The following is a 54,592-nucleotide window of genomic DNA, read 5'->3' as shown; positions in this document are numbered from 1 at the left end:
GTCGGTGTCTATGGCGATCACGCAGGCGGCTGGGTCGATGAGGCGACACCGCTGACCCCCTCGACCAAGCGCGGACAGGCGCGGGTGGAGGCCGAGGCGGCTTGGGGCGCGCTGGCCGCAGCCCATGACCTGCCGCTGCATATCTTCCGGCTCGCAGGGATCTACGGCCCCGGGCGCGGACCCTTCGAGAAGGTGCGGCAGGGCACAGCCCGGCGGATCGTCAAGGAGGGGCAGGTCTTCTCGCGCATCCATGTCGAGGATATCGCGCAGGTGCTTCTGGCCTCGATCGAGCACCCCGATCCCGGCGCGGTCTATAATGTCTGCGACGACGATCCCGCACCGCCGCAGGATGTGATCGCCTATGCCGCGGAGCTGCTCGGTCTGCCGCTACCGCCCGAGGTTCCGTTCGAGGAGGCCGATCTGAGCCCGATGGCGCGCAGCTTCTATGCCGAGAGCAAGCGGGTGCGCAACGACAAGATCAAACGCGACCTTGGCGTCACGCTCCGCTATCCGGATTACCGCGCAGGGCTGCGCGCGCTGCTCGATCAGGCGGGCTGAAGCTCGACCCGCTTCTCGCGCACCGGCAGATGCACGATGGCCGAGAAGGCGCCCACGCCCACGCCGACCCACCAGACGAGCGTGTAATCGCCGTAGATGTCGTAGAGCTTGCCCCCCAGCCAGACACCGAGGAAGGCGCCCACCTGGTGCGAGAAGAAGACGATCCCGTAGAGCGTGCCCATGTAGCGCAGCCCGTAGATATGCGCGACCAGCCCCGAGGTCAGCGGCACCGTCGCCAGCCACAACGCCCCCATCGCGAGCGAGAAGATCAGTACCGTCGCGGGCGTCATCGGCGTCAGGATGAAGGCCCCGGCCACGAAGGTCCGCAGCAGGTACACGCCCGCCAGAAGGTATTTCTTCGAATAGCGCTTGCCCGCCCAACCCGCGAAGATCGTACCCGCGATATTCGCGAGGCCGATCACGGAAATCGCGGCAGCGCCGAGCGCCGAGGTCGTCTCGATCCCGATTCCGGCAAGCAGCGAGCCGGGCGGCACCGCGCCGCACATCTCGGTCACCATCGCGGGGAAATGCGCGGTGATGAAGCCCAGCTGATAGCCGCAGGAGAAGAAGCCGAGAAAGATCAGCGTGTAGGACGGATCGCGGAAGGCGCGCATCAGGACGCTGCCCATGCTTTCGGCCATTTCCTCACGGCTGGCGCGCTCGGGCGCGCGGATCAGCGGCAGGAAGGTCAGCGAGGCGAGGATCACGGCGGCGAAGATCACGAAGACCGTCTGCCACGGGAAATGGCCCAGCAGCAGCTCCGCCATCGGGGCGCCGAAGACCTGACCGGCCGAGCCCGCCGCCGTCGCGATGCCAAGCGCGAGCGAGCGGTTCTCGTCCGAGGTCGCGCGGCCCACCACGGCGAGGATCACGCCGAAGCCCGTGCCCGCGATGCCGAAGCCCACGAGGATTTCCAGAAGCTGATGCTGCCCCGGCTCCACCGCGAAGGCCGAAAGCACGAGACCGAGCGCATAGACCAGCGCACCCAGGACGATCGCCAACCGGTCGCCCCAGCGCTCGGCGATCGCGCCGAAGATCGGCTGCCCGATCCCCCAGGCTAGGTTCTGCACCGCGATGGCGAGCGAGAATTCGGCGCGTGGCCAGTTGAACTCGCTGGCGATCGGAATCTGGAAAACGCCGAAGCTCGCCCGGATGGCGAAGCTCAGCATCAGGATCACGGCACCGCCGATCAGAACCGGCGTGAACAGTTTGGCTTGTGTCATTTTACATCTCCCGGCGGATCTCCCTTCCGCGCGGGCCGCATATCGACATGTATGCTGCAGCGCGTCAATCGCGGGCTTGTCCGGGTCACAATCGCGCGGAGATGATGGGGCGCTGCCCTTGAACCTCCCCGGCAGCCGTGGCCCAATGTCGCGACTTTCGACGGGAGGCAGGATGTATACGGTTATCGGAACGGTCGGCTCGCGGACGCTGCGCGTGCTGTGGATGCTGGAAGAACTGGGCGCGGAGTATCAGCATGTGCGGGCCGCGCCGCGCTCGGACGATGTCGTCGCTTTCAACCCGGCGGGCAAGGTGCCGGTGCTGGTCATCGATGGCACGCCGATCACCGATTCCACGGCGATTCTCACCTATCTCGCGGATGCACATGGGAAATTCACCCATGAGGCGGGCACGCTGGAACGCGCGCGGCAGGACAGTCTGACGCAATTCCTGCTCGATGAATTCGACGCGAATCTTTGGACTGCCGCACGCCACAGCTTCATCCTGCCGGAGGAGTTGCGGCTGTCGGGGATAAAGAATTCCCTGCGCTGGGAGTTCGAGCGGTCGCAGCGCACGCTGATCCATCGGATGGGCGAGGGCGAGTACGTGATGGGCGATGAAATGACCGTGCCCGACATCATCCTTGCGCATTGCCTCGACTGGGCGCTGATGGCGAAATTCCCGATCGTCGAGCATCGGCTGAGCGAATATCACGACCGGATGCGGGCGCGGCCTGCTTACAAACGCGCGGTGGCGATGCGCGACGGGTGAGGGGGCTCTGCCCCCCGTCGCCGGAGGGCGACAAGCAATACGGAAAGAGGGGGCTCTGCCCCCCGTCGCCGAAGGGCGACAAGCAATGCGGAAAGAGGGGGCTCCGCCCCCGGTCCTACGGACCTCCCCCGGGATATTTCTATCAAGAAGAAGAGAGCTGTCGCGCGGCGGCGCGTCCGGCATGGCGGCCGGAGGCGAGGCAGGCGGTCAGCAGATAGCCGCCCGTCGGTGCTTCCCAGTCGAGCATCTCGCCCGCGGCGAAGACGCCGGGCAGGGCGGTCAGTTCCAGATCGTCGGTGAGGCCGTCCCACGCGATGCCGCCCGCGCTGGAGATCGCCTCGGCGATCGGGCGCGGCGGGCCGAGCGGAACGGGCAGGGATTTGAGTGTGGCAGCGAGTTGCGCCGGGTCTTTGGGCAGCGGACGGCCCCATTCCAGCGCGAGCGCGAGTTTCACCGGGTCCAGCTTCGCGCCTTTGCGCAGCCGGTTCGTCAGGCTCTGTTTCGGCGGGATTTTCGCAAGCCGCGCGGCGAGGTCTTCGGCGCTCTGGTCTGGGACAAGATCGAGGCTCAGCGGCGCGCCCTCGCGCAACTCGGCGGAGAGTTCATAGATGCCGCCGCCTTCGAGCCCGCGCTCCGAGATCACGAATTCCCCGCGCGTGCGCCGCGTCGGCGTGATCAGCGCCGCACCTTTCACGGGCTGGCCAAGCTGGCTTGCCATATGCGCCGACCAGTCGATCTCGAAGCCCATGTTGGCGGGGGTGAAGGGGGCAATCTCCACGCCTTTCGCGCTCAGCCACGGCACCCATGCCGCATCCGAGCCGAGCCGCGGCCAGCTCGCGCCGCCAAGCGCGAGGATCGTGGCGTCGGGCCTCAGGCTCTGACGTCCCTCGGGCGTGTCGAAACCCAGCGCGTCGCCGTCGAAGCCCTGCCAGCGCCAGCGGGTGCGGATCGTGACGCCGAGAGATTCGAGCCGCGCGATCCAGGCGCGCAGCATCGGTGAGGCTTTCATCACTGTCGGGAAGACCCGGCCGGTGGAGCCGGAGAACAGCTCGACCCCAAGATCGCGGGCGAAACTCTGCGCCGCCTCGGGGCCGAATTCGCGGGTGATCGCGGCGATCTGCGGGTGGGAATAGTGGGACAGGAAGGCGTCGAGCGGCTCGTCTCTGGTCAGGTTCAGCCCGGATTTTCCCGCCATCAGGAATTTGCGCGCGAGCGTCGGTTTGGCCTCTGCCAAGGTCACGGAGACGCCGGCCCGCGCCAGTTCCTCGGCTGCCATCAGGCCCGCCGGGCCGCCACCGATGACGAGCGCGGATTTCGCCGCCGCGCTCACCGCCGGGCCAGCATCGCGAGCCGCATCAGCGCGCGCTCCATCACCGCCATTTGCGGCGCGCGGCTGGCGGAGCGCAACGTCAGATCGGTCTCGACCAGTTCCTTCAGCGCGGTCTCCAGCTTGTACATGCCCCAGCTTTGGGCCTGCCGCTGCATCCGGTCGCGGCGCGGGCCGAAGATCGGCGGGCGCATCCGGGCGATGCCTGCACCGGGGCCTTGCGGGTCGGAGGCCGCGGCATGCAGCGCGCGGAAATGGCGCATCGCGGCGATGGCGAGTTGTACGGGCTGCACCCCTTGGCTTTCCAACCGCCGCATCACCGGGCCAAGCTCGGGCGCGCGGCCCTCGGCCACGATCGAGAGCACATCATCGACGCCCGCCTCGACCGAAGATGGCGCGCAGGCGGCCACATCGGCGGGGGCAAGCGGCGTGGTGTCGCCGAATTTGTAGAGCGCGATCTTCTCCACCGTTTGGCGGAAGTCGCCCGGATCGAGCGCGCGCGACAGCGCCACGAGATCGGTCATCGCGTCGTTCGAGATGTCGCGCAGACCGGCGCGACGCAGGATGTCCTCGATCTCCTCGCGGCTCGGCGGGTCGTCGTAAATCCCGACGGAATAGGCGTTGTTGTGGCCCTCGAAGGCTTTGCGCAGCTTCGATTTCGCGGCGAGCGAGCCTGCGGTGATCACGATCTGCGCATCGCCTTCGTGCCATTCGTCGAGCGCGGTCTTCACCGCGTCCGAGACCGCATCGGTCGCGTCCTCGACGAAGGCCACGCGCGGGCCGGGGAAGAAGCCGACCTCCTTGATCGCATCGAGCAGCAGCGAGGGTTGCTTGCGCAGATCGCCGCCCGCGATCCGGCTCAGGCGCATCTCTTCTTCGCCCTTAGGGCCGATCAACGCGGCGATGACTTCCTGACGGCGCAGGGCGACGCGCATCGCATCGCCCCCGAAGATCAGCAGGCCGGTGCGCTCGGGCTCGGGTTTGGCGAAATAGCGGGTCGCTGCTACGCCGGTCAGCTTCATTCCGGCAGACCCGGCGCTTGTGACAGAAGTCGCGTCACGATCTGATCGGCGAGGATCACCATCAACCGGCGATGCGCGTCTTCCTGCGCGGCCTGCGAGGCGACAACGGTGCCGGTCGCGGACCACGAGGTGAAGGAGGTGACGCGCCCGGTCAGCAGTACGGCATTATCCGCCGCATCGCGCAGCGTGTAATCCACCGTGCCGTTGAGCTGGTAGCGCGTCGTCGCGTTGTCGGGCGAGATGCCCTGACCGAGCGACTCGGTGTCGATCTTGTAGTCGAGCCGGTAGCGGGTGACCTGCGACGGCCCCAGCCGGGCGTTCAGCTGCTGGACGAGGGCGAAGGCGTCACGCGTCGTGGGCGCAGCCGGTTCGACCCCTTCGAGCAGTTTCGCCGCCCCACCCTGAGGCCCGTAGGCCGGGGTGAAACCGCAGCCCGCGAGAAGGCCAGCGGCTCCCGCGAGCCCCAGAAATCCGCGTCTGTCAGATGACCACATTGACGATCCGCCCCGGCACAACGATCAGCTTCTTGGGCTGGCCACCGGCCAGCGCCTTCACGACAGCTTCGTCGGCCAGAACCAGCTTTTCAACCTCTTCCTTCGGCATGTCCTTGGGCACCGAGATCTCGGCGCGGCGCTTGCCGTTGATCTGGATCGGCAGCGTCACCGAATCCTCGACCAGCAGCGCCGGGTCCGCCTCGGGCCAGCGGGCTGCGATCACGAAGCCCTCGCCGCCCAGCATCGACCAGACCTCTTCGGAGAGGTGCGGCACCATCGGCGCCAGCAACTGCGCCATCAGCTTCATCGCCTCGCGCTTGGTCTCGGTCCCGGCCTTCGATTTCGACATCGTGTTGGTCAGGCCGTAAAGCGTGGCGACCGCCTTGTTGAAGGTGAAGCCCTCGATCGACTTTGTGACCTCGTCGATAGCCTTGTGGGTGGCCTTCAGGAGCGCCGTATCCTCGGCCTCGTTCGCGGGCGCATCCGAATTGGCGATGTCGTCGGCGATGCGGTGCACGCGGGCGAGGAATTTCGACGTGGCTTCGGCACCGGCGGCGGTCCATTCGACGTCGCGCTCGGGCGGGCTGTCGGACATCACGAAGAACCGCGCGGTATCGGCCCCGAACTCGGCGATGATATTCATCGGATCGACGACGTTCTTCTTCGATTTCGACATCTTGGCCGAGGGGATGGTCTCGACCGCTTCGCCGGTGGCCTTCAGCTTGCCGTCCTCGACCTCTTCGGGGAGGTGGTAGACGGGGCGATTCTTGGCATCGCGCGTGAGGTAGATCTCGTGCGTCACCATGCCTTGCGTGAACAGCGCATCGAACGGCTCGATCGCTTTCGCGGGCAGGTGGCCGGTCTTGTGCATCGCTCGGGCATAGAAGCGCGAATAGAGCAGGTGCAGAATCGCGTGCTCGATGCCGCCGATATATTGATCGACGTTCATCCAGTATTCGGCCTCGGCCGGATCGGTCGGCGTGGCGGCACCGGGCGAGGTGAAGCGCGCGTAATACCAGCTCGAATCGACGAAGGTGTCCATCGTGTCGGTCTCGCGCTGACCCGGCCCGCCGCAATTCGGGCAGGTGCAGTCGCGCCAGCTGGGATGACGATCGAGCGGGTTGCCGGGAATCGAGAAGTCGATCTTCTGGCCGTCCTCGTCGTAAGGCAGTTCGACGGGCAGGTTTTCCTTCTTCTCCGGCACCACACCGCAGGTCTCGCAATGCACGACCGGGATCGGGCAGCCCCAGTAGCGCTGGCGGCTCAGGCCCCAGTCGCGCAGGCGGAACTTGGTCACGCCCTGACCGATGCCGTTTTCCTCGCAGAAGGCAATGGCGGTCGCGACGCCCTCTTCGCCGGTCTGCACTTCGTCACCCGCGAAGCCACGGATATAGCGGACTTTTTCGGATTTCAGCGGAACGTATTCGGCCTCGGGGTAGTCGCCCTCGACGGGCTCGAAGACGGGCGTGATCGGCAGCTCGTATTTCGTCGCGAATTCGAAATCGCGCGCGTCATGCGCCGGGCAGCCGAAGATCGCGCCGGTGCCGTAATCCATAAGGATGAAGTTCGCGATATAGACCGGAAGCTCCCAGCTCGTGTCGAGCGGGTGGCGGACCTTGATGCCGGTATCCAGACCCAGCTTCTCGGCGGTCTCGATGGCCTCTTCCGTCGTGCCGCCTGCGCGGCATTTCGCGACGAATTCCGCGACCTTGGGATCGTGCCGCTCCAGATGCTTGGCCAGCGGATGATCGGGCGAGATCGCGGCGAAGCTCGCGCCGCGCAGCGTGTCGGGGCGGGTCGTGTAGACTTCCAGCCGGTCGAAGCCTTCCGGCGCATCGACGGTCGAGAAGGCGAATTGCAGACCGCGCGACTTGCCGATCCAGTTGGCCTGCATCAGGCGCACCTTCTCGGGCCAGTCTTTCAGGTTGTCGAGCGCGTCGAGCAATTCCTCGGCATAGTCGGAGATCTTGAAGAACCACTGCGTCAGCTCGCGGCGTTCGACTTCCGCGCCCGAGCGCCAGCCCTTGCCGTCGATCACCTGCTCATTGGCGAGCACGGTCATGTCGACCGGGTCCCAGTTCACCACCGCGTTCTTGCGATAGACTAGACCGGCCTCGAGCATGTCGATGAACATCGCCTGCTGCTGACCGTAATAGTCCGGGTCGCAGGTCGCGAATTCGCGCGACCAGTCAATCGAGAGGCCGAGAGGCTTCATCTGGTCCTTCATCACGGCGATATTGCCGTAGGTCCAGTCCTTCGGATGGCCGTTATTGTCCATCGCGGCGTTCTCGGCGGGCATCCCGAAGGCGTCCCAGCCCATCGGATGCAGCACGGAAAAGCCTTTCGCCATCTTATAGCGCGCGACGACGTCGCCCATCGTGTAGTTGCGCACATGGCCCATATGGATGCGGCCCGACGGGTAGGGGAACATCTCGAGGACGTAATATTTCGGCTTGGCCGGATCACGGCGCGCGGCGAAGAGATCCGCCTTGTTCCAAGCCTCTTGCCATTTCGTCTCGCTCTGGCTCGGTTCGTAGCGTGCCATGTCGGGCCCCTCATCACGTCGAATTCTGCGCGAGCTTGCTACACTGGCCTTGGGGGCGAGGTCCAGCCGCCGCGCTCATTTGGACAGAAATATCCCCGCCGGAGGCTGGCTCGGGCGGGGATCTGAATGCGTCCTGCGATCGCCTTGCGGGAATCAGAGTTGCGAGTCGCGGACCCGCAGCTGACGTGCACGGGTGAGAATCGCGTTCTCCACGGCGCGCTGCGTATCGGCGGAAACCGCCCCGCCCCGGGTGCGGATCGACACTTTGAGCGAGCGCGCATCAAGCGCCGGGTCGGTGACGTAGACCGTGGCCTTATAGGCGCGACCGCCACCCGGCGGGGTGCCGTAGCCGGTCACGATGACGCCAGAGAAGGGGTCAACCTCTTGAATCGGCAGGAAATCGAGCACTTCGAGCGAAGCCTGCCAGAGATACTTGTTCACCTCGACGGTGATGTTCGGATCGCCATTGCCGCCGAACAGGTCCCAAACGGTCGATTTCTTCTGAACGCGGCGCGTCGGGCCGTCGATCACGGCCTCGTTCGAACCGGGCGTGTGGTCGAGCTGATTGGCTTCGCGCTGAGAAGCGGTGGCCGCGCCGCCACCCGAGAAGATGTTGCCGCTCGAGATACCCTTGCCGCAGCCAGCGAGCACGAGGCACAGGCCCAGAATAACCGTGCGTTTCAAAAGGGTTCTGGAAGTCATGCGAAGCTGTCCCCGTCGGCCTGCGTCATTGATTGCCTTTTCTCTAGCTCATGGCCCCCAGCCCGACAAGGTTTTTCCCCTTTGCCCCCGGATTTCGACCGACCGGCGCTTCGGGGAAATGCAACCCGATGCCGCTATACGTGCGTGTAAGGGGCGTTGTCGGGCGGTGTCAGAGGCCAACCGCAATGGCAGGCTGACGTTACTGTGACATGTCTGCACCATCAAACACCCTATTCGAGCGGGGCGGGCGCTTTGAGTTGCAATGAAAGGGGTGGGGAGAGAAAACACCGTCATACCCAACTTCGGATTCCCCAGGTTGGGGGTTACCTGTAAGACAATGAGGGAAAACGATGAAAAAGGTTCTCTTCGCGACGACCGCTCTGGTGTTCTCGGCTGGCATCGCCGCCGCCGAAGTCACCGTTGGCGGCGACGGCCGCATGGGTGTCGTCTACAATGGTCAAGACGGTGCAACCGGCATCGCTGACAACGAGTGGAATTTCTCGAGCCGCATCCGCGTCTCGTTCACCATGTCGGGCACCACCGACGGTGGCGTCGAGTTCGGCGGCTCCATGCGCGCTGACCAAGCGACCAATGCCACCGCTGGCACCGCTGCTTCGGTCTACATCTCCGGCGCATTCGGCAAGATCTCGATGGGCGACGTTGTCGGCGCTTCGGAAGCTCTGTTCGGCGACTTCTACGAAGTTGGCTACACCGACCTGTCGTCGAGCGACACTACGGCGACCGGCACTGGCCTCGCTCTGTCGAACGATATCGAATACCTGACCTTCGATAACGGTGGCGCCCAGGCAAATGGTGGCAACACCGGCCCGAACCTGCTGTATACCGGCACCTTCGGTGCGTTCTCGGTTGCTGCGTCGGTTTCCGATGGTCGCGTTGACGCCACGAATGCTAGCGGCGACCAGCAGTATGCAGTTGCTGGTGCATATACCTTCGGCAACTACACCGTTGGTCTCGGCTACGAAGCGGTCGACAGCTCGGTTGCGAACAGCGACATGGACATGGTCACCCTCGCTGGTGTGGCTCAGTTCGGCAACACCTCGGTCAAAGCCGGTATCGCTCACCGCGGTCAAGACGTTGACGCGAACTGGTACGGCCTCGGCTTCTCGTCGGTCTTCGGCGCGACCACCGTTGGCGGCTACGTTCAGAAGGTCGACGACAAGTCGGCTACCAACAATGACGTGACCTGGTACGGTCTCGGCGCTGAGTACGACCTCGGCGGCGGCGCGACCATCAAGGGCGGCGTTGCTGACAACGACCTCTCGGGTTCGGACATGGTTGCCGACCTCGGCATCAAGTTCTCGTTCTAATCCTTCGGGACAGAACGATGGGAAGAGCGGGCCTTGCGCCCGCTCTTTTCTTTTTTGGCCCGGCGGTGTTTCTTGGGCGCGCTGACGAGGGAGGGCCAGATGGGACTGAGCGAGATTCAGGCGCGGATCGCGAAAGCGGAATCAGAGGCAGGGCGCGAGCCGGGATCGGTGAAACTGATCGCCGTGTCGAAGGTTCAGCCCGCCGAGCGGGTCGAGGCGGTTCTGCGCGAAGGCCATCGGCTGTTCGGCGAAAATTACGTGCAGGAAGCGCAGGGCAAATGGCCCGCCTGGCGCGAGGAATTTCCCGGCTGTGAGGTCCATATGATCGGACCGCTGCAATCCAACAAGGCGAAGCTTGCCGTGGAGCTGTTCGAAGCGATTCACACGCTTGACCGGCCCTCGCTGGGCAAGAAGCTGGCCAACCTGGCACAGGCGCGCGGGGCTTCGCCCGATCTTTTCATTCAGGTCAATACCGGGTGCGAGCCGCAAAAGGCGGGCGTGCTGCCCGACGATCTAGACGCGTTCGTCGCGGATATGCGCGGCAAGGACCTGCCGGTCGTCGGTCTGATGTGCATCCCGCCCGAATTCGAGGACCCCGCGCCGCATTTCGCGATGCTGGGCGAGATGGCCGGGCGCAACGGGCTCGACGGCCTGTCGATGGGGATGAGTTCGGATTTCGAGAAGGCCATTGCCGCCGGCGCGACCCATGTGCGTGTGGGCTCGGCGATCTTCGGCGCGCGCGACTATTCCTAAGCTTTGTCGCGGGCGTTGAGCGCCGGGGGCTTTCCGCCCCCGGACCCCCGGAGGATATTTCCGCCAAGCCGAAGGGGAATCTCCAGCGGCTCACCCGGTGCGATGCGCTGCGCGATCCAGATCAGGTGATCGCGGCGGAAGGCGAGGCAGCCCGCGGTCGGGTAGCCCGCCCGACGACGCTGATGCAGGAAGATGGCCGAGCCTTTGCCTGCCTTTGCAGTCGGGTAGTTCCAGTCGGTCACCAGCACGATGTCATAGAGGGGATCGGCGCGCCGCATCGCCTCGTGCGAGGCGGGGTAGGGGGCGCGGACCAAGTGGTTATAGGCCGAATCTCCGGACGCGTCGCACCACAGATCGCGTGGGCCGATCGGTTCGGCCCAGTCCTGAGGCGCGACGATCCGATCCGCGCGGTAGAACATGCGCAGGATATGCAGCCGCCCCGAGGGGGTCGCGCCATCTCCCTCCTGCTTGCGGCCGCTGATGCCGCCGCGGCCGATCTCGACCGGGAAGCGGCGGCCGCGGAACACCAGCCCGGAGGGCGTGAGGCGCATCACAGGATATGCCCCGATTTCGCGGCCTTGGTGGCGAGATAGTTCTCGTTATGGCGGCTCATGCCGACCTTCAGCGGCACGCGCTCGGTCACGTCGATGCCGTTGGCTTCCAGCATCGCAACCTTGGCGGGGTTGTTGGTCAGCAGCCGCACCTGCGAAAACCCGAGCTTGCGCAGCAGCGCCGCGCCGATGCGGAAATCGCGCTCGTCATCCTCGAAGCCGAGCCGGTGGTTCGCCTCCACCGTGTCGAATCCCTGATCCTGCAGCGAATAGGCGCGCATCTTGTTGGCGAGCCCGATCCCGCGCCCTTCCTGATTGAGATAGAGCAGGATGCCCGCGCCCTCATGTCCCATCAGCGTCAGCGCCGCGTCCAACTGCGGGCCGCAATCGCATTTCAGCGAGCCCAGAACGTCGCCGGTGAAGCAGGCCGAATGCAGTCGCGCGAGTACGGGTTTGGAGCGATCCGGGCGACCGATCTCGATCGCGTAATGCTCCTCTGCGCCATTGTCGGGGCGGAAGATATGCAGCCGACCGGCTTCGGCGGCGCGCATCGGCACACGCGCGGCGGAGACCGGGGCGAAAGCCTGCGGAATGTCGGCGGCGGCAAGCGCCTCTTCGGCGGTGATGCAGGTCAGCCCCGTCGGCGCAGGGTCGGGCGCTGCGACCATCAGCGCTGCGGGCAGAAGCTGCGCGGATTTCGCCAGCCGGATCGCGGTGCGGGCGAGGTCCGCATCGCCGCCGCGAAGCGCCTTGAGCGGGCCTTTCATCGGCACGCGCAGATCGTCGGCCGGATCGGCGAGCGCACGCAGCCAGAGCAGATCGGCGTCAGCGGGCACCTCGATCCGGGCGATATCGGCGTCATAGACGCGCGCTTTCAGCGTCTCGGCCCGGCGTGCGGTCAGGACCAGCGTCAGCGGCCCCAGCGCGCGCAACGCCGCCAGCCGCTCGGGCGAGAGCGTCTCGACCGCCACCGTGAGGTGATCGGACAGCAAAACGGGCAGCCCCATGCGCAGATCGGCGCGGGCGCGATTCAGTCGTTCAGCCGGGCTCGGCCCGAGGGAATAATTGCCGGTCATGCCCTCTGAGATAGCCTCGACTGTAACAAATTGAAATATCTCCCGGTGATTCGACACGTCAGCGTGAGATAGGTTTCACCACCCTTGCCATCGCTGTGAAAGGGCAACAGCTATTCGTCGAACACATATGGAGGCTCAGGACATGGCATCATTGAAGAAGGTCCTTTTGGTTGACGATGACAACGATCTGCGCGAGGCGCTCGCCGAGCAGCTCGTCGCGACCGATGATTTCGAGGTCTTCGAGGCCAGCAATGGTCACGAAGCGGTAGATAAGGCGAAATCGACGCTTTACGACCTCGTCGTGCTGGATGTGGGCCTTCCCGATACCGATGGCCGCGAGCTGTGCAAGAAGCTGCGCAAGAGCGGCGTGAAATGCCCGGTCGTGATGCTGACCGGCCATGACACCGATGCCGACACGATCCTCGGCCTCGACTCCGGCGCCAACGACTACGTTACCAAGCCCTTCAAATTTCCGGTGCTTCTGGCCCGTCTGCGCGCCCAGCTGCGCACGCATGAACAGTCCGAAGACGCCGTCTTCCAGCTCGGCCCGTATACGTTCAAACCCGCGATGAAGATGCTGGTGGACGACAAGGACCGCAAAGTGCGCCTCACCGAGAAGGAAACCAACATCCTCAAGTTCCTCTACCGTGCGACCGACGGCGTGGTGCCGCGCGATGTGCTGCTGCACGAGGTCTGGGGCTACAATGCGGGCGTCACCACCCACACGCTCGAGACGCATATCTATCGCCTGCGTCAGAAGATCGAGCCCGATCCCTCGAATGCGCGCCTGCTGGTGACGGAATCGGGCGGCTATCGTCTGGTGGCCTGATCCGAAGCGTTTCGCGCGGCATGGTCTGCGTGACGCGCGTCAAGGTTGGAAATGAGGAAGGCGGCTCCTGTGCGGGGGCCGCCTTTGTCGTTTCGGTGTGCGCGGCGCGGCTCAGACCGTGGGGTAGATGTCTTCCTCGGCCTCTTCGAGCGAGATACCAAGTGCATTCAGACCGTCTTCGAGGTGATCGGCCAGCATCGGATTTCCCAGCAGGTAATCCTCGGTCGGCGCGGTCGCCTCGGCTTTGGCGGTGGCGATCGCCTCGTCGAGTTCCGACGCGTCATAGGTGTCGCGCCCGATCCACATCACCGCGGTCAGCGATGCCTTTTCATCCTCGTTCAGCGCAGCGATGAAGGCGCGCAGCTCGCGGGCCTGACCCGAGCCGGGCACGTCCGCGTCGAATTTGCGGGCGCGGATGATGACATGGGCGATTTTCGCCGGGCTGATGGTGAGCATGGCTGCCTCCGTTCTTGGGTTCATCATCTCGCCATTGCACGGCCTGCGCAAGCGTTTGCGTGTCGCATCATAGCTGCGCGGGGATCAGGCCGCGCAGGGAGTTGCCCATGAAGACCTCGCCTTGCGCCAGATCTTCGGGCCGCAGGACGGCTTCGCGGGCGGCCCCTGTCTCCAGCATCTCCTCGCGCAGGATGCCGGGCAGCAAGCCGCAGGCGCGTGGCGGGGTCAGGTAGATGCCGTCGCGTTTCAGGAAGAGATTGGTGATCGTGCCTTCGCAGATCTCGCCGCGCTCGTTGAGCAGGATCGCCTCGTCCACGCCCGCGGGCAGGGCGGTGCGGGCGGCATCGTAGGGCGCGCGCGCCGTGGTCTTGAGGCGCAGCATCGGGTCCTGGCTGTCGAGGGTGACGCACGAGATATGGAGGCGCCACGCGGTTGTCGGCGTCAGCGGCGCAGAGGTGATCTCGAGCGCGCCCTTCGCGTCGAGGGTCAGGCGCACCCGCAGCGGGCTCTCGCCGGAGATCGCGTCGAGCGCTGCCGTCAGTTCCTCTCGGTCGAGCGGATAGCCAAGCTGCTCGGCGCCGCGGGTCAGCCGGGCGATATGGCGGGCGCGGCGGCGGATACCTTCGCCGGGATGCCAGCCGAAGGTCTCGATCAGCTTCAGATCTGCAGGAACCGGGTTTTCCAAAGCGCTTCCTCATATTCGCCGTGGGCGGTGGAATCATAGACCAGCCCGCCGCCGACATTCACCCGCCATTGGCCGGGGCCGGTCTGCATCAGCGTGCGGATCGCGACGTTGAACTCCATTCGGCCATCGGGCGCGGCCCAGCCGATCGCGCCGCAATAGATGCCGCGCGGGTCGGGTTCCAGCTCGTGGATGATCTCCATCGCGCGGATCTTCGGCGCGCCGGTGACCGAGCCGCAGGGGAACATCGCGCGCAGAATCTCGGGCAGGCCGGTGCCGGGGACCAGTTCGCCTTCGATCTCCGAGATCATCTGGTGAACCGAGCGATAGGTCTCGACCTCGAAAAGGCGCGGCACCCTGACCGAGCCCGGCGTGCAGATGCGCGATATGTCGTTGCGCAGCAGATCGACGATCATCAGGTTCTCGGCGCGGTCTTTCTCGGCCCCCATCAGATCGGCTTTCAGCGCGGCGTCCTCATCGGGCGTCGACCCGCGCGGGCGGGTGCCTTTCATCGGCCGCGTGACGATCTTGCCACCCTCGACGCGGAAGAACAGCTCGGGCGAGCGTGACAGCAGGCGCACCCCGGCCAGCGCGACATCGGCCCCATGCGGGACTTGGCCCGCGCTGGACAGGGCCGCATATAGCGCCTCGGGCGTGGCGTCGCTCGTCACGGGGATCGGGAAAGTCAGGTTCACCTGATAGCAATCACCCGCGCCGATATACTCGTGGACCGTCCGGAAGGCCTCGGCATAGCGCGCCTGAGACCAGAGCGGCTCGCCCAGCTCGATCTGCGGCGCGTTCTCCGAGATCGGCGGCGGGGCATCCTCGGGCGCGTCGAAAACCCCGAAGGCCAGCAGCGGCAGATCGCGGTTCTCGGGCAGGAGCGGTGCGAGGCGTTCGCTCAGACAATAGCCCAGCTCGTAGGAGGCGAACCCGGCCAGCCATCGCCCCTCATCCTGCGCGCGCGTGATCGCCGCGAAAGCTGCGGGCAGATCCTCCGGCGCGTCGGCGCGGATGACCTCGTGGGGGTCGCGGAAGCGGCAGGGCCGATCGTCCGGCCCCCTGTCGAAACGGACCTCGTCACTCATGGGCGCACTCTATGCCAATCTCCGAAGGGGCGCGCAGCCGAAAAGCGACGCTTGGCGCCGCTTAGGCCTTCTTTTCGGCGGCCGAGACAAGCAGCGGCTGTGCGGCCGTATCGGGGGCCAGCTCCTCGAAATCGAAATTGTCGAGGCGACGCGCGCGTTTCCCGGCCTTCTCGGCAGAGATCTTGATCTCGGAGATGTCTTTCGCAGCCTGCCCGAAATGCCGGTCGAGGTTTTCGACACGGGTGCCGAGCCGGTCGACATCGGAATAAAGCGCGGCCAGTTCTTTCCGGATCGCGCCCGCCTGTTCGCGCATCCGCGCATCCTTCAGCACGGCGCGCATCGTGTTCAGCGTCGCCATGCAGGTCGTGGGCGAGACGATCCAGACCTTCGCGGCAAAGCCTTCGCGCACGAGTTCGGGGAAATTCGCGTGCAACTCTGCATAGACCGCCTCGGAGGGCAGGAACATCAGCGCGCCGTCCGCCGTCTCGCCTTCGAGGATGTATTTCTCCGAGATCGCCTTGATATGGGCGCGCACCGCCGTTTTCATCGCGCGGCTGGCCTCTTGGCGCTCCCATTGCGTGTCGGCGCGGCGCAGCGCCTCATAGGCTTCCAGCGGGAATTTGCTATCGATCACGATGGGGCCGGGCGGGTTCGGCAGGTGGATCAGGCAATCTGCGCGCTTCCCGTTCGAAAGCGTCGCCTGCATCGTGAAACTGTCCGAGGGCAGCGCCTTGCCGACGATATCGTGCAGCTGAATCTCCCCGAAAGCGCCGCGGGTCTGCTTGTTCGACAGGATGTCCTGCAGGCCCAGCACATTGCCGGAAAGCTTCTCGATATTGGCCTGCGCCTTGTCGATCGCCTCCAGTCGCTGATGCAGATCTCCCAGCGAGCGCGCCGTGCGGGTCGCAGTGCCATGCAGGCTTTCCGACATGCCGCGCGAAACCTCGGCCAGGCGCTGCTCCATCAGAGCGAGCACCTTGGTCTGGCTCGCGGCCTGCGCCTCGGAGACGTGATGCAGCCCGCCGGACAGCTGTTGCTGACCGTCCGAGAGGCTTTGCACCCGCTGAGCGAGAAGGTTCATCTGGCCGACCATCGGGTCCATCGCACGGGTCTGACGGCCCGCAGCACGCAGCATGGCGACCATCAGGATCAGCAGGATAACAAGCGCCGCGCTGCCGAGCAGAAGGCCGAGCGTCAGCGGGTCGTTCAGGGTCAGGGTCATATCGCCAAGCTGGATCATGTGCGGCCAAACAGTCTTTCAATATCGCTGAGCTTCAATTCGACATAAGTCGGACGCCCATGGTTGCACTGGCCGGAATGGGGGGTGGCCTCCATCTGGCGCAGCAGCGCGTTCATCTCGTCGGCGCGCATCTGTCGGCCCGAGCGGATCGAGCCGTGGCAGGCCATGCGGCTCAGCACCGCTTCGATCTTGGCCTGCACCAACTGGCTGTCGCCCAGATCGGACAGCTCGTCGAGCACGTCGCGCAGCAGTCCTTCGGCATTGATCTCGCCCAGAACGGCGGGGGTCTCGCGCACCGCGATCGCGCTGCCGCCGAAGGGTTCGATGGTCAGGCCAAGGCGCGACAAAGCGTCGGCATGTTCCAAAAGCAGCGACGCGTCGCCCTGAGAAAGTTCCACGATCTCGGGGATCAGCAGCGCCTGTGCGGGCACCCCATTCTCGGCCATCTGGCCTTTCAGCTTCTCATAGACGAGCCGCTCATGCGCGGCGTGCTGATCGACGATGACGATGCCGCGCTCGGTCTGGGCGATGATGTAATTCTCATGCACCTGTGCGCGGGCGGCGCCCAGGGGCTTCTCGGTCAGCGCGGGCTCGGCGGGCGCCGGGGCCTCGGCGCGGGCCGAGGGCGCATAGTCGAAGCTGGGCGCAGGGGCCTCCTGGAAGGACGGCTGCTGGTAGGAGGGGGGCTGATAGCCCGGATCGGGCAGCGGCGCCTGCGCGGAGTAGGACGAGCGCATCGCGCCAAGGCTCGGGCGATCCATCTGATAGATGCGCGGCGGCTGATCGGCGGCCGGCTCGGGGCGCATCGCGCCGAGAGTCGCATCCGAGACGGTCGAGGACGCCCGGTGTCCCGCCTGCGCCAGCGCATGGCGCAGCCCCGTCACGATCAGCCCGCGCACGGTCGCCGCCTCGCGAAAGCGGACCTCGGCCTTGGCGGGGTGGACGTTGACGTCGACGCGCTCGGGCTCGCAGGTCAGGAACAGGCAGGCGGCGGGGTGACGCTCGCGGCTGAGGAAATCCATGTAGGCCGCGCGCAGCGCGCCGGTCAGCTGCTTGTCGCGCACGGGGCGGCCATTGACGAAGAGGAACTGCTCCACCGCCGCGCCGCGCGAATAGGTGGGCAGCGCTGCGTAGCCGGTCAGGCGGATATCTTCGCGCTCGGCGTCGATCTTCACCGCGTTATCCGAGAAGGCGCGCCCGATCACCCGGGCCAGTCGTTCCGAGAGCGCATCGAACAGCTCGCCCTGCTCGCCATCGGCGCGGAAGATCTCGCGCGATTTGCCGTTCGAGACATCGGTGAGGGTGAAGCTGACATAGGGCTCCGCCATCGCCAGCCGCTTCATCACATCGGCGATCGCCTGCGCCTCGGCCCGGTCGGTGCGCATGAATTTCAGCCGCGCGGGCGTGGCGAAGAACAGGTCGCGCAGCTCGACCACGGTGCCCCGGTTCAGCGCCGCCGGTTTCACCGGCCCGATCTGGCCGCCCGCCACGCTGATCTGGAAGGCGTCGAGACCATCCACACGCGAGGTGATCGTCAGCCGTCCGACCGCGCCGAGCGAAGGCAGAGCCTCGCCGCGAAAGCCGAAAGTGTGGATGTTGAGAAGGTCCGAGCCGTCGATCTTCGAGGTGGCATGGCGCGAGAGCGCCAGCGGCAGATCCTCGGCGGTCATCCCGCAGCCGTCATCGGTCACGCGGATCAGCGTCTTGCCGCCATCGCAATATTCCACCGCGACCCGCGACGCGCCCGCGTCCAGCGCGTTCTCCACCAGCTCTTTCACCGCCGAGGCCGGACGTTCGACCACCTCGCCTGCCGCGATGCGGTTTGCCGCAGCGTCATCGAGCTGCCGGATCACAGGACGCTCAGTCGCGCCGATATTGCGGTTGTGCTGGTTCATTCCACTAGGGATAGCATGGCGCGGCGCTCATCTAAAGAGATTCGCGCCAGCTATCCCCAGCGAAATCAGTTCAGGCCCTGCGGGCGTCCGACCACGACGAAGGTCAGGTTGTCGGGGTTCAGGATGCGCTTGGCCACACGCTGAACATCGGCCTTCGTGACCGCGTTCACCTTGTCGTTGCGGGTGTCGATATAGCTCGGCGCCATGTCGTTGAGCTGCATCCCCGTCAGGATGCCCGCGATCGTGCCATTGCCGTCGAAACGCAGCGGATAGGCGCCGGTGAGGTAGGTCTTGGCGTCTTCCAGCTCCTTGTCGGTGACCTTGCCGGTCGCCGCTTTCTGCCACTGCTCTTTGACGACCGAGATCGCCTCGGCGACCTTCTCATTGGCGGAGGCGAAGCTGCCCTGCCACGTCTTCGCCAGATCCTTGTCGACGATATAGGAGGCGATGCCATAGGTCAGGCCGCGCTTCTCGCGCACCTCGTCCATCAGCCGCGACGAGAAACCGCCCGCGCCGACGATCTGGTTGAGCACATAGGCTGCGAAGAAATCGGGGTCTTTCAGCCCGATCCCCTTCTGGCCGAACATCACCACCGATTGCGGGCTGTCGAAATCGACCGTGGTCACGCCGCCCTTGAAGCTGGGGTCGGCGGGGGGCGGCATGTCGGCGCCCTTGGCGGGCAGATCGCCCAGCAGCTTGTCGAGCATCGGCCCGAGTTCTTCCGGGGTGATGTCGCCCACGGCGGAAACCACCATGTGATCGCGGCTCATCACGCGGTCCTTGGCCTCGAACAGATCCTCGCGCGTGAGACCCTTCACGCTCTCGACCGTGCCGTTGAGCGAGCTGCCATAGGGATGATCGCCATAGGTGATCTCGCGGAATTTCTCGGCCGCGATGTCGTTGGGGTTTTGCTTGTCAGATGCGATCACGGCCAGCACCTGCTGGCGGACGCGTTCGATCGCGCTTTGATCGAAGCGCGGATTGACCAGCGCCTCGCGCAGAAGGTCGACGGATTTGTCGCGGTTCTCGGTCAGCATCCGGGCCGAGATGTCGAGCGAGTCGTCGCCCACGTCGAAGCCGAATTGCGCGGCGAGCGCTTCCTCGGCCTCGGCGAATTGCTGCGAGTTCTTCTCGCCCGCGCCCTCTTCGAGCGTGGCGGTCATCAGGTTGATCGCGCCGCGCTTGCCCTTCGCGTCGAGGCTCGCACCGCCCCGGAAGGCGATGTCGAGCGCGGTGAAGGGGATGTCGTGATTCTCCACCAGCCATGCCTTGATGCCGCCGGGCGAGGTGACCTGCTGAATGTCGATCGCTCGGGCGGGCAGCGCCAGCACGAAGGCGAAGAGCGACGCCATCACGAGGCGCGCTGTGATCGGGAAACGGGTGTGGATCATTGGGTGATCTCCTGCGCAGGCGCGGGCGGTGCGGCGGGGGCGGCGGCTTCGGTGGGGGCGTCATCGGGGCGCTTCGCGTAGCCCGTCACCGAGTCCTTGTTCTGGAACAGGTCGCGGGCGGCGGCCATCACGTCCTCTTCCGTCACTGAGGTCAGAACATCCGGCCAATCCTCGACATCTTTCACCGAGAAGCCCGAGGCCAGCGCCTCGCCATAGCGCCGCGCGAGCCCTTGCGTGTTGTCGCGCGAATAGATTTCGGCGGCCTTCACCTGCGTCTTGATGCGGGCGAATTGCTCGGGGTCGATGCCTTCCTTCAGGAATTGCTTCAGCGCCGTGTCGAGCGCCTTTTCGGCCTCGGGGAGGCTCACATCCTTGGCGGGCATCACCGAGAGGTTGAAGGTCGTCGCATCGATCGACATGCCGTCATAATAGCTCGACGCATAGATCGCGGTGCCGTCGCCATAGATCAGCTTGCGGCCCAGCACGGAGGTCGCCTGATTGCCGCCGAGAATCTCGGACAGCACGGTCAGGGCGGCGGCGCGCTTCTGGTCGCCCGGGTTGCGTTCGGGGGCGAGGTAGCTGCGCACCAGATAGGGCTGGGCGATCTGCGGGTCCTCGAAGGTCAGGTGCCGGGAGGCGCGTTGCGGCGGCTCCTGCGGACGGGCGCGGGGGCTGAGGTCCTCGGTCGGTTTCAGCTTGCCGTAATACTTCTCGGCCAGCGCCTTCACCTCGTCGGGCTTCACATCGCCCGCGACCACGAGGATCGCGTTATTGGGTGCGTAATATTCGTGATACCAGTTGAGCGCGTCCTGCCGGGTCAGCCCTTCCATCTCCTTGCGCCAGCCGATGACCGGCGTGCCGTAGGGCGAGTTGAGGAACTGGGCGGCGCGCTCCTGCTCGTTGAACAGCGCCCGCGGGTTGGAATCGGTGCGTTGCGCGCGTTCTTCGAGGATCACCTGCAACTCAGTCTTCGCGTCATCGGGCGAGATCCGCAGATTGCGCATCCGATCCGCTTCCATCTTCATCACCAGCGGCAGCCGGTCGGCCGCGATGCGCTGGAAATAGGCGGTGTAGTCGTAGCTGGTGAAGGCGTTGTCCGAGCCGCCATTGGCCGCGACCGTCTTCGACAGCTCACCCGGCGCCATCGTGTCGGTGCCCTTGAACATCAGGTGTTCGAGGTAATGGGCGATGCCGGATTTACCGCGCTTCTCGTCGGCCGATCCGGCTTTGTACCAGACCATATGGACCACGACCGGAGCGCGGTGATCCTCGATCACGACGCCTTTCAGGCCGTTTTCCAACTCGAAAGTAGAGACGTCACCGGCCACCGCCGGGCTCAGACCTGCCAATGTCAGCAGGGCGAACAGGAATGCACGCAATGCCCAACTCCTCACAAGACACAGTTTGGGCGAAGATAAGCACTCTCGCCCCACGTGCAAACGCCGGTGACGTTCTCGTGATGATTTTTCGGGTTACTTGACCGCCTGTTGCGCTGCACCCGAGGGCGGTGCGCCGGGGGTGACGACGCCGAGGCGACGCCAACGCTCAAGCTCTGCCGACTGGTCGAGCTCCATCGGCTTATAGGCTTTGTAATAGACCGAGACCTGGAACAGACGCTCCAGCAGGCGACCGTCGTGATCCTTGCGCCACTGGTAATCCTCGGCGGCGAGGGTCTGGCGGATGCCCGCTTGGCTGCCGTAACGCGATGCGGCGGAGACCAGCGCACGATCCGAGGTCGGGACCTGACCGGTCTCGTCGAGGCGGCGCGGATTGCCGCCAAGTGCGGCGACGGCATCGGCCTCGGGCGTGGGATCGGTGATGTTCTTGCCACCCGGCGTGGGCGGCGGCAGCGCAGCGAGATTCTCCGGCATCTCCAACGGCTTCGTCGGGATCACGCCGAATTCATCGGGGCCTTGATGCGACGACCGCAGATTCATCAGGCTGGGGTCGCGGGAATTGCCGCAGGCAGCCAGCGTCAGTACCGCTGTAAACGCGAGTCCGAGCGTGCCGATCCGAGCCTGCATGAACCACTCCCTTGCCAGTTCCGCCCCCGTCTTAACGCAACATTGGAGCGTCGTCACCTGCGAAAAACAGGCTAGCCGTCGTTGGCGCGATGGTCCTTGCCGGTGAACAGCACCAGACCGACCGCGCCGAGGAAAATCGCCACATCGGCGACGTTGAAAGAATAGGGGTTCTGCCAGCCCGGCAGCGACATGTTCAGAAAGTCCGCCACCGCGCCATAGACGAGCCTGTCGACCACGTTCCCAAGCGCACCGCCGACCAGCAGCCCGGCCGAGATATTCACCCGCGCCGAATGCGGCTCACGCGCGATCCAGACCCAGACCCAGAGCGAAATCACCAGCGCGACGATGATCAGCAGCCAGCGCATCCAGTCGGTTTCGCCGGAGAATAGGCCGAAATTGACGCCGCGATTCCATGCCATGCGAAAGTTGAGATAGGGGGGCGCCACGTCGATCGCGCCGCGCTGATCGAGATGCATCCCCTGCACGACGATATATTTCGACACCTGGTCGAGGAGCAGGACGCCCGCTGTCACTTTCGCTGCTAGCCGCATCGGGCCCCCGTTTGTTTCTCGTCACGTCTTCATGCCAGAAGGCGCAGCCCGGCATCTACCGGGCTACGCGAAGATACCGGCGGATCAGTGGCGGAAATGGCGCATTCCGGTGAAGACCATCGCGAGGCCGCCCTCGTTCGCCGCGTCGATCACTTCCTGATCGCGCATCGAGCCGCCGGGCTGGATGATCGCGGTGGCGCCGGCCTCGGCTGCGGTGATCAGGCCGTCGGCGAAGGGGAAGAACGCGTCGGAGGCCACGACCGAGCCCTTGGTGGGCGTCTCGGCCATGTCGCAGGCCTCCATCATGTCTTCGGCCTTGCGCGCCGCGATCCGGGTCGAGTCGACACGGCTCATCTGGCCCGCGCCCACGCCGACGGTCGCGCCGTCCTTGACGTAGATGATCGCGTTCGACTTGACGTGTTTCGCGACTTTCCAAGCGAACAGCAGGTCTTTGAGCTCCTGCTCGGAGGGCTGGCGCTCGGTCACGACTTTCAGATCGTCCAGCGTGATCACGCCGTTGTCCTTGTCCTGCACGAGGAAGCCGCCCGCGACCTGACGATAGGTCGTGATCGGTGCGGTGATGTCGGGCAGGCCGCCGGTTTCCAGCAGGCGCACGTTCTTCTTCTTCGCGATGACTTCCTTGGCGGCTTCGTCCACCGAAGGGGCAATGATGACTTCCGAGAAGATCTTGGTGATCTCTTCGGCGGTTGCCGCATCCAGCGTCTGGTTCAGCGCGATGATGCCGCCGAAAGCCGAGGTGCGATCGCAGTCGAAGGCGCGCTTATAGGCCTCGATCACGGTCTCGCCGGTCGCCACGCCGCAGGGGTTGGCGTGCTTGATGATCGCGACGGCGGGCTTCTCGGTGCCGAATTCCGAGACCAACTCATAGGCGGCATCGGTGTCGTTGATGTTGTTGTAGCTCAGTTCCTTGCCCTGAAGCTGCTTGGCGGTCGCGACGCCGGGGCGGTTCGTGCCGTCGAGGTAGAAGGCCGCCTGCTGATGCGGGTTCTCGCCGTAACGCAGGGTCTGCGCGATCGTGCCGGCGAAGGCGCGGCGGCGCGGGGTCTCTTCGCCGATGGCGCTTGCCATCCAGGTCGAGACGGCAGCGTCATAGGCCGCGGTGCGGGCATAGGCGATCTGGGCGAGGCGCTGGCGGAACGGGTAGGAGGTCGCGCCGTCATTCGCGTCGAGCTCTTCCAGAACGGCGGCGTAGTCCTCGACATCCACGACGGTCGAGACGAAGGCGTGGTTCTTCGCCGCAGCCCGGATCATCGCCGGGCCACCGATATCGATATTCTCGATGCAGGTGTCGTAATCGGCGCCCTTCGCGACCGTTTCCTCGAACGGGTAGAGGTTCACCACCAGCAGGTCGATTGCCTCGATCTGATGCGCTTCCATCGCGGCGAGATGCTCTTCGTTGTCGCGCAGCGCCAGCAGGCCGCCATGCACTTTCGGATGGAGCGTCTTCACGCGCCCGTCCATCATCTCCGGGAAGCCCGTCAGTTCGGCGACGTCGCGCACGCTGAGGCCGGCTTCGCGCAGGGTCTTGGCGGTGCCGCCGGTCGAGAGAAGTTCGACGCCGCGCGCGGCGAGCGCTTGGGCGAATTCGACCAGTCCGGTCTTGTCGGAAACGGAAATCAGCGCACGGGTCAGGGGGATCGGGCGGGTCACGGGCAGCTCCTCGCAAGGCTCAGGTCAGGGGCGCCCAGGGCCATCCTCGGGATCTGCCCCAAGGTCAGGGCGCGTCGATGGCCGTGGAGTTATCGCGTGCTTGCGAAAAGGTCCAGCCAATCTGGCAAGCCCGGTCCAGAACCTTGCTGGAAAGCACGATCTGTTGCGCAGGACGCGGGCGAATGCGCCCTTTTTCGAGGTAAACCGAGGGGTCCAGCGCCAGATCGGCGACCCCGTCATGGCGGAAAATCCAGATTTCTCCGGTGCGCAGCGCGACTGAGACGGCGGTGCCGCCCAGATCGAGCGCCGCGTCGCAATCGGGATGCAGGTGGAAGCGGATGTCGAAGGGAATACCGCGCAGGCCTTCACGCTCGAAGATCTGGTCGAAGCGCTCGATATCCTGAGGCGTCATCGCGCCCAGCGTGTCGCGCCCGCGCAATTCGCGCCCGTCGACGGACAGGTCCAGCTCGCGGATATGCGACATGCCATGGGTCTCGGCATAGCCGTCATGGCCGAAGATCATCCCGGTCTCAGACAGGTCGTCGGGCTTGAACCAGACGTTCTTCGGCGTCTTGTCGAGATAGGCGCGCGGGGCCCGCCCGAACAGACGCTCGGGGCCGAGGCGGGAGGACGAATAGCCGTAGATCGAGAGGGTTGAATGGCTGGCGGTGGCGCGGCCCGCGCGATGCCAGTCAGAGCCGAACTGCGCGCCCGAACCGCAATTGACGATCAGCGGGCGACGGCCCGAGGTCAGCTCGAAGGCCAGCGTCGAGGCATGAGCATTGGCCGAGGCCTCGCCCTGCGGCGGTCGCGCCGCGTCGATGATCAGCGAGCCGCGCCCGCCCTGCATCCGCACGAAGCCCATCGCGATCGGCTCGCGCCGGACGCTGCGGATGCCGGTCGCCGAGAGCGCCGCGTCGAGCCGCCCTTCGGGGCCGCGCCCGCCACCGTGAAACCGCGCCAGCGCCCCATCCGCATGGCGCAGCGCGCGCAGGGTCGGCGCGATCCGCGCGATGGCATCGAGGATCGGACCGGGCGGCGTGCGCCCTGCCGTCTGCAACGCCTCCGCTGCCCAGTTCAGCAGCGTCAGAATTTCCAAAAGTTCCTCGGGGTTTCGGGTCGCGATCCCGCCCTCGGCGTCGATCTCCTGCGCACAATCGCGCGACAGCGCCTCCAGCGCGGGGTCGGCATGGCGCTCCATTCCGGTCAGCGCAAGGCCCGCATAGACAAGCCCGGTCAGCGCTTCGAAGCGGGGCAATCCGCAGGCCGCGCCCGCCCAGCGTTTCGACAGGAAGATCGTCTGTTGGCCGAGCGCACGGAAGAAGCGGTCGGCATCGTCACGCTCGCGCGCGTTCAGCAGTAGGATTGCGTGGTTGATCCAGCGGATCAGGCGGCGGCCCGTCAGGTCGGGCGTCCAGCCCGGCCCGCTGCCGTCGCCGAAGCGCTCGATCCAGCCGAAGACCCATTCCTGCCCGCGGATGCGGGCCTCACGGGTGCCCAGCGCCGCGAGATCGTCGAGCCAGCCGCAGCCCTGCAGCGCATCCTCGAAAGCCGGGCCGGGTATCGGCAGGTCCCAGATATTGACCCCCGGACCTTCGATCAGAGAACCCGCAAACAGGAAATTGCCCTGAACGAGTTGTCGGCCCTTCGCGTAAGAGCCGATCGTGCGCGGCTCGGGCTGGCTGACGAAGCCGGTCGCGGTTTGCGCACGGCCTGCGCGCGCAGCGGCAAGGCGGTTCAGCGCCGTGCCCAGTTTTGCCGATGATCGGGTTCTGTCCTTGCCCATTCCGTAGCCGCTTGCATGCCCTTCTGTCGGGGAATGCGGTCACGTTACTGGGAGGCGGGCGCGCTGTCACCGCCTCGGCGGTCGGTTCACGCAGAGCGTTGCAGTCGCGCCATGTAAAACCCGTCCATCCCCCCGAGATCAGGCCAGAAATCGGGCCGCAGCCGCAGCCCGCCCTCTTCGGTGATCCAGTCCGGCGCGATGCCGGGCAGGTCGGGACGGATCACGGTGAGGTCCGGATGCCGCGCAAGCGCGGCCTTGATCTGCGCCTCGCCCTCTTCGGGCAGAAGCGAGCAGGTCGCATAGACCAGCGTGCCGCCGGGTTTGAGCCATTGCAGCGCACGGTCCAGAAGCTGTTCCTGCAGCGCGAAGAGCGGCTTGATCGAGGCGCCGTCCTTGATGAAGGGCAGGTCGGGATGGCGGCGGATCGTGCCGGTGGCCGAGCAGGGCGCATCAAGCAGGATCGCGTCGAAGGGGGCGTCAGGCTCCCATTCGAGCGCGTCGGCCGCGATGATCTCGGCCTCCATCTGCGTCCGGTCGAGGTTTTCCGCCAGCCGTTCCAGCCGCGCCTCGGAGATATCGAGGGCGGTGACGTCGGCCCCCATCGCGGCGAGTTGCAGCGTCTTGCCGCCCGGGGCTGCGCAAAGGTCGAGCACCCGTGCGCCCGCCTCAGGGGCCAGCAGCTTCGCAGGCAGCGCGGCGGCGGCATCCTGCACCCACCACGCGCCGTCTTCGAAACCGGCCAGCTCGGACACTTTGCCCGGATCGGTCAGCCGCAGCGAGCCCGTCGGCAGAATCGTCGCGCCCAGCGTCTCGGCCCAGCCGGCGGCATCGTCTCTCACGCTCAGATCGAGCGGCGCGCCTGCCAGATGCGCGACCTCCATCGCCTGCGCGGCCTTCTTGCCGAAGGACGACATGACGCGCCCGCGCAGCCAGCCCGGCATTTCCGGCGCAGGCGTCGTGGCCCATTTCTCGCCCTCCTCGGCGACCTTGCGCAGCACGGCATTCACCAGCCCCGAGAAGCTTTGCAGCTTCGGCCCGGCCGATTTCACCAGCGTCACGGCAACATCGACCACGCCATGTGGGGCTTGTTTTTCCTCCAGCAGCTCGACCGTGGCCAGCCGCAGGATCGCCATCACATCCGTTGGCGTGCGGCGGCGCAGATGCGGTTTGATGATCCGGTCGGCGCGGCCGAGATGGCGCAGCGTCGTCGTGGCGAGGCGCTGGGCGCGGGCGCGCTGTGCAGGCTCCAGCCCGTCGAGCGCCTCCGCGCCGATCTGTTCGGCGAGGCTCTCGCGATCCTCGAGAACGCCCACGATCAGGCCAAGGGCTGCGCGGCGCGCGGGGTCGGGTCTGGACATGGGCTGCGGCTTCCTGGCTTGTTGCGGCTTAAGCACGGGCCTATATCATGCCCCGATCCACAGACAAGAAAGGACGCGCCATGTCCGATCAGCCCGAAGAGACCCGCGACCTGCCGCCCGCCGCGATCCGTGCGCTCGCCGAAGCCGAAGAGCGCCGCAAGAACGCGCAGGCGGCCGAACTGCCGACCGAGCTTGGCGGTCGCGACGGACCCGAGCCCGTGCGCTACGGCGATTGGGAGAAGAAGGGCCTCGCGATCGACTTCTGATCGCGGCGCCGCATGATGGCGGGGAGGGGGCGCTGCCCCCTCGGCGCGTTGCGCCTCACCCCCAGGATATTTTAGCCAATCCGAAAGTGCTGTGCGTCAGAGCCCCAGCACGTCGAGCATGTCGTATTCGCCGGGGCGCTTGTCCTGACCCCAGAGCGCGGCCTTGAGCGCGCCGCGCGCGAAGATGGCCCGGTCGGTGGCGACATGGCGCAGGATGATCCGCTCGCCCATACCGGCGAACAGCACGTCATGCTCGCCCACGATGTCGCCGCCACGAATGGCCGAGAAGCCGATCGCGCCGTGCTTGCGCGCGCCGGTGATCCCGTCGCGGCCCGACTCGCGATTGTCTTCGAGCGAGATGCCACGGCCTTCCGCGGCCGCCTCGCCCAGCATCAACGCGGTGCCAGAGGGCGCGTCGACCTTCTTGTTGTGATGCGCTTCGATGATCTCGATATCCCAATCGGCATCGAGCGCGGCTGCGACTTTCTTCGTCAGCTGCGTGAGAAGGTTCACCCCGAGGCTCATGTTCCCCGCCCGCACGATCACGGCGTGCCGCGCGCAAGGCGCGAGCGCCGCGATGTCGTCCTCGTCCATGCCGGTCGTGCCGATCACATGGGTCAGGCGTGCCTGCGCCGCGATCTTGGCGAATTCGCGGGTGGCGGCGGGCGCGGTGAAGTCGATCACGGCCTGCGCGCCGGAAAACGCCTCGAGCGGATCGTCGGTCACGATCACGCCGTTCGGCGCGCCGCCCATCGCCTCGCCAAGATCTTTGCCGACCCAGTCATGGCCCGTGCGTTCGACGGCGCCCACAAGGCGCGCCTTGTCGCTCTCGCTCACGGTGCGGATCAGCATCTGGCCCATCCGGCCCGACGCTCCGGTGATCACGATGCCCGGCAGGTCGCTCATGTCTTTCTCCTTCACGGTTTCGCGCTATCTAGCTTGAGCAGGCGGGCTTGGCAAAGCCCCCGTTGCGCAAAAGGCGCAGACGCCCTATGTGAGCGCCATGGCAAAGAACCGTTTCTCCTCGGGCGATGGCCCTTCGCAACGCCAGCTTCGCATGGGCGAGTTGATCCGGCGCACGCTGTCGGACCTCCTGATGCGCGGCGATGTGCATGATCCCGACCTCAACCGCGTCTCGGTGACGGTGGGCGAGGTGCGCTGCTCTCCCGACCTGAAGGTCGCGACCGCCTATGTGACGCCCTTGGGCGGCGAAGGCGGCAAGGAGCTGATCGCGGCGCTTGCGCGCAACAAGGGCGAGCTGCGCCGCTTGCTCGGCAAGGAAATGACCGCGAAATACAGCCCCGATCTGCGCTTCCGGCTGGACGAGACCTATGACCGTCTCGATGAGACGCGTCGGATCTTCTCGGACGAGACGGTGCAGCGCGATATCGCTGCGCGCGACGATGACGAAGACGATGAAGACGATCGCGACTAATGCCGCGGCGCTGATGCTGCTGGCCGCGCCTGCGCTGGCCGATGCACCTTGCGCAGATCGCAGCTTCGACGGCACGACCTACACGGTCTGCGAAGCCAGGCTCGGGCAGGACCTGAAGCTGTTCCTCGACGATCCCGATGGCAATCTGATCGGCACGCCCGAGCGGCTTTCCGAGGTCGTGCCCAAGGGCGACCGCGTCGTCTTCGCGATGAATGCGGGGATGTATCATCCCGACCGCAAGCCGGTGGGCCTGTTCATCGAGAACGGCAAAGAGCTGCATTCGATCGTCACCTCGGAAGGGCCGGGCAATTTCGGTCTGCTGCCCAACGGGGTCTTCTGCATCGGAGACAGGTTCTCGGTGACGGAATCGCGCGCCTTCGCCGCCGATCCGAAGGACTGCTCCTATGCGACCCAATCGGGGCCGATGCTGGTGATCGACGGCGCGCTGCATCCCAAGTTCCTCGCCGATGGCACGTCGAAGAATATCCGCAACGGGGTTGGGGTCTCGGCCGATGGCAAGACCGCCTATTTCGCGATCTCCGATGCGCCGGTGAGCTTTCACGAATTCGGCCGTTTCTTCCGCGACGAGATGCAGGTGCCCAACGCGCTTTATCTCGACGGCAAGATCTCGCGGCTGACCGTGCCCGGTCAGGGGCGCGAGGATATGGGCCTGCCGATGGGGCCGATCGTGGCGCTGATCGCGCCTGCCGCCCCCACTGCTGGAGATTGACGGCTCGCGCCGCTTGGGCTAGCAGGCGCACCCTGTCGAATATGGAGGCCTCATGGCACGCAAGAAGGGTCGCGACATTTCCGGCTGGCTGATCGTGGACAAGCCCGCGGACATCACCTCCACCTCGGTGGTGAACAAGGTGCGCTGGGCGCTGGGCGCCAAGAAGGCGGGCCATGCGGGCACGCTCGACCCGGCGGCGACCGGGGTTCTGGCGGTCGCGCTGGGCGAGGCTACGAAGACCGTGCCGTTCATCACCGATGCGCTGAAATGCTACCGGTTTCAGGTGCGGCTGGGCGCTGCGACCAAGACCGACGATGCCGAGGGCGAGGTGACCCGGACCTCCGATCTGCGCCCCACGGATGAAGAAATCGCCGCCGCGCTGCCCGCCTTCGAGGGCGATATCGAACAGGTGCCGCCGCAGTTTTCCGCCGTGAAGGTCGATGGCGAGCGCGCCTATGCGCTGGCGCGCGCGGGCGAGGAAATGGATCTCGCCGCGCGGCCTCTTTACGTCGAAAGCCTCGTGATGCTGGGCCGTCCCGATGCCGACACGGTCGAGCTGGAACTGGTCTGCGGCAAGGGCGGCTATGTCCGCTCCATCGCGCGCGATCTGGGACAAAAGCTCGGCTGTCTCGGCCATGTACTCTGGCTGCGCCGGGAATGGTCGGGGCCTTTCGAGGCGAGCGACGGGATCACGCTGGCCGAGATCGAGGAACTGGCGAAGACGCCGGAGCTCGATGAGAAACTGCTGCCCGTGGAACTGGGGCTCGATGATTTGCCGCAGCTGAAAGCCACGCCCGAGGGCGCGGTGCGGCTGAAGAACGGCAATCCGGGCATGGTGCTGCCGGGCGAGGCCGAATGGGGCGAGGAAGTCTGGGTCAGCCATGAGGGCAAGCCGCTTGCCGTCGGCATCTACAAATCCGGCGAGGTCCATCCGAGCCGCGTGTTCAACCTTTGACGCGCCCCTTCGCCTTGGTCCAAATATCCCCGCCGGAGGCATCCGCCCTCTGTCACGCACATAACGGTCAGGACGAGAGATGATCACCCGCGAGCATATCAAAGGCGACGCCCCCTCCATCGCGGTCTATTCGGATTGCGAGAGTTACCGCTATCTGCTTACGCGGGTCTGGGATGACAGCAAGCCGCGGGCTTTGTTCATCATGCTCAACCCCTCGACCGCGACCGAGGTACAGAACGACCCGACCGTGGAGCGCTGCGAGCGCCGCGCGCGGGCGCTGGGTTTCGGGGCGTTCCGGGTGACCAATATCTTCGCCTATCGTGCGACCGATCCGAAGGTGATGCGGGCGCAGCCGGACCCGGTCGGGCCGGAAAACGATGCGGCGATCCGCGAGAGCCTCGACTGGGCGGGCGGTCCCGAGGACCGGATTATCTGCGCCTGGGGCGCGCATGGGGCGCATCTCGCGCGGGGCGCTGCAGTGGAAGACCTGCTGCGCGAAAGCGGGCGGGCGCTGCATCACCTCGGGCTGACCAAGGCGGGCGCGCCGAAACATCCGCTCTATATCGCCTACGAGCATCAACCCGAGCTGTGGTTCACCCCCGAAGGCTAAGTGCGCCGTTAAGCATTTAACGCTTGTTTTCTAGGGTATCCGCACCGGCAGCGGTAGATTTCTCGCGTCTTCACGGGGGTGAGAGAGATGTTGTTTCTGTCGGGTGTTCTGGGCCTGCTGATGGCGGGCGCCACGGCGGGCCTCATGGTGGTTTCCTCGGAGCCCGAGGAGGACACGCCGCCGGACGATCTCGAGGCCGCTGATGCCGAGGTTGGGGAGGTCTCTCTGCTGGCCGAGGTCAGCGCCGGAGAAATCGCACCCGCGCCGGTCGCACCGTCCGAGCCGGGACCGGGGGATGACATCACTTGGGGCGATGCCTCCGACGATGCGATCGCCGGTGAGGCGGGTGACGATCAGATCAACGGCTATGATGGCGATGACAGCCTGTGGGGCGGGCTCGGCGCGGATCGACTTTTCGGCGCGGGGGGGGACGACGTGCTGCAGGGCGATGCCGGGGACGACAGTTTGAGCGGTGGCGATGGCGCGGATGACCTTCGCGGCGGCGCGGGGGCGGACCATCTCTCGGGCGGGTTCGGCGCGGACCGGCTTTATGGCGAGGCCGGGCAGGATACGCTGATCGGCGGTGCGGAGAATGATACGCTCTCGGGTGGCGCCGACGACGACACATTGATCGGCGCGGACGGGGCAGATGTGCTGACCGGGGATGCTGGGCGCGACGAGCTGAACGGCGATGCCGGGGACGATCTGCTGATCGGTGTCACGCCGGAGACGCGCGATGCGGGGGCGGCCGATGCCGATACGCTCAATGGCGGGGCAGGGGAGGACGTGCTGCTCGGCGGCTCGGGCGATTGGTTGCATGGCGGCGAGGAGGGCGACAGCTTCGCGCTGGGCGATTGGATCGACCCGGACGCGCCTGCGACGATCGCCGATTACATGGCGGGCCAAGACCGGCTGGCGGTCATCTACGATCCGCAGGGCACGACCGCGCCTCAGATCAGTATCGAGCCCTCGGAGGCGCATCCCGATGCGGCGTGGATCCTGCTCAACGGCGTCCGGCTGGCCGAGGTGCTGGACGCGGCGGAGCTGAGCGCGCAGGACGTGGCGCTGCTCACGCCTGCGCAATTCGCGGCGCAGCAGGCCATGGCGCTTTGAAATAAGGCTTTTCAACACGACGATTCGCGTCTATACGCGCGCATCTGTTCCGATTGGGGCAGGTATATGGACCCTGCTGGACGACATCCCGGCTTGTGCCCGAACCCTCAACGTAAGGAGATCCCGATGTCGATCACCGTCGAAGACAAGAACGCGATCATCAAGGAATACGGCACCAAAGAAGGCGACACCGGTTCGCCCGAAGTTCAGGTCGCCATCCTGACGAAGCGTATCGCGAACCTGACCGAGCACTTCAAAGAGCACAAGAAAGACAACCACTCGCGTCGTGGTCTTCTGATGCTCGTCGCGCAGCGCCGTAAGCTGCTCGACTACCTGAAGGCGAAAGAAGTCGCACGCTACCAGTCGCTGATCCAGCGCCTCGGCCTGCGCCGCTAATCCGCCTCGGATTGGAATTCGAAACGCCCGTGCCTTTGGCGCGGGCGTTTTCATTTGCGCTATTCCGACTGAATTGCGCAAATCGGCAATAACAGCCCTTCTGGCTGCCAATTTCAAAACTTTTGGGTGAATGGCCTTCCTACCAAAAAACTTTGGTCGGTTCGACTTCTTGTCCTCCTGTATCGTCCGCTCCAAACGGGACAACGCAAGCACCTGCCCTACCTTGCAGGTGCGTTAACAGGGAGGTTTTAGATATGCAGATCGGAGTCTGGATCAGCTTGGCACTGTATTTCGTGCTGATGCTGGCCATCGGGGTCTATGCGTGGCGCAAGTCCACGTCGAGCTCCGAAGAATATATGCTGGGTGGGCGTAACCTGCCGCCCGCGGTTGCCGCCCTGTCGGCAGGCGCATCGGACATGTCGGGCTGGCTGCTTCTGGGCCTGCCGGGGGCGCTCTTCGTGTCGGGCCTGACGCAAAGCTGGATCGGCATCGGCCTTTTCGTCGGCGCTTTCGTGAACTGGGTCATCGTGGCGCCGCGCCTGCGCGAGCAGACCGAGCGCTATGACAACGCGCTGACCATCCCCGGCTTCCTCGCCAATCGCTTCCCGAGCCACGCGACATTGCTGCGGATGGTTTCGGCGGTGATCATCGTGGTGTTCTTCGCGGTCTACACCGCGTCGGGCCTCGTCGGTGGCGGCAAGCTTTTCGCCAGCGCCTTCGGTGGCAGTTACATGACCGGCGTGATCCTGACGCTTGGCGTCGTGCTGGTCTACACCGTGATCGGCGGCTTCCTCGCCGTGTCGCTCACCGATTTCGTGCAGGGCTGCATCATGATGCTCGCGCTCGTCATCATGCCGATCGTGATCCTCACGACCGGTCAGGGCGACGGCGTGGACGCGGCTGCGAGCCGGCTTAGCAATATCGACCCGAATTTCCTGTCGATGACGAACGGGCTGACCTTCGCGGGCTGGCTCTCGGCAGTCGCCTGGGGTCTGGGCTATTTCGGCCAGCCGCATATCATCGTGCGCTTCATGGCCGTGCGTTCGGTCGCCGATGTGCCGAAAGCGCGGAATATCGGCATGGGCTGGATGGCGATTTCGCTGATCGGCGCGATCTCGGTCGGTATTTTCGGCCGCGCCTATGCGCAGCGCAACGGGCTCGACGTGCAGGATCCGGAGACGATCTTCATCATCCTGTCGAACCTGCTGTTCCATCCGCTGGTGACCGGCTTCCTCTATGCCGCGCTTCTGGCGGCGATCATGTCGACCGTGTCGAGCCAGCTTCTGGTGTCGTCCTCGTCGCTGACCGAAGACTTCTACAAGATCGTCTTCAACAAGGACGCCTCGGACCGCACGCTGGTGAATGTCGGCCGCCTCGCGGTGCTGGCAGTGGGCATTGCTGCGATCATCATCGCGTCGAACCCCGACAGCAAAGTGCTTGGCCTCGTGTCGAACGCATGGGCCGGGTTCGGTGCCGCCTTCGGTCCGCTGATCATCCTGTCGCTGACCTGGAAGCGAATGACGGGTCTGGGCGGCGTGGCTGGCCTCGTCGTCGGCGCGCTTACCGTGATCGTCTGGATTTCGCTGGGCTGGGGCTCGTTCCTCTACGAGATCATCCCGGGCTTCATCGCAGCCTTCATCGCGATCGTCGTGGTGAGCCTCGCGTCCGAAGACAGAGGCGAGTTCCGCCCGATCGAATGATCGAAGCGCTTACGCGCATCATTGCGCCCGTCCCGAAAGGGGCGGGCGTTTTGCATTCTGGCTATTTCGCTGCGGCGGAAAGACGAGAAAATCCATTAGGACGGCATCGCACGCGTGCCTTGGGCCCCTTTGGTTCAAGCGCGAAGAGGTTCGGACGGTTCGAAAAATAGGGACGCCACTTTTTATCCGGCAAGTTCCCGATCAAGACCCCGTGGTCATTCTTCATGATCGTGGCCAGTTCCGTGAGAGGCACTCCAGCGCCGTCCTTGCTGTGTGCCTCGATCACTGCAAAAATTTTTTCATCGAGACTGGCAGATTTCTTGACTGCTGGCGGTCGTGCCGGAGCTGCGGTCGTTTTCGATTTCAGCAGATGAAACACTGAACAGCTTTCACGAAATGCCTTCGGCGCTTTCTGCTGTCCGACGCCGTGCACTTCCATCCCTTTTTCGCGGAGTCTGGTCGCGAGGTGGGTGAAGTCACCATCGGAGCTTGCGATGACGAACCGTTCGGCGCGTCGTTCCAAAGCGAGCTCGAGTGCGTCGAGGGCGAGCAACACGTCCCCTGCGTTCTTGCCGCTTCCGGAATGCACCAGCCGGATCGAAGGGCTGTCACCCCAAGATCTGATTTGCGCGACATCACCGTAGGCGCGCCGGATGAAAGCGTCTGGCGCGAACTTGAGGATCTGGGAAGCAAAAGTCGCGGAGATATTCTCGCCGTCGATGAAAAGGGCGGTGGGTTTGCTCATGGGGTCACAATGTTCAATGTTAATAACTACGGGCCGAGGATGGCGCGCCAATCTGACCAGAATTGGGCGTTGGCCATTTCTTTCCCTAAGGACTCTTCGCTTCCCAAACCCCTTCATTTCCTGTATTGGCAGGCCCATCTGAGACGTGACGCCTCGAGCCCCCGGGCGCGTGCAACAGGATAAGGGGGCGGCGGCAATGGGGCCGCCATGCAAATCGGGAGACACGGGATACGCCTGTGAGAGCTCCCAGAAGGATACGCTGAATGTTCAACACCGTTAAAAAATCGATCCAGTGGGGCGAAGAAGAGCTCACGCTGGAGACCGGCAAGGTCGCACGTCAGGCTGACGGTTCGGTTATCGCCACGCTGGGCGAAACCTCCGTCATGGCCAACGTGACCTTCGCCAAGGAACCGAAGCCGGGTCAGGATTTCTTCCCGCTCACGGTTCATTACCAAGAGAAATACTATGCCGCCGGTAAAGTGCCGGGCGGCTTCTTCAAGCGCGAGGCTCGTCCGTCCGAGAAAGAGACGCTCACCGCGCGCCTGATCGACCGCCCGTGCCGTCCGCTCTTCGTGGAAGGCTTCAAGCACGAAGTGCTCGTGATGTGCACCGTGCTGAGCCACGACCTCGTCAACGAGCCCGACATCGTCGCGATGATCGCCGCTTCGGCCGCGCTGACGATCTCGGGCGTGCCGTTCATGGGCCCGATCGCCGCCGCGCGCGTCGGTTTCGCCGATGGCGAATACATCCTGAACCCCGAAGTCGACGACATGCAGAAGCTGCGGGAGAACCCCGAGCAGCGTCTGGACCTCGTCGTCGCGGGCACCAAGGACGCCGTGATGATGGTGGAATCGGAGGCTTACGAGCTGTCCGAAGCCGAGATGCTGGGTGCGGTTAAGTTCGGCCATGACGCGATGCAGCCGGTGATCGACATGATCATCGACCTCGCCGAAGCCGCCGCAAAAGAACCCTTCGACTTCAAGGCGCCCGACTACTCGGCGATGCTCGAGACCGTCAAAGGTCTGGGCGAAGAGAAGATGCGTGCCGCTTACGCGATCTCGGACAAGCAAGAGCGCGTGGCCGCGGTCAACGCCGCCAAGGAAGAGATCAAGTCGCAGCTCACCGAAGAGCAGCTCGAAGATCCGACCCTCGGCACCGCGATGAAGAAGCTGGAATCGGCTGTTCTGCGTGGTGATGTCGTGAAGAACGGTCGCCGCATCGACGGTCGTGCGCTGGACGAGGTTCGCCCGATCGTGGCGGAAACCGGTCTGCTGCCGCGCACCCACGGTTCGTCGCTGTTCACCCGCGGCGAGACGCAGGCGCTGGTCGTGACCACGCTGGGCACCGGCGACGATGAGCAGATCATCGACGCGCTGCACGGCAACTCGCGCTCGAACTTCCTGCTGCACTACAACTTCCCGCCCTACTCGGTCGGCGAAGTGGGCCGCGTCGGTTCGCCCGGTCGTCGTGAGATCGGCCACGGCAAGCTCGCATGGCGCGCGCTGCAGGCGGTTCTCCCGGCTGCGACCGACTTCCCCTACACGATCCGCCTCGTCTCCGAGATCACCGAGTCCAACGGCTCGTCCTCGATGGCGTCGGTCTGCGGTGGCTCGCTGGCAATGATGGATGCGGGCGTTCCGCTGAAGTCGGCCGTGGCGGGTGTCGCGATGGGTCTGGTGCTCGAAGAGGATGGCTCCTGGGCCGTTCTGACCGACATCCTTGGCGACGAGGATCACCTCGGCGACATGGACTTCAAGGTCGCTGGCACCGAAGAGGGCATCACCTCGCTGCAGATGGACATCAAGGTCGCCGGCATCACCGCCGAGATCATGGAGAAAGCTCTGGAGCAGGCACGCGCTGGCCGCATGCACATCCTCGGCGAGATGAACAAGGCGCTCTCCGCGGGCCGCACGGAATTCTCCGCCCATGCTCCGCGCATCGAGACGATGACCGTTCCCACCGACAAGATCCGTGAAGTGATCGGTTCGGGCGGCAAGGTCATCCGCGAGATCGTGGAAGTCTCGGGTGCCAAGGTCGACATCAACGACGACGGCGTGATCAAGATCGCTTCGGCCAATGCCGAGGCCATCAAGAAAGCGCATGACATGATCCACGCCATCGTGGCTGAGCCCGAAGAAGGCCAGATCTACACCGGCAAGGTCGTGAAGCTCGTCGATTTCGGCGCCTTCGTGAACTTCTTCGGCAAGCGTGACGGTCTCGTCCACGTCTCCCAGATCGCCAACAAGCGCCTGAACCATCCGAGCGATCTGCTCAAGGAAGGTCAGGAAGTGAAGGTGAAACTTCTGGGCTTCGACGATCGCGGCAAGGTGCGCCTTGGCATGAAGATGGTCGATCAGGAAACCGGCGAAGAAATCGCGCCGGAAAAGCGTGAAGAGAAAGCCGACTGATCGGTTTGATCGAAAATCGCTGACAGACTAAGACTGAAGTGCCCGCATGTTGCGGGCACTTTTTCTTTTTAGAGGCGCCAAGATGTCCGCCCCCCGTCAGGATCGCAGGCTCAAGATAACCATCGCGACGCTGACGCGGCGCAGGCCCGAGATGTTGCGGAGGCTGATCGGGTCGCTGGGCGACATGCATTTGCCGACCGATGCAGATGTGCGCTGCTTGGTCGTCGAGAATGACAAAGAACCGCTTTCGCGCGCGCGTGTCACCGAGATAAGCCCGCTTTCGAACGGGCTGACGGTTCACTACGTGCAGGAGGACAATCTGGGCATTGCCTTCGCGCGCAATCGAGCCGCGCGAGACGCGATCGCGGCGGCTTCGGATATTTTGGTTTTTGTCGATGACGACGAGGTTGTCACGCAGGAGTGGTTGGTCAAACTCGTCGCGGGCTATCGTTCCGGCGGTGCGCGGCTGCTTGGTGGCCCAGTGCTGGTCGCGCCCCCGCGCGAGCAACTGAGCGGCCTTCAAAGGGTGATCCATCAAGGCTTGGCGGAGCATTTCCGAAAAAGGCGGCGTTCCGATGCCGAGATCAGAACTCTCGATGATAGTGCAGGAAAACTGATCGCTACCGGAAACTGGTGCGCCGAAATCAGTATATTTGCGCAGGACAATATCTGGTTCGACGAGTCTCTCGGAAGCGCCGGTGGCGAGGACATGAAATTCTATCGAGAGGTGATCGCCGCCGGATTTCCGACAGGCTGGGTGGCTGACGCTCTCGTATATGAGGAACAACCGCCGGCGCGGCTGACGCTCGGATACCAATTCAGAAATGCGCGCGACAAGACCGTTACGAATTTGTGGGACAAGGTCGAGCGCGGCAGGAAATCGAGATGGCGTCTGCTTCCGAAGATCGTGCTGCGCAGTCTCAAAGTCGTTCTTCTCGCCATCGCGATCCCTTTCACGAAGGGAAAGACGTTGCTGCCGATGGTCATGCTGGCCGGGTCGGTCGCTGGTCAGGCCGGGCTGTTTTTCGGCTACCGGTCCCGGCAATACACCAATGTGACGGGGCGATAATATCAAGACGCCCGAAAGCATCTGAAATGCTTCCGGGCGCCTGATGCGATCAGGAAGGCTGAACGCGTTCGACCTTCCTGACGATGCGGGTAAGCTGGGCTCAGCCCTGCGACTTGACGGTGCGCAGGTAGGGCAGCTTGACGTCGACTTCGCCGAACTTCTCTTTCGCCTCGTCGGTCGAGACCGACAGCGCGACGATCACGTCCTGGCCCGGCACCCAGTTCGCGGGGGTCGCGAAGGGCTTGCCGTCGGTCGCCTGAACGGCGTCGAGCGCGCGGATGATCTCGGCGAAGTTGCGGCCGACCGACATCGGGTAGGACATGGTCAGGCGGACTTTCTTGTCCGGGCCGATGATGAAGACGGTGCGCACGGAGGCCGAATCCGCGGCGGTGCGGCCGTCGGGCATGTAGGCATCGGCGGGCAGCATGTCGTAGAGCTTCGAGACGTTCAGCGAGGTGTCGTCGATGATCGGGAAGTTCGCGGGCGCGCCGGCGACCTGCTCGATGTCCGACTTCCACTTCACGTGCTCTTCGACGCTGTCGACCGAGACGCCCATGACCTTGGTGTTGCGCTTCTCGAACTCGGGGGCGAGTTGCGCCACGGCGCCGAATTCGGTGGTGCAAACCGGGGTGAAGTCTTTCGGGTGCGAGAACAGGATGGCGTAGCTGTCGCCGATCCAGTCGTGGAACTTGATCTCGCCAGCGGTCGAGTCAGCGGTGAAATCGGGAGCGGTGTCATTGATACGCAGGCCCATGAAAAACCTCCTGTGTTTGCGTAAAATCACGTCTTTCCGGGATATAAGCCCTCGCCGGGATCCATTCCAGCCAGTTTAGAACCTTTTTAAACTCGGAGGCTGCGACCTTTCGTCAGGCCTTGCGCAGGACGGGGAGTGGTGAAACGCTCGCGCGCAACATCTGTGTGCCGGAGGCTGATATGATCGAGAAGCGGAATTTCTACATCGACGGGGCGTGGGTCGCTCCCAAGGCGGCGCGCGAGTACGAGGTGATCGACCCGTCCACTGAGGATCCCTGCGCGGTGATCTCGCTGGGTGACCAAGCCGATACGGATGCGGCAGTCGCTGCGGCGAAGGCCGCGCTGCCCGGCTGGAAGGCCACGGACCCGGCAGAGCGGATCGCGGCGGTCGAGCGGATCGCCAAGGTCTACGCGGAGCGCGCCGAGGACATGGCGCAGGCGATGAGCCTCGAGATGGGCGCGCCGATCGATCTCGCGCGCCGCAACCAGTGGGGCGCGGGCGCCTATCACATCAAGAATTTCATCGACGCGGCGAAGGCTTTCGATTGGGTGCATCCGCTGGGCGACGGCACGCCGGGCGCGATGATCGCCTATGAGGCGGTTGGCGTCGTCGGGCTGATCACGCCGTGGAACTGGCCGATGAACCAAGTGACGCTGAAGGTGATCCCGGCGATCCTCGCAGGCTGCACGATGGTGCTGAAACCGTCCGAGGAAGCGCCGCTATCCTCGCTGCTGTTTGCGGAAATCCTCGACGCGGCGGGTCTGCCCAAGGGCGTGTTCAACCTCGTGAACGGTGATGGCGTGGGCGTCGGCACGCAGCTCTCGACCCATCCCGATGTCGAGATGATTTCCTTCACCGGCTCAACCCGCGCGGGGCGCGCGATCTCGAAGGCGGCGGCCGATACGCTCAAGCGGGTGACGCTGGAGCTGGGCGGCAAGGGCGCCAACCTGATCTTCGCCGATGCGGATGAGGATGCGGTCAAGCGCGGCGTGCGCCATTGCTTCCAGAACTCCGGGCAAAGCTGCAACGCGCCGACGCGGATGCTGGTCGAGCGTTCGGCCTATGACAAGGCCGTGGAAATCGCGCGCCAGACCGCCGAGGCCACGCAGGTGGGCAGCCCGCGCGAGGAAGGCAAGCATATCGGCCCGGTCGTGAACAAGGCGCAGTTCGACAAGATTCAAGGCCTGATCGAGACCGGCATCGCGGAGGGCGCGAAGCTCGTCGCGGGTGGCCCCGGGCGGCCCGAGCATCTCAATCGCGGCTTCTATGTCCGCCCGACGGTCTTCGCCGATTGCGATCCCTCGATGACGATCATGAACGAGGAAATCTTCGGCCCCGTCCTGTCGATCATGCCCTTCGACAGCGAGGAGCAGGCGATCGAGGTGGCGAATGCCACGCCTTACGGTCTGACCAATTACCTGCAATCGGGCGATGGCGCGCGGCGCAACCGTCTGGCGCGGCAGCTGCGCTCGGGCATGGTGGAGATGAACGGCCAGGACCGTGGCGCGGGGGCGCCGTTCGGCGGCGTCGGTTCCTCTGGCCGGGCGCGCGAGGGTGGCCGCTGGGGCATCGAGGAATTCTGCGACGTGAAATCGATCTCGGGCTGGGCGGAATAAGGGGCGCTGCCCCTCTTGGCCTATCGGCCAATTCACCTGCGGATATTTTTATCGAGAAGAAGAGGGGCGGTTGCGCAAGCGGCCGCCCTTCGACATGATCGCGCGGCTTTTGGAACGGGAGAATGAGATGAGCTTCACGCTGGCGACCTGGAACATCAACTCGGTGCGGCTGCGCGAGGGGCTGGTGCGCAAGCTGATGGAGGAAGAGGCGCCCGACGTGCTCTGCCTGCAGGAGTGCAAGAGCCCGGTCGAGAAGATCCCGCTCGAGGGGTTCAAGGCGCTTGGCTACACCCACATGGTCGCGCGCGGTCAGAAGGGCTATAACGGCGTCGCGATCTTCTCGAAAATCCCGATGGAAGAGAACAGCGCCCATGATTTCGCCGATCTCGGCCATGCACGCCATGTCGCGGGGACGCTCGAGAACGGGGTGACCATCCATAATTTCTACGTGCCCGCAGGCGGCGACGTGCCGGACCGCGAGGTGAATGAGAAGTTCGGGCAGAAGCTCGATTACCTCACCCAGATGCGCGATTACTTCAAAGCGGAAGCGCCGCAGAAATCGATCCTCGTGGGCGATCTGAACATCGCGCCGCGCGAGGATGACGTCTGGAGCCACAAGCAGCTTCTGAAGATCGTCAGCCACACGCCGATAGAGGTCGAACATCTGCACGACACGATGGAGGCGGGCAAATGGGTGGACATCACCCGGCAGGACATCCCCGAGGGGCTTTTGTATTCGTGGTGGTCCTATCGGGCGCGCGACTGGGATGCCGCCGACAAGGGCCGCAGGCTCGATCATATCTGGGCGACGCCGGATATCTCGAACGCGGCCCATGGCAGCCGTGTGCTGCGGGCGGCGCGCGGTTGGGAGAAGCCTTCCGATCACGCGCCGGTTTTCGCAACCTTCGATCTGTAATCGCTTGCGGCAGCGCGCCGCGGTCAAACGGGTTTGCGTTCGGCCCCTGCGAGGCCATATAGGAAAGCAAATCCTCCGCAATTTCGGGAGACGGACATGCTGGAACTGGGTGGCGGCGCCAAGGCCGCAGGCAAGAGCGAATACGTCAAGGACGTGACCGAAGCCAACTTCATGGCCGAGGTGATCGAGAAATCGCAGACCGTGCCGGTCATCGTGGATTTCTGGGCGCCGTGGTGCGGCCCGTGCAAGCAGCTCGGCCCGGCGCTGGAAGCCCAGGTCGAAGCCGCGAAAGGCGCGGTCGTGATGGCCAAGGTCAATGTCGACGAAAACCAGATGATCGCAGGCCAGATGCGCGTGCAGTCTATCCCGACCGTCTACGCCTTCTGGCAGGGTCAGCCGATCGACGGTTTCCAGGGCGCGCTGCCGCCCTCCGAGATCAAGAGCTTCGTGGCCAAGCTGATCGAAGCGTCCGGCGGTGAGGCCGGCAACGGTCTGGGCGATGCGGTCGAGGCGGCGGAAGCCATGCTGGCCGAGGGCGCGGCGGAAGATGCAGCGGAGACCTTCGCGGCGATCCTCGAGGAAGATGGCGAGCTGGCAGAGGCCCATGGCGGCTTGATCCGCGCGCGCATCGCGCTGGACCAACTGGATGCGGCAGGCGCAGCCTTGGCCGCGGTGCCCCCGAAACTGTCCGACAGCGCCCCGGTGGAGGCGGCGCGCGCGCAGCTCGATCTGGCGAAACAGGCGCAATCGGCCGGTCCGCTCGACGATCTCAAAGCCAAGGTCGAGGCCAATCCCGACGATCATCAGGCGCGCTTCGACTATGCGCAGGCGCTTTATGCGGCGGGGAATGTCGAGGAAGCTGTGGACCAGCTTCTCGAGCTGTTCCGCCGTGATCGCGCGTGGGACAACGAGGCCGCAAAGACGCAGCTTTTCACCATTTTCGACGCGCTCAAGCCGAACGATCCGATCGTGGCAAAAGGCCGCCGTCGTCTGTCGTCGATGATATTTGCCTGAGGGCAGGGACGCGCTAGTTTCATCAACATGATGAAGAAAGGCGACTTGCCCGAAATCCTTCCGCTTTTTCCGCTGCCCGGTGCGCTGCTGCTGCCCCGGGCGCGGCTTCCGCTGCATATCTTCGAGCCGCGCTATCTGCAGATGATCGAAGATTGCATGAAGACCAAGTCTCGGCTGATCGGAATGATCCAGCCGATCAAGGGGCCGGAGGGGCAAAACCACCTCAATGCGATCGGCTGCGCGGGCCGGCTGACCGGGTTTTCCGAGACCGAGGACGGGCGCTACATGATCACCCTGTCGGGGATCTCGCGCTATCGCATCGTGAAACAGATCGAGGGTTTCACCCCCTATATCCGCGCCGAGGTCAGTTGGTCCGGGTTCGAGCGCGATCTGGGCGCGGCCGAGCATGACACCGGTTTCGACCGCGATGAATTTCTCGACCTGCTGGCGAAGTTTTTCCACGCGCAGGGGTTGGATACCGACTGGGAAACGCTGAAAGATGCCGATGACGAGTTGCTGATCAACTCGCTCGGGATGCTGTTGCCGCTGGAGCCGGAGGACAAGCAGGCGCTGTTGGAAGCGCCCTGTCTGGCCACCCGGCGCGAGACCTTGGTGACCCTGATCGAATATGCGCTGCATGGCGGCGGAGAGGAGCGGTTGCAATGAGCGACGAAACTGAGAGCGCATCGACCCCCGCGGCGGCCCCCGAGACGGCTCGCGAGAAGCCGCTGTTCGACCGGCACATGCTGGAGGCGCTCGTGTGCCCGCTGACCCATGCGGTGCTGAAATACGATGCCGAGAAGCAGGAACTGGTTTCGCAGCCCGCGAAGCTGGCCTTCCCGATCCGAGGCGGCATTCCGATCCTGCTGGCAGACGAGGCCCGCCGGATCGACGAGTAAGGCGCGGCGTTTTAAAGCGCGCGGCCCTGCAACAGGCGGGGGAGGGGGCCTGACAGGCCCGCCGCTTGCTGCATGAAGCCGCGCCGCAGCCCCGGGATCGCCTGCACCAGACCCATCCCCAGATCGCGCCCCGCTTTCAGCAGCGGATTGTCGTTCGAGAAAAGCTTGTTCACGGTATCCATGCCGAGAGCGAGCGAGGTCGAGTCGAAGCGCCGCCAGCCCTGATAGCGCTCCAGCACGTCCTCGGCTCCGATATCCTCGCCGCGGCGCATCGCTTCCACGACGATCTCCGCCAGCGCCGCCACATCGCGCAGCCCGAGGTTCAGGCCCTGGCCCGCGATCGGATGCACGCCATGCGCCGCATCGCCCACCAGCGCCACGCGCGGCGCGACATAGGCTTTCGCAAGCGTCAGGTTCAGCGGGTAGGAGAAGCGCGGACCCGCCAGTTTGATCTCGCCGAGGAAATCGCCGAAGCGCGGGCGCAGCACGGCGAGGAAATCCTCGTCATCCAGCGCCGAGATCGTCTTCGCGTTCTCCTCGGTCTCGCTCCAGACGATCGACGACCGATTGCCCTTCAGCGGAAGGATCGCGAGCGGCCCGCTCGGCATGAAGAACTGCTGCGCGATGCCGTTATGGGGTTTCTCGTGCTCGACCGCCGCGACCAGCGCGGTCTGGCAGTAGCCCCAGCCCTCGCGGGTGATCCCGGCGCGTTCGGCCACGCCCGACCGGCGACCGTCTGCCCCGATCAGCAGCTTCGCGGTCAGGGTCTTGCCGGTGGACAGGCTCACCTCGACCCCGCCCGGCACGACCTGCTGCCCTGTTACCTGCGTCTCATGCAGCAGCGTGATCTTGTCGCTCGCCTCCATCGCATCGAGGAAGGCGCGATAGAGGTAGCGGTCCTCCAGCATGTAGCCGACCGGCGCCTGATCCAGCTCGCGCGCGTCGAAATGCAGGAAGAAAGGGCTCGCCCCTTCGCCTGCGTGACCGTCGGCGGCTTTCACTTCCATCATCGGCTGCGCCTGTTCGGCCAGCCCGTCCCAGACGCCAATCGCGCGCAGCAATTTCTGCGACGCGATCGCCAGCGCATAGGCGCGGCCGTCGAACGTGTCGGTCGCGCGCTGGCGCGCAGGCGCGGCGTCGACAAGGGTCACGGAAAGGCCGGCGGAGGCCAGTGCAAGCGCCAAGGCGGGGCCGTTGAGCCCGCCGCCCGCGATGATGACGTCTGAATCGTGTTTCATGGCGCTTACTATGGCGCTGGAAGCGGGATTGTCCATGCGCGGGACTGTCGCTAGCGTGGCGGAAAGAACGAAGGAGGCGGGCATGGAATGGCGGTTGGCAGGGGCTGCGGAACAAGGACGGGCGATTGCCGCCGGTCAGCTCGATCCGGTGGAGCAGACCGAGGCCTATCTGGAGGTGGCTGAAGCCTCGGAGGACATCTATGCGCGTCTCACGCCGCAGCGGGCGCGCGACGAGGCGATGGCCGCGCATCAGCGCGCCAAGCAGGGAACCAGGCGCGGGATGCTCGACGGGGTCGCGCTGTCTTGGAAGGACCTGTTCGACACCGCCGGCGTCGCGACGGAGGCGGGCTCGCGGCTGCTGGCGGGGCGTGTGCCTGCGCGCGATGCCGATGTGCTGATCGAGGCCACGCTGGGCGGTTCGGTCTGTCTGGGCAAGACGCATATGACCGAACTGGCCTTCTCGGGGCTTGGCGTGAACCCGATGACCGCGACGCCGCCGAATATCCATGATCCCGAACTCGCGCCGGGCGGTTCGTCCTCGGGCGCGGCGCTGTCGGTGGCGCGCGGCTTGGCGGCGGCGGCGGTGGGCTCGGACACGGGCGGCTCGGTGCGTATTCCGGCCGCGTGGAACGATATCGTGGGGCTCAAGACGACTCATGGGCGGATCACGACGAAAGGCGTTGTGCCGCTGTGCCGGACCTTCGACACGGTCGGGCCGATCACCCGCAATGTCGAGGATGCCGCCCACGTGCTGGCGCTGCTGGAGCGGCGCGCCGCGCCGGACCTGCGCGAGACGAGCCTCAAGGGAAAACGGCTTCTGGTGCTCGAAGGGCTGCCGTTCGAGGGCACGCGCGAAAAGCCGGTGCAGGGCTTCGAGCGGGCCGTCGAGGCCTTCGCCAAGGCGGGCGCGGTGATCGAGCGGCGGGGCTTGCCGATGGTGCGCCCGGCGATGGACCTTTCCGGTGTTCTCTTCGCTCCCGAAGCCTATGGCGAATGGAAGCACGAAATCGAAGCCGCGCCCGAGAAGATGTTCGCGGCGATCCTCGAGCGGTTCCGCAGCGGGCGCGACGCGCTGGCCTCGGATTATGCGAAAGGCTGGCACGAACTGGCGGGCTATCGCGCCGCCTATCTCGAGGCGACCGCGGAATATGACGCCGTTCTGGTGCCGACCTCGCCGATCCTGCCGCCCGATGTCCGCCGCCTTCTCAGCGACAAGACCTATTTCCAGGAAGAGAACGTGCTCGCGCTGCGCAACACCCGGATCGGCAACGTGCTGGGGCTGTGCGCGCTCAACCTCCCGACGGGCATCCCAAGCTGCGGGATTTCGCTGATGGCGCCGCCGATGACGGAGGATCGGTTGCTGCGTTTGGGCATGGCCGCCGAATCGTCGCTGGCCTGAAAACCACATTTCTTGTGGTCAACCCGCTCTGGAGCTTGTCTTTTTCTGGACGAAACGGCGGAGCTTTTGTAACCTCGTCGGCAATAAGGGGCGACATAGACCCCATTCGATGAGGCACAGATGGACTTTCCCGAGCGGTTTTCGAACCTGCCCGAATACGCATTTCCGCGTTTGCGCGCGCTGCTCGATTCGCACGAACCGGGCGGCGACGTCTTGGCCATGTCCATCGGTGAGCCGCGCCACCCCATGCCCGAGTTCGTCGGCGATGTGATCGCGCAAAGCCTTGGAGAATTTGGGAAATATCCTGCCAATGACGGCACTCCCGAATTGCTGGATGCGATCTCGGACTGGCTGAAGCGGCGCTATTCGGTCGAGATCGGCCCCGAGCGGATCATGGCGCTCAACGGCACCCGCGAGGGGCTCTACAACGCCGCGATGGCGCTTTCGCCCGAACAAAAGCGCGGCAAAACGCCCGTGATCGCGATCCCGAACCCGTTCTATCAGGTCTATGCGGTGGCGGCGGCAGCCGTCGGCGCAGAGCCGGTTTTCGTGCCCGCAGGCGCCGATACCGGGTTTTTGCCTAATTATGCGGCACTTGCGCCCGAGGTGCTGGACCGCATCACCGTGGCCTATCTGTGCTCGCCCTCGAACCCGCAGGGCGCAGTCGCGAGCCGCGATTATCTGGCCGATCTGCTGCATCTGGCCGAGAAGCACGATTTCATCGTCTTCGCCGACGAGTGCTATTCCGAGATCTGGCGCGAGACCCCGCCGCTCGGTGCGGCACAGGTCGCGGCCGAGGAGGGTATCGACCCCGAGCGCGTAGTGATCTTCCATTCGCTCTCGAAGCGGTCGAACCTGCCGGGGCTGCGCTCGGGCTTCCTTGCCGCCGGGCCGCAGAGCATCAAACATATCCGTCGCCTGCGCGCCTATGCCGGTGCGCCGCTGCCGCAGCCGCTGCAGCGCGTGGCCGAGCGGGCTTGGGCGGATGAGGCCCATGTCACGGAAAATCGTCGCCTCTACACCGAGAAATACGAGATCGCGGGACAGATCTTCGACGGCGTCGATGGCTTCCAGCTGCCGCAGGGCGGCTTCTTCCTCTGGCTTCCCGTCGAAGACGGGGAGGCAGCGGCGCTCAAGCTTTGGACAGAGACCGGCATTCGCGTGCTGCCGGGCGCCTATCTCGCGCGCGAGGTGAACGGGGAAAACCCCGGCCAGAAATATATCAGAGTGGCTCTGGTCGCTCCAAAAGCAGAAACGCAGCGCGGGCTGATGCAGCTCCGCGACTGCCTATACGGTTGAGGACGGTAGGTTATGGCATCTTATCAGGTTCGACAGCGCGATCCGCTTTTCGATCAGGACACGCAAGCCGTTCTGGAACGGCGTGGCAAGGAATTGGTGGGGGGGCTGCTGGTCGTCTTCGGCCTGCTCGCCGCGATGATGCTTTTCTCCTATCATCCCGAAGATCCAAGCTGGATGGCAGCCTCGGATGAGCCGGTGCAGAACTGGCTGGGCCGGATCGGTGCCGGGATCGCCTCGCCCTTGTTCGTGATCGTCGGGCACGGCGCGTGGCTGCTGCCCGCGGCGCTGGTGGCCTGGGGCCTGCGCATGATCACCCATCGCGGCGAAGAGCGCCTCGTGTCGCGGATGATCTTCTTCCCGATCGCCGTGGCCGTTGCCGCCGTTTACGCAGCCCTTCTGGTGCCGGGCGACCAATGGGGTCAGGCTTTCGGCCTCGGTGGGCATTTCGGCGACATGATCGCGGGCGCGATGCTGGGGATCGTCCCGATCTCTGGCGTGGTCGGGCTGAAGCTTCTGTCGCTGGTCCTCGCAGCGGCGATGCTGGCCATGGCGACCTTCGTTCTCGGCTTCACCAAGCCCGAGCTGCAAGCAATCACGCGCTTCATGTGGCTGGGCACGGTCGCGATCTATGTCGGCGCGATGAACCTTCTGGGTCGTGGGGCGTCGGCCTCGGTCACGGGGGCTCGCTCGGCCGCAGAGCGGGCGCGTCAACGCCGCGCCGAAGCGGCCGAACGCGCCGCAGAGCTGGCAGCTTGGGAAGAGCAGCAGGCCTACGCCACGCATGACTGGGCGCCCGAGGTCGAAGCGGCCCCGGCGGCACGCCCGTCCTTCCTGTCGCGCATCCGTCGCCCGGTGGAACCCGATTACGATCCCTATGATGCCTCGCCCGAACTGTTCGAGACCGAGCCCTATTGGGACGACCAGCCGCAGCCCGCTGCGCCGTCCGAGGATCGCATCCGCGCCCGGATCAGCCAGGCGGTGCAGAACCGCAAGGCGGCGCCGATCGTGGCCGATTACGCGCCCGAGCCCGAGGCCCCGCTGCATCACGATATTCCCGAGACCTTCGCCGACCCCGAGCCGGAGGCGCCGCGTCCCTCGGCCTCGGTGCTGGCCGCCGTCGCCAAGCGCCTCGCACGCGCGCCGCGTCAGCCGCAGGTCGTGCATCAGGAACCGCCGCTGCGCGCCGAGCCGCCGCTCAAGGCCAAGCCGCGCTTCATGCCGGGCTTCGGCGCGCCTGCCGCTGCCGCCCCCGAGCATGCGCCCGAAATGGCCTATGCCGGTGCCGACGAGCCGCATATGACGGCGGCGGAGCAGGTCGCGCAGGACTATGGCTACGCGGGCGACGACAGCCACGACTGGACCCACCCGGATTACGAAGGCTTCGAGGCCGATCCCCGCGACATGCGCACCGAGCATTTCTACGCCGGCGAGCCGCACTCCTTCGACGAGACGGGCGCTGCGCAATGGATCGAGGAAGACGTGGTGCCGGAAATCCCGGCCTCCGCGCGCGGTCTCGACCGTCAGGTGATCAAGCAGCCCGAGCCGAAGCGCGTCGTGCAGCCTGCGGCGAAACCCGCCGCCCCCTCGCGTCGCGCGATCGAAGAGGCGCAGCCGAAGATGGCTTTCGAGAAGCCGAAAACCGCGCCCTTCGAGATGCCGCCGCTGTCGCTGCTGACCAACCCCACGACGATCCAGCGCCACCAGCTCTCGGATGAGGCGCTGGAGGAGAACGCGCGGATGCTCGAAACCGTGCTCGACGATTACGGCGTGAAGGGCGAGATCGTCTCGGTCCGCCCCGGTCCCGTCGTCACGATGTATGAACTCGAGCCTGCGCCGGGTCTGAAAGCCAGCCGGGTGATCGGTCTGGCCGACGATATCGCCCGCTCGATGTCGGCGCTGTCCGCGCGTGTCTCGACCGTGCCGGGCCGCTCGGTGATCGGCATCGAACTGCCCAACGACCACCGCGAGAAGGTCGTGCTGCGCGAGATCCTCTCGGCGCGCGATTTCGACGACAAGAACATCAAGCTGCCGCTGGCTCTGGGCAAGACCATCGGCGGCGAGCCGATCGTGACCAACCTCGCCAAGATGCCCCACCTGCTGATCGCAGGGACGACCGGCTCGGGTAAGTCGGTGGCGATCAACACGATGATCCTGTCGCTGCTCTACCGTCTGACGCCGGAAGAGTGCCGCCTGATCATGATCGACCCGAAGATGCTCGAACTCTCGGTTTATGACGGCATCCCGCATCTTCTGTCGCCGGTTGTGACCGATCCGAAGAAGGCGGTGGTCGCGCTGAAATGGGTCGTCTCGGAGATGGAAGAGCGCTATCGCAAGATGTCCAAGATGGGCGTGCGCAACATCGAGGGCTACAACGGCCGCGTGAAGGAAAGCCTTGAGAAAGGTGAGATGTTCAAGCGCACCGTGCAGACCGGCTTCGACGAGGAGACCGGCGAGCCGATCTTCGAGACGGATGAATTCCAGCCCGAGCCCTTCCCCTATATCGTCGTCATCGTCGACGAGATGGCCGACCTGATGATGGTCGCAGGGAAAGAGATCGAGGCCTGCATCCAGCGTCTGGCGCAGATGGCGCGGGCCTCGGGTATTCACCTGATCATGGCCACGCAGCGCCCCTCGGTTGATGTCATCACCGGCACGATCAAGGCGAACTTCCCGACCCGGATCTCCTTCCAGGTGACGTCGAAGATCGACAGCCGCACCATTCTGGGCGAGCAGGGCGCCGAGCAGCTTCTGGGCATGGGCGACATGCTCTACATGGCGGGCGGCGGCAAAATCACCCGTTGCCACGGGCCGTTCGTGTCCGACGAGGAAGTCGAAGAAATCGTCAACCACCTCAAGAGCTTCGGTCCGCCGGAATACATGTCGGGCGTGGTCGAAGGCCCCGATGATGACACGGCGAGCGATATCGACGCGGTGCTCGGCCTCAACACCGGCGGCAATACCGGCGGCGAGGATGCGCTCTACGATCAGGCGGTGGGCATCGTGATAAAGGATCGCAAATGCTCGACCTCCTATATCCAGCGCAAGTTGGGCATCGGCTATAACAAGGCCGCGCGCCTCGTGGAGCAGATGGAAGATCAGGGCGTGGTGTCCTCGGCCAACCATGTCGGCAAGCGCGAAATCCTCGTGCCCGAACAGCAATAAAGCGGCCACTGAGCTATGCGACGCGCCCCGGGGGAGACCTCAGGGCGTTTTGCATTTCAGCGGGCGCCGCGTCCGTCCAAATGCTGCCGAACGTCATCCGATACGGGGGCGCTGTTATTGAATGACATCTCCTGTTAGGCGCAAATGCGCTCAAGACGGACCCGCAGCGCGACTGGCGCGTTACGGCGGGACTTCCGCTTTCGCAAGGAGTGCCTAAATCTATGGTCATGAAACAGATCCGCATCCTGCTCGCCGCGATCTTCACGCTGGCGCTCGCCCTTCCGGCCTCGGCCGGGAAAGTCTCGCTGAATGAAATCTCGGCCTATCTGAACGCGCTGACCTCCGCCTCTGCGGATTTCACGCAGGTCAATTCGGACGGGTCGATCTCGACCGGCAAGCTGTTCATCAAGCGCCCCGGCCGGGCGCGCTTCCAATACAATAACGACAAGACGCTGGTGCTGGCCTCAGCCAACCGGGTTGCAGTGTTCGATCCGAAATCGAACCAGCCGCCGGAGCAATATCCGCTGGTGAAGACGCCGCTGAACCTGATCCTGGGACGGAATATCGACCTGAATCGCAACGGCATGGTCGTGGGCTACACGACGGATGGACCGAAGACGATCGTCACCGCGCAGGATCCGGAGCATCCCGAATACGGGAATATTCAGCTGATCTTTACCGACGGGCCGGTCGAGCTGCGCCAGTGGGTGATCACCAACCAGTCGGGCGAGAAGACCACGACGATCCTGAACAACCTGCAGAAGGGCGGCAACTTCGCCACGTCGATGTTCTCCATCGATCAGGCGCTGGCCCAGCGGCGCTGATTGCTCAGCGCCGGCAGGATTGCAGCTGAATCTGATACATCTGCGCGCGGGATGCGACACGGTTGGCGACGGCGAGAAGCCAGGATTTCGACCGGTGTGACCCGCGCGAATAGCCGCCGCGCCCTTCGTGATAGGCCAGATACTGGTTGCGCGCGTCGGCCTTGGAGATGCCGAGCTGCTTCTGCGTGCCGTCCATGTACCAGCCCATGAAGTCGGTCGCGTCGGCGATGCGGTTGCGTCTTGCGCCGAAGCGATGGGTGTCTTCGCGATACTCGTCCCAGGTGCCATCCAGCGCTTGGCTGTAGCCATAGGCGGAGCTCTGGCGGCCCAGCGGGATGATCCCGAGCGCGAAGCGCTGCGGCGTCTTCGCATTGCCGTCGAACTTGCTTTCCTGGTGGATCGTGGCCATCTGCACCGCGACCGGCACGCCCCAGCGGGCCTCCGTCCGGCGCATGGCGTTAAAATATTGCGGGCGTTCTTTGATGATCGCGCAGGCGTCATCAAGATTGCGCGGGGGCTTGGACGGTCCGCCTCCGCAGGCGGCCACCGCAAGCACTACGCCGAGGGCGAGGTATTTCTTCATAGCTGCTCTTCTTTGCTCTGACGGCCTTGTTTTTTGCAAGTCTATGCGTAATTGGCCCGTTCGAAAACCAGGAAACGCACAGGGTCAGCGGACTGTCGCGACGAATCGGACAATCTGTTTCCGGCGGAAATGAGGCGAAAACGTGGACCTGAGCGGTTTCACGATTTAGAATTAAGGTATGAGGATAGATATGCATACCACGCACGCGAAATATCACATCGGCCAAGTGGTGCGACATCGCAACCACCCGTTCCGCGGGGTGGTGTTCGATGTCGATGCGATCTTCTCCAACTCGCAGGAATGGTATGACGCGATTCCCGAGGAGTCGCGCCCGTCCAAGGACCAGCCCTATTACCACCTGCTCGCCGAGAACGACGAGAGCTACTACGTGGCCTATGTGTCCGAGCAGAACCTCGTTGCGGATTTCTCCGGCGAACCGGTGAGCCATCCCGATCTCGAGGATCTCTTCGGCGAATTCGGCAATGGCTCCTACCGGCTGCAATTCCAACTGAACTGAACCGCGCCTTCCATGGTGCGAGGCCGCGGGTCGGGCAGGGGGCCTATCCCGCCTGTCGCATCTCGATCGGGTCTAGCGGCATGCGGAAGGCGAGCAGATTGCGCCCTTCCTCGCGGTGATAGCCCAGATCGGTCGCAAGATCGCGGATCAGGAACCAGCCGAAGCCGCCTTCGGGCAGGCTGGTCGGGTCTGGCCGCTCCGGGTCGCGGTCTTCCAGATCGAGGCAGGCCGGGGGCAGCGCGACCCCGTCGTCGCTGACCGAGCAGGTGAGCCCCTTACCGTCGCGCGCGATGGAGAGAGAGATCGTGCCTTTGCCGCTATCGCCGTAGCCATGCTCGACGATGTTGTTGAGGACTTCCGCGAGAATCAATTCCAGCGGCCCGGCCTCTTCCTCGGTCATCAGACGGATGAAGCGCGCCACGGCGGCCCGCAGCGCGTCGCGCACCGCGATCGGTGTCGCCGCGAAGCTGAGGTTGAAGACCCGCACTTCCGTCTGCTGCGGGTGCGGGCTTGGGCGCGCGGTGCTGGGGGGCGATTTCGGTCTCACACGCTCACGCATATTTCCGGCCCTCCCCCAGCGCGGCTTCGATGTCGGCGTGGATCGGCAGCACCGAATCCATGCGGGTCAGGCGAAAAACCTTCGCGACATTCGGCGTCAGCCCGCAAAGCTCCAGCTGTCGGTTTGGCGCGAGCGATTTCATCACCGCCACCACCGCGCCGAGGCCCGAACTGTCGAGAAACTCCACCTTCGAGAGGTCCAGCAGCACCCGCGCTGCCGGTTGCACGGTTACATCGCGCATTCTTTCCTTGAACCGGATCGCGATGGCAGCGTCCAGCCGCGCCTCGGCCAGATGGACGACGAGCGCGCCTTCCAGCGCTTCGGCAGTGAGGTTCATGTCCGACTCCCACGGTTGATCTGACGGGAAGGCTAGACGGCAATGCTTACCATTCGGTATCCGTGGGACAGAATTTTGGAGGGTATCATGGAAAACGTGGTGATCGTCGGAGCCTCGCGCACGCCGATGGGCGGAATGCAGGGCGTCTTTGCAGCTGTGCCTGCGTCGGAACTGGGCGGGGCTGCCATCAAGGCGGCGATGGACGGCGCGGGCGTCGCGCCTGCGCGGATCGAGGAAGTGCTGATGGGCTGCGTGCTGCCCGCAGGTCAGGGGCAGGCGCCCGCGCGACAGGCAGGCTTCGCGGCAGGCCTCGGCGAAGAGGTGCCCGCGACGACGCTGAACAAGATGTGCGGCTCGGGCATGAAAGCGGCGATGGTGGCCTATGACCAGATCGCGCTCGGCCAGACCGGGGTGATGGTCGCGGGCGGCATGGAGAGCATGACCAACGCGCCCTACATGCTGCCGAAGATGCGCGCAGGGGCGCGGTTGGGCCATGCTCAGGCGCTCGATCACATGTTCCTCGACGGGCTGGAGGATGCCTATGACAAGGGCCGTCTGATGGGCACCTTTGCCGAGGATTGCGCGCAGGCGTTCCAGTTCACCCGCGAAGCGCAGGACGATTACGCGGTGGCCTCGCTGAACCGTGCCGTTGCTGCGGAGAAATCCGGGGCTTTCGCGGGTGAGATCGCGCCGGTGACCGTGAAGACCCGCAAGGGCGAGACGGTGGTT

53 protein-coding genes (2 of these 53 running past the window's edge) are annotated in these 54,592 nt (G+C 65.0%); 26 read left to right on the top strand and 27 right to left on the bottom strand.

Annotation, left to right across the window (positions count from 1 at the left end):
- Positions 1-558 carry the 3' portion of an SDR family oxidoreductase gene (locus tag AC2TZ7_RS01970; protein WP_489865707.1) on the top strand. 294 nt of this gene lie to the left of the window's left edge, so 558 of the gene's 852 nt are visible here — the last part of the coding sequence; the start codon falls outside the window, past its left edge; the stop codon is at positions 556-558.
- Here the strand turns inward: AC2TZ7_RS01970 and AC2TZ7_RS01965 are convergent.
- Positions 546-1,781 (bottom strand): MFS transporter, encoded by a 1,236-nt coding sequence (locus AC2TZ7_RS01965; protein ID WP_078521571.1) that lies wholly within the window; start codon positions 1,779-1,781, stop codon positions 546-548. The two genes, AC2TZ7_RS01970 and AC2TZ7_RS01965, sit on opposite strands and share 13 nt — an antisense overlap.
- A gap of 172 nt (positions 1,782-1,953) precedes the next feature.
- Here AC2TZ7_RS01965 and AC2TZ7_RS01960 point away from each other — a divergent pair, with 172 nt between their 5' ends.
- Entirely contained in the window at positions 1,954-2,550 is a 597-nt protein-coding gene (locus AC2TZ7_RS01960) for a glutathione S-transferase family protein (protein WP_078521569.1), read from the top strand.
- A gap of 142 nt (positions 2,551-2,692) precedes the next feature.
- Here AC2TZ7_RS01960 and AC2TZ7_RS01955 read toward each other — a convergent pair whose 3' ends face one another.
- The 5 genes from AC2TZ7_RS01955 to AC2TZ7_RS01935 all read right to left on the bottom strand — a co-directional run bounded on the left by AC2TZ7_RS01955 (position 2,693) and on the right by AC2TZ7_RS01935 (position 8,640).
- The gene (locus tag AC2TZ7_RS01955; RefSeq protein ID WP_489865706.1) at positions 2,693-3,880 is read right to left on the bottom strand and encodes a TIGR03862 family flavoprotein; all 1,188 of its coding nucleotides are present in this window, start codon (positions 3,878-3,880) and stop codon (positions 2,693-2,695) included.
- Positions 3,877-4,899, bottom strand: coding sequence for a DNA polymerase III subunit delta (gene holA, locus AC2TZ7_RS01950; protein ID WP_489865705.1), 1,023 nt, complete (start codon positions 4,897-4,899; stop codon positions 3,877-3,879). Before holA ends, AC2TZ7_RS01955 begins: the two co-directional genes overlap by 4 nt.
- Positions 4,896-5,393, bottom strand: a complete 498-nt coding sequence (lptE, locus tag AC2TZ7_RS01945) for an LPS assembly lipoprotein LptE (RefSeq protein WP_098412208.1) — start codon at positions 5,391-5,393, stop codon at positions 4,896-4,898. The genes holA and lptE overlap by 4 nt, the downstream gene beginning before the upstream one ends.
- Positions 5,380-7,938, bottom strand: coding sequence for a leucine--tRNA ligase (leuS, locus tag AC2TZ7_RS01940; protein ID WP_489865704.1), 2,559 nt, complete (start codon positions 7,936-7,938; stop codon positions 5,380-5,382). The genes lptE and leuS overlap by 14 nt, the downstream gene beginning before the upstream one ends.
- Positions 7,939-8,091: 153 nt before the next feature.
- On the bottom strand, positions 8,092-8,640 hold the full coding sequence (locus AC2TZ7_RS01935) for a DUF3576 domain-containing protein (RefSeq protein ID WP_489865703.1): 549 nt from the start codon (positions 8,638-8,640) through the stop codon (positions 8,092-8,094).
- A gap of 350 nt (positions 8,641-8,990) precedes the next feature.
- On the opposite strand from AC2TZ7_RS01935, the gene AC2TZ7_RS01930 reads away from it, so the two are divergent.
- On the top strand, positions 8,991-9,968 hold the full coding sequence (locus AC2TZ7_RS01930) for a porin (protein ID WP_489865702.1): 978 nt from the start codon (positions 8,991-8,993) through the stop codon (positions 9,966-9,968).
- Positions 9,969-10,067: 99 nt separating this feature from the next.
- Positions 10,068-10,721 (top strand): YggS family pyridoxal phosphate-dependent enzyme, encoded by a 654-nt coding sequence (locus AC2TZ7_RS01925; RefSeq protein ID WP_489865701.1) that lies wholly within the window; start codon positions 10,068-10,070, stop codon positions 10,719-10,721.
- On the opposite strand, the gene AC2TZ7_RS01920 is transcribed toward AC2TZ7_RS01925, so the two are convergent.
- Together AC2TZ7_RS01920 and ribA are read right to left on the bottom strand one after the other, a co-directional pair.
- On the bottom strand, positions 10,718-11,272 hold the full coding sequence (locus AC2TZ7_RS01920) for a L,D-transpeptidase family protein (RefSeq protein ID WP_489865700.1): 555 nt from the start codon (positions 11,270-11,272) through the stop codon (positions 10,718-10,720). The genes AC2TZ7_RS01925 and AC2TZ7_RS01920 overlap by 4 nt on opposite strands.
- On the bottom strand, positions 11,272-12,348 hold the full coding sequence (ribA, locus tag AC2TZ7_RS01915; protein WP_489865699.1) for a GTP cyclohydrolase II: 1,077 nt from the start codon (positions 12,346-12,348) through the stop codon (positions 11,272-11,274). Before ribA ends, AC2TZ7_RS01920 begins: the two co-directional genes overlap by 1 nt.
- 142 nt (positions 12,349-12,490) lie before the next feature.
- On the opposite strand from ribA, the gene AC2TZ7_RS01910 reads away from it, so the two are divergent.
- The gene (locus AC2TZ7_RS01910) at positions 12,491-13,177 is read left to right on the top strand and encodes a response regulator transcription factor (protein ID WP_078521549.1); all 687 of its coding nucleotides are present in this window, start codon (positions 12,491-12,493) and stop codon (positions 13,175-13,177) included.
- 111 nt (positions 13,178-13,288) lie between these two features.
- On the opposite strand, the gene AC2TZ7_RS01905 is transcribed toward AC2TZ7_RS01910, so the two are convergent.
- The 12 genes from AC2TZ7_RS01905 to AC2TZ7_RS01850 all read right to left on the bottom strand — a co-directional run bounded on the left by AC2TZ7_RS01905 (position 13,289) and on the right by AC2TZ7_RS01850 (position 27,319).
- Positions 13,289-13,633 carry a DUF3775 domain-containing protein gene (locus tag AC2TZ7_RS01905; protein WP_078549499.1) on the bottom strand — a complete coding sequence of 115 codons (345 nt, stop codon included), beginning with the start codon at positions 13,631-13,633 and terminating at the stop codon, positions 13,289-13,291.
- Between the two features lie 67 nt (positions 13,634-13,700).
- Positions 13,701-14,318 carry an aminotransferase class IV family protein gene (locus AC2TZ7_RS01900; protein ID WP_489865698.1) on the bottom strand — a complete coding sequence of 206 codons (618 nt, stop codon included), beginning with the start codon at positions 14,316-14,318 and terminating at the stop codon, positions 13,701-13,703.
- Positions 14,291-15,403, bottom strand: coding sequence for an aminodeoxychorismate synthase component I (locus AC2TZ7_RS01895; RefSeq protein WP_489865697.1), 1,113 nt, complete (start codon positions 15,401-15,403; stop codon positions 14,291-14,293). Before AC2TZ7_RS01895 ends, AC2TZ7_RS01900 begins: the two co-directional genes overlap by 28 nt.
- A gap of 61 nt (positions 15,404-15,464) precedes the next feature.
- Positions 15,465-16,643 (bottom strand): DNA recombination protein RmuC, encoded by a 1,179-nt coding sequence (locus tag AC2TZ7_RS01890; RefSeq protein ID WP_489865696.1) that lies wholly within the window; start codon positions 16,641-16,643, stop codon positions 15,465-15,467.
- Positions 16,640-18,538 carry a DNA mismatch repair endonuclease MutL gene (gene mutL / locus AC2TZ7_RS01885; RefSeq protein ID WP_489865695.1) on the bottom strand — a complete coding sequence of 633 codons (1,899 nt, stop codon included), beginning with the start codon at positions 18,536-18,538 and terminating at the stop codon, positions 16,640-16,642. Before mutL ends, AC2TZ7_RS01890 begins: the two co-directional genes overlap by 4 nt.
- Before the next feature lie 65 nt (positions 18,539-18,603).
- The gene (locus AC2TZ7_RS01880) at positions 18,604-19,929 is read right to left on the bottom strand and encodes a M16 family metallopeptidase (RefSeq protein ID WP_489865694.1); all 1,326 of its coding nucleotides are present in this window, start codon (positions 19,927-19,929) and stop codon (positions 18,604-18,606) included.
- Positions 19,926-21,308, bottom strand: coding sequence for a M16 family metallopeptidase (locus AC2TZ7_RS01875; RefSeq protein ID WP_078542513.1), 1,383 nt, complete (start codon positions 21,306-21,308; stop codon positions 19,926-19,928). Before AC2TZ7_RS01875 ends, AC2TZ7_RS01880 begins: the two co-directional genes overlap by 4 nt.
- 93 nt (positions 21,309-21,401) lie before the next feature.
- Positions 21,402-21,953 (bottom strand): DUF3035 domain-containing protein, encoded by a 552-nt coding sequence (locus tag AC2TZ7_RS01870; protein WP_098412196.1) that lies wholly within the window; start codon positions 21,951-21,953, stop codon positions 21,402-21,404.
- 71 nt (positions 21,954-22,024) lie between these two features.
- Positions 22,025-22,504, bottom strand: coding sequence for a signal peptidase II (gene lspA / locus AC2TZ7_RS01865; RefSeq protein ID WP_489865693.1), 480 nt, complete (start codon positions 22,502-22,504; stop codon positions 22,025-22,027).
- An 84-nt stretch (positions 22,505-22,588) separates the two neighbouring features.
- Positions 22,589-24,175 carry a bifunctional phosphoribosylaminoimidazolecarboxamide formyltransferase/IMP cyclohydrolase gene (purH, locus tag AC2TZ7_RS01860; RefSeq protein ID WP_489865692.1) on the bottom strand — a complete coding sequence of 529 codons (1,587 nt, stop codon included), beginning with the start codon at positions 24,173-24,175 and terminating at the stop codon, positions 22,589-22,591.
- 64 nt (positions 24,176-24,239) lie between these two features.
- Positions 24,240-25,961 (bottom strand): heparinase II/III family protein, encoded by a 1,722-nt coding sequence (locus AC2TZ7_RS01855; protein ID WP_489865691.1) that lies wholly within the window; start codon positions 25,959-25,961, stop codon positions 24,240-24,242.
- Between the two features lie 86 nt (positions 25,962-26,047).
- Complete coding sequence (locus AC2TZ7_RS01850) at positions 26,048-27,319, bottom strand: RsmB/NOP family class I SAM-dependent RNA methyltransferase (RefSeq protein ID WP_489865690.1); 1,272 nt, start codon at positions 27,317-27,319, stop codon at positions 26,048-26,050.
- A gap of 80 nt (positions 27,320-27,399) precedes the next feature.
- Here AC2TZ7_RS01850 and AC2TZ7_RS01845 point away from each other — a divergent pair, with 80 nt between their 5' ends.
- Positions 27,400-27,585 carry a DUF1674 domain-containing protein gene (locus tag AC2TZ7_RS01845; protein ID WP_078521523.1) on the top strand — a complete coding sequence of 62 codons (186 nt, stop codon included), beginning with the start codon at positions 27,400-27,402 and terminating at the stop codon, positions 27,583-27,585.
- Positions 27,586-27,681: 96 nt separating this feature from the next.
- Here the strand turns inward: AC2TZ7_RS01845 and dapB are convergent, their stop codons facing one another.
- Positions 27,682-28,491 (bottom strand): 4-hydroxy-tetrahydrodipicolinate reductase, encoded by an 810-nt coding sequence (gene dapB / locus AC2TZ7_RS01840; protein WP_489865689.1) that lies wholly within the window; start codon positions 28,489-28,491, stop codon positions 27,682-27,684.
- A 97-nt stretch (positions 28,492-28,588) separates the two neighbouring features.
- On the opposite strand from dapB, the gene rbfA reads away from it, so the two are divergent.
- From rbfA to putP, 7 genes are all read left to right on the top strand, one after another.
- Positions 28,589-29,020, top strand: coding sequence for a 30S ribosome-binding factor RbfA (rbfA, locus tag AC2TZ7_RS01835; RefSeq protein ID WP_078521678.1), 432 nt, complete (start codon positions 28,589-28,591; stop codon positions 29,018-29,020).
- Positions 28,989-29,750: a phosphodiester glycosidase family protein gene (locus tag AC2TZ7_RS01830; RefSeq protein WP_489865688.1), complete on the top strand. Its 762-nt coding sequence runs from the start codon at positions 28,989-28,991 to the stop codon at positions 29,748-29,750. Before rbfA ends, AC2TZ7_RS01830 begins: the two co-directional genes overlap by 32 nt.
- 52 nt (positions 29,751-29,802) lie before the next feature.
- Positions 29,803-30,705, top strand: a complete 903-nt coding sequence (gene truB / locus AC2TZ7_RS01825) for a tRNA pseudouridine(55) synthase TruB (RefSeq protein WP_489865687.1) — start codon at positions 29,803-29,805, stop codon at positions 30,703-30,705.
- A gap of 79 nt (positions 30,706-30,784) precedes the next feature.
- Positions 30,785-31,315, top strand: coding sequence for a DUF1643 domain-containing protein (locus AC2TZ7_RS01820; protein ID WP_489865686.1), 531 nt, complete (start codon positions 30,785-30,787; stop codon positions 31,313-31,315).
- 87 nt (positions 31,316-31,402) lie between these two features.
- Positions 31,403-32,428 (top strand): calcium-binding protein, encoded by a 1,026-nt coding sequence (locus AC2TZ7_RS01815; RefSeq protein WP_489865685.1) that lies wholly within the window; start codon positions 31,403-31,405, stop codon positions 32,426-32,428.
- A 126-nt stretch (positions 32,429-32,554) separates the two neighbouring features.
- Positions 32,555-32,824, top strand: a complete 270-nt coding sequence (rpsO, locus tag AC2TZ7_RS01810; protein WP_098412187.1) for a 30S ribosomal protein S15 — start codon at positions 32,555-32,557, stop codon at positions 32,822-32,824.
- Positions 32,825-33,078: 254 nt separating this feature from the next.
- Positions 33,079-34,524, top strand: a complete 1,446-nt coding sequence (gene putP / locus AC2TZ7_RS01805; protein WP_078542525.1) for a sodium/proline symporter PutP — start codon at positions 33,079-33,081, stop codon at positions 34,522-34,524.
- A 61-nt stretch (positions 34,525-34,585) separates the two neighbouring features.
- Here putP and AC2TZ7_RS01800 read toward each other — a convergent pair whose 3' ends face one another.
- Positions 34,586-35,269 carry an NYN domain-containing protein gene (locus AC2TZ7_RS01800; protein ID WP_489865684.1) on the bottom strand — a complete coding sequence of 228 codons (684 nt, stop codon included), beginning with the start codon at positions 35,267-35,269 and terminating at the stop codon, positions 34,586-34,588.
- A 263-nt stretch (positions 35,270-35,532) separates the two neighbouring features.
- Here AC2TZ7_RS01800 and pnp point away from each other — a divergent pair, with 263 nt between their 5' ends.
- Positions 35,533-37,677, top strand: a complete 2,145-nt coding sequence (gene pnp, locus AC2TZ7_RS01795) for a polyribonucleotide nucleotidyltransferase (protein WP_098412184.1) — start codon at positions 35,533-35,535, stop codon at positions 37,675-37,677.
- A gap of 82 nt (positions 37,678-37,759) precedes the next feature.
- A complete protein-coding gene (locus tag AC2TZ7_RS01790; RefSeq protein ID WP_489865683.1) occupies positions 37,760-38,746 on the top strand; it encodes a glycosyltransferase in 987 nt (328 codons plus the stop codon).
- A gap of 100 nt (positions 38,747-38,846) precedes the next feature.
- Here the strand turns inward: AC2TZ7_RS01790 and AC2TZ7_RS01785 are convergent, their stop codons facing one another.
- Positions 38,847-39,500 (bottom strand): peroxiredoxin, encoded by a 654-nt coding sequence (locus tag AC2TZ7_RS01785; RefSeq protein WP_078521505.1) that lies wholly within the window; start codon positions 39,498-39,500, stop codon positions 38,847-38,849.
- Between the two features lie 179 nt (positions 39,501-39,679).
- Between AC2TZ7_RS01785 and AC2TZ7_RS01780 the strand changes: the two genes are divergently transcribed.
- From AC2TZ7_RS01780 to AC2TZ7_RS01760, 5 genes are all read left to right on the top strand, one after another.
- Positions 39,680-41,116 carry an aldehyde dehydrogenase family protein gene (locus tag AC2TZ7_RS01780; RefSeq protein ID WP_489865682.1) on the top strand — a complete coding sequence of 479 codons (1,437 nt, stop codon included), beginning with the start codon at positions 39,680-39,682 and terminating at the stop codon, positions 41,114-41,116.
- Positions 41,117-41,243: 127 nt separating this feature from the next.
- Positions 41,244-42,032, top strand: coding sequence for an exodeoxyribonuclease III (locus AC2TZ7_RS01775; RefSeq protein ID WP_078542609.1), 789 nt, complete (start codon positions 41,244-41,246; stop codon positions 42,030-42,032).
- Positions 42,033-42,128: 96 nt separating this feature from the next.
- A complete protein-coding gene (locus tag AC2TZ7_RS01770; RefSeq protein WP_489865681.1) occupies positions 42,129-43,046 on the top strand; it encodes a tetratricopeptide repeat protein in 918 nt (305 codons plus the stop codon).
- A gap of 27 nt (positions 43,047-43,073) precedes the next feature.
- The gene (locus AC2TZ7_RS01765; protein WP_489865680.1) at positions 43,074-43,712 is read left to right on the top strand and encodes an LON peptidase substrate-binding domain-containing protein; all 639 of its coding nucleotides are present in this window, start codon (positions 43,074-43,076) and stop codon (positions 43,710-43,712) included.
- On the top strand, positions 43,709-43,945 hold the full coding sequence (locus AC2TZ7_RS01760) for a Trm112 family protein (RefSeq protein WP_489865679.1): 237 nt from the start codon (positions 43,709-43,711) through the stop codon (positions 43,943-43,945). The genes AC2TZ7_RS01765 and AC2TZ7_RS01760 overlap by 4 nt, the downstream gene beginning before the upstream one ends.
- A gap of 11 nt (positions 43,946-43,956) precedes the next feature.
- Here AC2TZ7_RS01760 and AC2TZ7_RS01755 read toward each other — a convergent pair whose 3' ends face one another.
- Entirely contained in the window at positions 43,957-45,183 is a 1,227-nt protein-coding gene (locus AC2TZ7_RS01755; RefSeq protein WP_489865678.1) for an FAD-dependent monooxygenase, read from the bottom strand.
- Positions 45,184-45,265: 82 nt separating this feature from the next.
- Here AC2TZ7_RS01755 and AC2TZ7_RS01750 point away from each other — a divergent pair, with 82 nt between their 5' ends.
- The 4 genes from AC2TZ7_RS01750 (at position 45,266) to AC2TZ7_RS01735 (ending at position 51,867) form a co-directional block, all read left to right on the top strand.
- Positions 45,266-46,582 carry an amidase gene (locus tag AC2TZ7_RS01750; RefSeq protein ID WP_489865677.1) on the top strand — a complete coding sequence of 439 codons (1,317 nt, stop codon included), beginning with the start codon at positions 45,266-45,268 and terminating at the stop codon, positions 46,580-46,582.
- A gap of 120 nt (positions 46,583-46,702) precedes the next feature.
- On the top strand, positions 46,703-47,881 hold the full coding sequence (locus tag AC2TZ7_RS01745) for an aminotransferase class I/II-fold pyridoxal phosphate-dependent enzyme (RefSeq protein WP_489865676.1): 1,179 nt from the start codon (positions 46,703-46,705) through the stop codon (positions 47,879-47,881).
- Positions 47,882-47,893: 12 nt separating this feature from the next.
- On the top strand, positions 47,894-51,043 hold the full coding sequence (locus AC2TZ7_RS01740) for a DNA translocase FtsK (protein WP_489865675.1): 3,150 nt from the start codon (positions 47,894-47,896) through the stop codon (positions 51,041-51,043).
- 227 nt (positions 51,044-51,270) lie between these two features.
- The gene (locus AC2TZ7_RS01735; RefSeq protein WP_489866775.1) at positions 51,271-51,867 is read left to right on the top strand and encodes a LolA family protein; all 597 of its coding nucleotides are present in this window, start codon (positions 51,271-51,273) and stop codon (positions 51,865-51,867) included.
- Positions 51,868-51,871: 4 nt separating this feature from the next.
- Here AC2TZ7_RS01735 and AC2TZ7_RS01730 read toward each other — a convergent pair whose 3' ends face one another.
- Positions 51,872-52,450 (bottom strand): transglycosylase SLT domain-containing protein, encoded by a 579-nt coding sequence (locus AC2TZ7_RS01730; RefSeq protein WP_098412175.1) that lies wholly within the window; start codon positions 52,448-52,450, stop codon positions 51,872-51,874.
- Between the two features lie 190 nt (positions 52,451-52,640).
- On the opposite strand from AC2TZ7_RS01730, the gene hspQ reads away from it, so the two are divergent.
- Positions 52,641-52,967 carry a heat shock protein HspQ gene (gene hspQ / locus AC2TZ7_RS01725; protein ID WP_078521487.1) on the top strand — a complete coding sequence of 109 codons (327 nt, stop codon included), beginning with the start codon at positions 52,641-52,643 and terminating at the stop codon, positions 52,965-52,967.
- 43 nt (positions 52,968-53,010) lie between these two features.
- Here the strand turns inward: hspQ and AC2TZ7_RS01720 are convergent, their stop codons facing one another.
- Positions 53,011-53,526, bottom strand: coding sequence for an ATP-binding protein (locus AC2TZ7_RS01720; RefSeq protein WP_489865674.1), 516 nt, complete (start codon positions 53,524-53,526; stop codon positions 53,011-53,013).
- Positions 53,519-53,863, bottom strand: a complete 345-nt coding sequence (locus AC2TZ7_RS01715; protein WP_098412173.1) for an STAS domain-containing protein — start codon at positions 53,861-53,863, stop codon at positions 53,519-53,521. Before AC2TZ7_RS01715 ends, AC2TZ7_RS01720 begins: the two co-directional genes overlap by 8 nt.
- 87 nt (positions 53,864-53,950) lie before the next feature.
- Between AC2TZ7_RS01715 and AC2TZ7_RS01710 the strand changes: the two genes are divergently transcribed.
- Positions 53,951-54,592 carry the 5' portion of a thiolase family protein gene (locus AC2TZ7_RS01710; protein WP_489865673.1) on the top strand. 537 nt of this gene lie beyond the right edge of the window, so only the first 642 of its 1,179 coding nucleotides appear in the window; the start codon lies at positions 53,951-53,953; its stop codon lies off the right edge, out of view.

This window comes from Thioclava sp. ISO4, assembly GCF_058105145.1.
The sequence above is the reverse complement of the archived record's forward strand: the minus strand, read 5'-3'. Positions and strand labels throughout refer to the sequence as shown.

What these genes read in the sequence shown, in the direction of transcription:
- AC2TZ7_RS01965 (WP_078521571.1), bottom strand. Translation starts at nt 1,781, where the DNA reads ATGACACAAGCCAAACTGTTCACGCCGGTTCTGATCGGCGGTGCCGTG.
- AC2TZ7_RS01960 (WP_078521569.1), top strand. Translation starts at nt 1,954, where the DNA reads ATGTATACGGTTATCGGAACGGTCGGCTCGCGGACGCTGCGCGTGCTG.
- holA (WP_489865705.1), bottom strand. Translation starts at nt 4,899, where the DNA reads ATGAAGCTGACCGGCGTAGCAGCGACCCGCTATTTCGCCAAACCCGAG.
- lptE (WP_098412208.1), bottom strand. Translation starts at nt 5,393, where the DNA reads ATGTGGTCATCTGACAGACGCGGATTTCTGGGGCTCGCGGGAGCCGCT.
- leuS (WP_489865704.1), bottom strand. Translation starts at nt 7,938, where the DNA reads ATGGCACGCTACGAACCGAGCCAGAGCGAGACGAAATGGCAAGAGGCT.
- AC2TZ7_RS01935 (WP_489865703.1), bottom strand. Translation starts at nt 8,640, where the DNA reads ATGACTTCCAGAACCCTTTTGAAACGCACGGTTATTCTGGGCCTGTGC.
- AC2TZ7_RS01930 (WP_489865702.1), top strand. Translation starts at nt 8,991, where the DNA reads ATGAAAAAGGTTCTCTTCGCGACGACCGCTCTGGTGTTCTCGGCTGGC.
- AC2TZ7_RS01925 (WP_489865701.1), top strand. Translation starts at nt 10,068, where the DNA reads ATGGGACTGAGCGAGATTCAGGCGCGGATCGCGAAAGCGGAATCAGAG.
- AC2TZ7_RS01920 (WP_489865700.1), bottom strand. Translation starts at nt 11,272, where the DNA reads ATGCGCCTCACGCCCTCCGGGCTGGTGTTCCGCGGCCGCCGCTTCCCG.
- ribA (WP_489865699.1), bottom strand. Translation starts at nt 12,348, where the DNA reads ATGACCGGCAATTATTCCCTCGGGCCGAGCCCGGCTGAACGACTGAAT.
- AC2TZ7_RS01910 (WP_078521549.1), top strand. Translation starts at nt 12,491, where the DNA reads ATGGCATCATTGAAGAAGGTCCTTTTGGTTGACGATGACAACGATCTG.
- AC2TZ7_RS01905 (WP_078549499.1), bottom strand. Translation starts at nt 13,633, where the DNA reads ATGCTCACCATCAGCCCGGCGAAAATCGCCCATGTCATCATCCGCGCC.
- AC2TZ7_RS01895 (WP_489865697.1), bottom strand. Translation starts at nt 15,403, where the DNA reads ATGAGTGACGAGGTCCGTTTCGACAGGGGGCCGGACGATCGGCCCTGC.
- AC2TZ7_RS01890 (WP_489865696.1), bottom strand. Translation starts at nt 16,643, where the DNA reads ATGATCCAGCTTGGCGATATGACCCTGACCCTGAACGACCCGCTGACG.
- mutL (WP_489865695.1), bottom strand. Translation starts at nt 18,538, where the DNA reads ATGAACCAGCACAACCGCAATATCGGCGCGACTGAGCGTCCTGTGATC.
- AC2TZ7_RS01880 (WP_489865694.1), bottom strand. Translation starts at nt 19,929, where the DNA reads ATGATCCACACCCGTTTCCCGATCACAGCGCGCCTCGTGATGGCGTCG.
- AC2TZ7_RS01870 (WP_098412196.1), bottom strand. Translation starts at nt 21,953, where the DNA reads ATGCAGGCTCGGATCGGCACGCTCGGACTCGCGTTTACAGCGGTACTG.
- lspA (WP_489865693.1), bottom strand. Translation starts at nt 22,504, where the DNA reads ATGCGGCTAGCAGCGAAAGTGACAGCGGGCGTCCTGCTCCTCGACCAG.
- AC2TZ7_RS01855 (WP_489865691.1), bottom strand. Translation starts at nt 25,961, where the DNA reads ATGGGCAAGGACAGAACCCGATCATCGGCAAAACTGGGCACGGCGCTG.
- AC2TZ7_RS01850 (WP_489865690.1), bottom strand. Translation starts at nt 27,319, where the DNA reads ATGTCCAGACCCGACCCCGCGCGCCGCGCAGCCCTTGGCCTGATCGTG.
- AC2TZ7_RS01845 (WP_078521523.1), top strand. Translation starts at nt 27,400, where the DNA reads ATGTCCGATCAGCCCGAAGAGACCCGCGACCTGCCGCCCGCCGCGATC.
- dapB (WP_489865689.1), bottom strand. Translation starts at nt 28,491, where the DNA reads ATGAGCGACCTGCCGGGCATCGTGATCACCGGAGCGTCGGGCCGGATG.
- rbfA (WP_078521678.1), top strand. Translation starts at nt 28,589, where the DNA reads ATGGCAAAGAACCGTTTCTCCTCGGGCGATGGCCCTTCGCAACGCCAG.
- AC2TZ7_RS01830 (WP_489865688.1), top strand. Translation starts at nt 28,989, where the DNA reads ATGACGAAGACGATGAAGACGATCGCGACTAATGCCGCGGCGCTGATG.
- truB (WP_489865687.1), top strand. Translation starts at nt 29,803, where the DNA reads ATGGCACGCAAGAAGGGTCGCGACATTTCCGGCTGGCTGATCGTGGAC.
- AC2TZ7_RS01820 (WP_489865686.1), top strand. Translation starts at nt 30,785, where the DNA reads ATGATCACCCGCGAGCATATCAAAGGCGACGCCCCCTCCATCGCGGTC.
- AC2TZ7_RS01815 (WP_489865685.1), top strand. Translation starts at nt 31,403, where the DNA reads ATGTTGTTTCTGTCGGGTGTTCTGGGCCTGCTGATGGCGGGCGCCACG.
- rpsO (WP_098412187.1), top strand. Translation starts at nt 32,555, where the DNA reads ATGTCGATCACCGTCGAAGACAAGAACGCGATCATCAAGGAATACGGC.
- putP (WP_078542525.1), top strand. Translation starts at nt 33,079, where the DNA reads ATGCAGATCGGAGTCTGGATCAGCTTGGCACTGTATTTCGTGCTGATG.
- AC2TZ7_RS01800 (WP_489865684.1), bottom strand. Translation starts at nt 35,269, where the DNA reads ATGAGCAAACCCACCGCCCTTTTCATCGACGGCGAGAATATCTCCGCG.
- pnp (WP_098412184.1), top strand. Translation starts at nt 35,533, where the DNA reads ATGTTCAACACCGTTAAAAAATCGATCCAGTGGGGCGAAGAAGAGCTC.
- AC2TZ7_RS01790 (WP_489865683.1), top strand. Translation starts at nt 37,760, where the DNA reads ATGTCCGCCCCCCGTCAGGATCGCAGGCTCAAGATAACCATCGCGACG.
- AC2TZ7_RS01785 (WP_078521505.1), bottom strand. Translation starts at nt 39,500, where the DNA reads ATGGGCCTGCGTATCAATGACACCGCTCCCGATTTCACCGCTGACTCG.
- AC2TZ7_RS01780 (WP_489865682.1), top strand. Translation starts at nt 39,680, where the DNA reads ATGATCGAGAAGCGGAATTTCTACATCGACGGGGCGTGGGTCGCTCCC.
- AC2TZ7_RS01775 (WP_078542609.1), top strand. Translation starts at nt 41,244, where the DNA reads ATGAGCTTCACGCTGGCGACCTGGAACATCAACTCGGTGCGGCTGCGC.
- AC2TZ7_RS01770 (WP_489865681.1), top strand. Translation starts at nt 42,129, where the DNA reads ATGCTGGAACTGGGTGGCGGCGCCAAGGCCGCAGGCAAGAGCGAATAC.
- AC2TZ7_RS01765 (WP_489865680.1), top strand. Translation starts at nt 43,074, where the DNA reads ATGATGAAGAAAGGCGACTTGCCCGAAATCCTTCCGCTTTTTCCGCTG.
- AC2TZ7_RS01760 (WP_489865679.1), top strand. Translation starts at nt 43,709, where the DNA reads ATGAGCGACGAAACTGAGAGCGCATCGACCCCCGCGGCGGCCCCCGAG.
- AC2TZ7_RS01755 (WP_489865678.1), bottom strand. Translation starts at nt 45,183, where the DNA reads ATGAAACACGATTCAGACGTCATCATCGCGGGCGGCGGGCTCAACGGC.
- AC2TZ7_RS01750 (WP_489865677.1), top strand. Translation starts at nt 45,266, where the DNA reads ATGGAATGGCGGTTGGCAGGGGCTGCGGAACAAGGACGGGCGATTGCC.
- AC2TZ7_RS01745 (WP_489865676.1), top strand. Translation starts at nt 46,703, where the DNA reads ATGGACTTTCCCGAGCGGTTTTCGAACCTGCCCGAATACGCATTTCCG.
- AC2TZ7_RS01740 (WP_489865675.1), top strand. Translation starts at nt 47,894, where the DNA reads ATGGCATCTTATCAGGTTCGACAGCGCGATCCGCTTTTCGATCAGGAC.
- AC2TZ7_RS01735 (WP_489866775.1), top strand. Translation starts at nt 51,271, where the DNA reads ATGAAACAGATCCGCATCCTGCTCGCCGCGATCTTCACGCTGGCGCTC.
- AC2TZ7_RS01730 (WP_098412175.1), bottom strand. Translation starts at nt 52,450, where the DNA reads ATGAAGAAATACCTCGCCCTCGGCGTAGTGCTTGCGGTGGCCGCCTGC.
- hspQ (WP_078521487.1), top strand. Translation starts at nt 52,641, where the DNA reads ATGCATACCACGCACGCGAAATATCACATCGGCCAAGTGGTGCGACAT.
- AC2TZ7_RS01720 (WP_489865674.1), bottom strand. Translation starts at nt 53,526, where the DNA reads ATGCGTGAGCGTGTGAGACCGAAATCGCCCCCCAGCACCGCGCGCCCA.
- AC2TZ7_RS01715 (WP_098412173.1), bottom strand. Translation starts at nt 53,863, where the DNA reads ATGAACCTCACTGCCGAAGCGCTGGAAGGCGCGCTCGTCGTCCATCTG.